Raw genomic sequence first — 57,671 nt, 5'->3', positions numbered from 1 at the left:
TTGAGAGATATTTAATTCGTAGGCCTCTTTGTTGGGAAGCTTGCTGTCATTTAGTTTTTGGATTAAAATGTTCCGGTTTGAGTTGGAAGTTCCATTTACCGAAAGGTCTAAGTTGGTTTGCCATTTTATTTTTTCGGCAAGGTATTGGCCCAATTCCGAAAAACCGGTTGTAGTGTAGATTCCAGTGTTTTGGTCCAAACCAAACGCGCTATGGGTGGCCTTAATTTGTAGCGGTTTGGGAATTAGATTTTCCTGGGCCAAATTGGTTTCTGGATAATGCTCAATGTCATTTTGGCCTTGCTTGCATGCTGTAAGGACTAGCAAGGAGCAGAGGAGTAAAAGAGGTTTCAATAATAGTGTTCTTCTCATAATAAGCAATTTCAAAAATTAATGTCATTTAGTGATAAAGTCGCGGTCGTCTTTCATAAACGGGGCAATTACGGAATACCAGAGGTTATACCCCTTTTCATTTAGATGCAGTCCGTCCTCAATAAAAATATCTTGTTTCAGTTGCCTACCGTCTAGCATGGCAGTCCACACATCGGCATATTGTACTCCGGTTTCCTTGTGAGCCAATTTTTGGAGACGGCGGTTCAATCTTTTATATTTTCTCTTATAGTGCCAACGGGAGATACTGGGTTTTGCGGCAATTAAGATCAGTTGTGCATGTGGGTTTTCCCTTTTAATATGAGAGATTATTTGTTGGGTGGTCGCTACGATATTTTTAATTTTTTTGCCCGAAACAATATCGTTGTCCCCTTCATATATAAAGACCTTCTTAGGATTAAATCGCAGGATGAGCTCTTGTCTATGGTGTAATAAATCAGTCGCCTGGGATCCTCCGAATCCCGTATTCACAATTTGTTGACCCGGAAACAGGTCGTTCAAGTTTTTCCACATGCGAACGCTAGAGCTTCCAGTAAAAACAATGGTTTCCTGGTTGCTATCCCAAATAGTATCGTATTTCGCCTTAAGGGCTTGTACCTCTTGGGCGAATGGGATGTTATCCTGCCCCAGTACAAGGAGGGGGAATATTAATAGGAGGTAAAATATTGGTTTCAATTGGATGAGAATTAATAAACAAATTTAAATGATTTTAGTAATAGACCAATAAATTTCGACCGAGAACGCCTAGGCTAAGATGTGGGTATTGAATCGTGGTCCTTTAAAGAAAATCCGACCATAGTTGAATGGGGTAAAGGTTGTTAAGGATTGGAGTAAAGCAATTAGGGGGCTGCCTTGTTATGCCTTCCCCTGTACCTGCTGTGCCTGAATTCTTTAATCGCCTGCGACCTTTAGGGGTCATTCGTTGGTTCTGATTTTCCTACCAAATTAGATACACTGGCCATCAATAAATTAAGTTACTCCTGTATAATGGCCTGATAGACCAGCTGTCGCATTTTTTCACCATAATAATTATTGTAGGGCTGTAATTGGGTCATTAAGATAACTACCATCTCTTCTTTGGGGTCAATAAAAAAATAGGTGCTATAGGCGCCGCTCCAATAATACTGCCCTACAGACCCCAAGCTTTTACTCTCCGCTAAATTGGTGGTAACCCCAAAACCAAGTCCAAAACCCTGTCCTGGAGCTTCATATAAGTCGCCAACATGATTCATGGTCATGATCTCCACAGTTTTTGGGCTTAGAAAATGTCTGCCCTTATAGGTTCCTTGGTTGAGTAACATTTGGCAGAATTTCATATAATCTGCAGCAGTGGAGAAAAGGCCGTGTGTGCCTCCATAGATGGTATTGCCTTCAATGGGTAATTGGTTGGGAGAATTTATAAGAGTCCCATCTTTGTCAATCTGATGTACCGGCACCCATCTATTGCTTTTATCTTTAGGAATGTTATATCCAGTGTCTTTCATGCCTAAGGGGGTGAAAAGACGATTTTTTAGGAATTCTGAAACATTTAATCCGCTAAAGTGTTCTATAAGCAAGGCTAATACATCTGGCGAGGCACTGTAGTACCATTGTTCTCCAGGTTGCCCTACCAAGGGTAGACTGGCCAGGGTGTTTACCCTGCTTTCTATGTTGTTATGTGGTTCTGAATATAACGCTTTTGCATAGTCATTGTCTAATTTTGTTCCCCCCAATCCATGTGAAAAACCTGCTGTATGGGTCAATAGGTGGTTAATGGTAATTTCCTTATTGGCCGGAACGGTTTCCCCTTGGGCACCCTGATCTACGTTTTTAGCCACGCGGACATTTTTAAATTGAGGTAGGTACTTGGAAACTGGATCGGTCAATGAAAAATGCCCTTCCTCATATAACATCATAAATGCAGCGGTTACAATGGGCTTGGTCATGGACATGATGTGGAAGAGTTGATCTTGTTCCATGGGTTTCTTTTCATTCTTGCTGCTATATCCATAGGCGGACTTATGGACAACCTCTCCTTTTCTCATGATATAAGAAACTGCCCCTGGAATTCTTCCATCCGCTATCTCCTTTTGTAGAAATTGATCATACCTCGCTAATCGATCCTTATCAACACCCGCTACAACGGAACTGGGAGTTAGCTGTATATCGGCTTGTCCATAGGTTAAACTACCAAAAAGCAATAGGAAACTTAGGAGAGTAAATAGGCGGGTGGTGATTTTCATAGTTGTGGATGTTAGGTGTTTTAAAGATAAGGCTAAATATTTTAACCCATAATTGCAGGTTCATTATTTTGGTGGGGCCTAGTAAACTACCTAAAACGAACTATCCTAAAATCACTCCCTAAAAATGGGCACTAGGTTGTGCTACCGAACGCCCTTTACATTCATCTCCAAGGTGTATACCGAGTTCATCGCCGTTATAAATAAGGTTTTTTGGTCCTTTCCGCCAAAAGTGACATTGGCCGTCCAACCCTGATCGATGGGGATATGCAGTATCTTTTCTCCCTTTTTGTTGAAAACGGTTACCCCATTTCCGGTAAGGTATACATTGCCTTGTTCGTCCAAGGTCATACCGTCCGAGCCCATATTGGTGAACAAAGTTTTATTGCCTAGGCTTCCATCAGAATTTATGGAATAGGAATAGGTTTTCTTATCCCCAATATCGGCTACATAGAGAAGCTTGCCATCGGCACTTCCAATAATTCCGTTGGGCTGCACCAAGTCATTGGCAACCACGGAAACCTCCTTTTTATCAGGAGATAAATAATAGACCTGCTGTTTCTCTAATTCCATTGCCGTTCTTGTCCAGTAATCGCGTTGATAATAGGGATCCGTAAAATAGATGCCTCCTTTTTGGTCTACCCAAAGATCATTGGGGCCATTTAGCTTTTTTCCCTCAAAATCGCCTATCAATACTTCTATGTTTTTATTAGGGTCTATGGCCCATAATTGATTTTTTTCATCGGCACAGGCTAGGAGATTGCCCTCGTTATCAAAGTAAAGACCGTTAGATCTTCCCGAAGGCTCCAGATAGACGGAAACCCTATTCTCCGCGGCAGACCATTTTAGAATTCGATCGTTGGGCTGATCGGTAAAGTACACATCCCCGTTGGGAGCCATTGCTGGGCCTTCCGTAAATGTAAAGGAGTCGGCCACCACTTCAAGTTCGGCATCCTTAGCTATTAGGGAGGTTTGCTGTGCGCTACAGGAAAAATTAGTAATTACTAAGAAACCGAAAAGGAACTTCAAAAATAGAGTGCGTATTGTTGTCATAGGAAGAATGAAAATAATAGTAAGGAATAATCAGGTTGTTGTTATGTTCCAATGGATGCCATAAAGAGGCTAGGTTCATCAGAAACTATGTATTGGCATATCGTTTATAGTTAAAGGACTAAAGTTAGCCAAAAAACTCGGGATAGGGGAAGTCACAAACCGGGCGGAGTTTGTATTTTTGTGCAAAACCTATTTTATATGAATTCCAGGGAATCCCAATTACAGGCCTTTGATCGATTGTTGACCATTATGGACGAGTTGCGTTCACAATGCCCATGGGATAAAAAGCAGACCATGCAAAGCCTTAGGCATCTCACCATAGAGGAAACCTACGAATTGGGCGATGCTATCTTGGACAATGACCTAGAGGAGGTGAAAAAAGAATTGGGCGATGTACTGTTGCATATTGTTTTCTATGCTAAGATTGGTAGCGAGACCCAAGATTTTGATATTGCTGACGTAGCCAATGATATTTGTGATAAATTGATTACAAGACACCCACACATCTATGGGGATGTAGAGGTGGCCGATGAGGAAGAGGTGAAACGGAACTGGGAGCGTATAAAATTAAAGGAAGGGAAGAAAAGTGTGTTGGAAGGAGTGCCTAGGGGGTTACCGGCCCTAGTGAAGGCCAACCGTATACAGGATAAAGTAGCCGGCGTTGGTTTCGATTGGGAAAAACCGGAACAAGTGTGGGAGAAGGTAAAGGAGGAGTTAAAAGAATTTGAATCCGAAGTGGTCAAGAATGATGCAGATGCCATGGAAGCCGAATTTGGGGATGTACTTTTCTCTTTGGTAAACTATGCCCGATTTTTAAAAATAAACCCGGAAAATGCACTGGAAAGGACTAATAAAAAGTTTATAAAACGATTTCAGTACCTAGAAGATAAGGCCAAGGAACAAGGGAAATCCTTGAAGGATATGACCCTGAATGAAATGGATGTTTTTTGGGAAGAAGCCAAAACGGTCTAATGATTCCATCATAAGCCCAGCTTCTTAAATTATATTGACTCCATTACTAGCTAGGAACCCAATAGGGCTGTATAAAATTACTAAGGGGTGCAAACGTATTATTGATATTGCGAAGTACTGGAAAAAAGAAGCGGATGCCTTATCTTTATCGCCTTTAAGAAAACACGGTTTGTTACAAAAATATACAAAAGAATTTCGGTACAACCTCACCTTGTCCTTTCCTGTAATCTTGGGAATGTTGGGGCATACTTTTGTCCAATTTGCCGATAATATTATGGTGGGACAATTGGGGACGGCAGAACTTGCTGCAGTTTCCTTGGGCAATAGTTTTGTTTTTATTGCCATGTCTTTTGGGATTGGATTCTCCACCGCCATTACTCCTTTGGTGGCAGAGGCCGATGGAGCAAAAAATATAGGTGATGGAAAAAGCGCCTTAAAACATGGCCTGGTGTTATGTACCCTAATAGGGCTGTTTTTGTTTGGGGTTATTCTGATGGGGAAACCACTCATGTATATGATGAAACAGCCAGACGAGGTGGTAGCATTGGCTATGCCTTATCTAGATTTGGTAGCATTCTCTTTAATTCCCTTAATTATTTTTCAGGCCCTTAAACAGTTCTCCGAAGGCTTGTCCCAAACTACCTATCCCATGTACGCCACTGTAATTGCCAATGTGGTGAATATAACACTTAACTACCTCTTGATATTTGGGTCTTTGGGTTTTCCAAAATTGGGGATTGTAGGTGCGGCCGTGGGTACCCTAATCTCCAGAGTGGTTATGGTAATCTTCCTATGGCAGCTAATTAAAAGGAAAAAGAAATTTAAGGCCTACGTAACAGGTATCAATTTTAGGAAGATTGAGCGAAAAGTCATGAGAAAGATCGTCGATTTAGGTTTTCCTTCGGCACTACAAATGTTTTTTGAGGTGGCTATTTTTACCGCTGCAGTTTGGTTAAGTGGAGTCTTGGGTAAAAACGCACAAGCTGCCAACCAAATTGCGCTTAACTTAAGCAGTATGACCTTTATGGTGGGAATGGGACTTGGTGTAGCTGCTATGGTACGCGTAGGAAATCAAAAGGGGATTGGATCTTTTAAGGATTTAAGACGCATTGCCCTATCTATATTTTTGCTCACCTTTTTGTTGGAGGTAGTCTTCGCTATTTCATTTATCGTTTTAAAAGATTGGCTGCCTACGATTTATTTGGATTTGGGGGATATGGAGAATTTAATGGATAATACGGAAGTTGTTATTCTGGCTGCTCAACTCCTCTTTGTAGCTGCATTTTTTCAAATTTCGGATGGGGTGCAAGTCGTTGTTTTAGGGGCCTTGCGAGGATTGCAAGATGTTAAAGTACCTACAATGATTACTTTTGTGGCTTATTGGTTAATTGGTTTCCCCATAAGTTTTTACCTGGGCATTTATACCTCCTATGGGAGTATGGGAATATGGATAGGGTTGTTGGCCGGACTCACCGCATCGGCTATAATGTTGTACATTCGATTTAATTATTTGACCCAAAAATTGATTCGGACCCAGGATGTTTCGGTCCTAGATAACGGATAAAAAAACAAGAGTCCCTCTAGGTTCGTGGAGGGAATAATAAATTATAAATTAAAACTGCTTATGGAATTTCCAAAATTTTTACTAGGTGATAATACCGATTATCCCACTGCTATATTTATAGTACATACAGAATACCCTCGATTCATCATCAACCTAGAAAATGATGAGGTGGAGTGGTTAGAAGATTTTGATAGGGAAGACGAAAAGGAGTTGGAAGAGGAGGCTGGCAAACTCATTGAAGCTGCTACTGCATTTTACGATAGGGAAATTTCTAGATACGAAGAATAGATAGGATGTTGGAAGAATTAGTGCGGTTAGACAAGGAGTTATTTCTGTTCCTTAATCATTTAGGGAACCCTTCTTGGGACGGATTTTGGCTATTTATTACCGATAAGTGGAGTGCAATACCTCTCTATTTGTTGTTGGCAATTATTACTTACAGGGTATTTGGGCTAAAACAATTACTTCTGGTATTGGGTAGTATGGCATTATTAATACTGGCTACGGATCAATTGGCCAATTTTTTTAAGTACGGGGTTCAGCGATTTCGTCCTTGTTATGATTTGGAAATTGGAGAATCTGTACGTCTGGTAAAAGCTTCTTGCGGAGGGAAATTTGGATATTTTTCTGCGCACGCCGGAAACTCCTTTGCGGTAGCCACTTTCTTCACCTTATTATTGGGTGCCAAGTTGCGGGCATTGGGAGTCTTTTTAGTAGTGTGGGCCATGGTTGTGGCTTATAGTAGGATCTATATAGGGGTCCATTTCCCATTAGATATCCTTACGGGAGCGCTAGTGGGTTCTGGTATGGCCAGTATTTTCTATCAGCTGTTTATAAGGGTAAGGGACCGCTATAATATTTAAACAGGGCTCGCAAGTTTTCTTAATTGCGAGCCCTGTTTAAGGGTTATAAGCTGTGTGTTAATTGCAGCAGTTATCTTAAAGGAGAGACTAGGTATCGATCTCCGTTTCCTTCTTTTGAAATATCCACGCGTTTAGAGGGCCAAGGAAGATAGCAAAGAATACTAGGCCAAAGGCAAATTCATATACTTCCCAAGTGCGGTCTGCGGAGTTTAAGGCAACAAAGGCAGTAGCAACTAAAAAAGCTATGGTATGATGCCATTTTACAATGGGAACCGCAAAACTATCCGCTAAATTCTTAAACCACTTTTGCTTTCTGTAAAGTATAGGGGATACTATAAGGTAGAGGAACATTACCACAAACAACAGTTGGCTAAAAATGAGTTTGTTGATTTTCTTTTCGCCTACCACCAAGTTGTGTAGGTTGGTTTCCCCCTGGGCGTTATTCTTTAAGAAGAACTCACTGGACTCTACTTCAAAAATTCGTTGGCCCCAAGAGATTTCTTCTCCAGCTCCAAAGAAAAAGAGAATTACAAAGAGGATAGTGCCTACCTTCCACAGCGATTTTTTAAATTTCCAGAGAGTAATCAGGTGATACAGGGACAAAACTGATATCCCTAAAAGCATAATGGCGGTGGCCCATTCCACCGGTCCGTCTTCTTGTGCAAAGCGGGTATTAAAGTATTCTTCATCCGTTAGGCCTATTGCCAGCCCTGAAAGAAGGGTAAGAAGTAATACTGCATAGGCTACTTTTTCAAATTTTGACAACTGCTTCATCATTGTTTTTTAACTATATAGAAATTGTTTACCAATCTGTTTTTATGGTTCCTGCTACCTGGAGATGCATTTGTATTTAAATCGTACATTTCTTGGTGGGTAACCGTATATCCGGCACCAAAGATACGTTTAAATTCAGATTCATTTACCTGCGCAACAACTACGCCAAATACCTTTTCTTTGGGAATCGGTTGTTCTGTTGTCATTTTTAAATCGGGCAAACTACTACCGTAGTCCCAGATCATTTCGGGGGATATTTCCCCAAAACTATAAATGGGCATTCCCTTTTCTAACATGCGGTTCTTTAATTGGGATATGGAATGATAGTCCGTATTTTTTTCCATGGCAGCAGCTAATGGCATGGCCAACAGTTTTATCGTGGCAATAAGTCCTATAGACAATAGAAAGCAGGAGAACCACTGCTGTTTTTTAAGATATATCAAAACAAATAGGCCAATTGCCACAAGGGCTAGGGAAGAGGCGATATAATAGCCCCAAAGTCCCGCTAAGTTATTCCCTAAGGCAATGTATGCTACTACAGGGAACGCGAGGCCTATGAGGCCCACGATTCCAAAATGCAGGTAAAGTGGTAGCCGTTCTTTGCTGCCTAAGTCTTTATTTTTGTTCCTAAACAAATAGGAAAGGTAGATTCCAATATTTAGGGCCAAGGGAATTAAAACTGGAACGAGGTAGCGCGACTTCTTTTCGGGAACGATGGATAATAGGAGCACGGAAAAAATGGTCCAGAAAAATGTAAGCTGATAAACCTTTTTGTTTTCAGCCCGTTTTATGAGGTAGGGGTAACATAGACTTACTAGCGCAGGAATGGTCCACAGTCCGCTTTGTACAAAAAAGCTCCAATAGTAATAGAAGGGTCTTACGTTATAACTAGACCAATTGGCGGTTTCTTTTTTGGTGATGGCTAGGAAGGCTTCTGGATCGGCTAGGCGCACATAGATAAACCACCACAATCCCAAGACTAGAGCAATAAGTGTAGTGATAAGTACTGGGTACATCTTTTTGTCGCGTCCAAAACCTTTAAATCCTTGGACCCTCCCATAGGCCAATAAAAATGGCAATAATAATGCGTAAAAAGAAATAGGTCCCTTACTCATTATAGAGAGTCCAATAAATACGCCTGCTAAGGCAGCATTTTTCCATGCGTAGGAAGGTTGGGAAAATAATTGAAAAAGGAAATAAATTCCTACCATCATAAACCCATGGGTGTAAATGTCCCAGGGGGCTTCTAAAGTTATTCCAATGATGTAAAAGGAGGTGAGTAGCACTAAAGCGCTAAGCAGGGCATACAAGGTATTGTCCATTAGCTTAAGGGCCAGCTTATATGTGGAAAAACCTAAAAGAATGGCCATGAGCATGGCCGGGAAGCGAAGCACAGCCACATTATCCAATCCAAAAAGCCATCCGAAAATAGCGGTGAACCAAGTGGGCAAGGGCGGTTTTTCGTACCGGGGAAGTTCATTCATGGTAGTTAATAGCCAATTGCCGTCCAGAACCATTTCCCTAGCCGTTATAAAATTCCTAGCTTCCATTATGGTTACGGGCATTACCCCTAAATGAAAAAGAAAGATGGCCGCTCCGGATACAAGAAGGACCAAAATGGGGTTATTTTTTATCCACTTCATGTTTTTCATTTTTTAGGATAATCAAATTTCTTACATAAACCACCAATCCTAGACTGTGACCCACAAAGAGAACGGGGTCCTTCCTAAATATTGCATAGGTGAGGATTAAAGAGGCTCCTATTAAACTGAGTAACCAAAATCCGAAGGGAAGACTGGAAACCTTCTTTTTTTCCGAATACAACCATTGGTATACAAATCTAAAGGTGAATATTAGTTGTGCTATAGATCCCAAAAGGAGTAACCACAAGGGGATTTTTTCGTTGTTAAAAAAACTGTCTAAGTCGTAGGTACTATTGTTATAGCCATAGACCGTAATAATTATCGGAAAAATGTATAGAAAGATCCGGAGGAACTTTGGCAGTTTACGCCAATCGCCCTGCATTTGCATATTTCGGATATAGACGAAATAGGTAATGGCCTGTCCCAACATGATGGCAAAATCTTCGCGTAGCCATCCGTAAACGAACAGTAAAAACGAGGCCAAAAGACTTAGTTGCCAAAATAGCCTGGGGGTAAGTACCTTTTTGTTTTTTTCTGAGATGATCCATTGGACCAGCATTCTACTGGAAAAAAGAATCTGGGCTAGAAAGCCAATTGCGTATACAATCCAGTCTGCCATTTAGCCTTTTTTCTCTATCTGGTAGTTAATGTATTTTTTCTTCATCCATAAATAGGCAAAGCAATCCATCAAGGGACCAAAAAGTCGGTTCCACAATCCAAATTTAGCCGTCCCGGCCATCCTTGGAAAATGACGAATGGGAATTTGTATGATAGCGCCTTGTTGTAGAAGGATCATGGCAGGTAGAAAACGGTGTAGGCCGTTAAACATGGGTATTCTCTTGGCATAATCCGTTTTTATCACCTTTAAGGGGCAACCGGTATCGTCCATTCCGTCTTTAGTAAAGGCACGCCTAATACCATTTGCAATGAGGGAGGAGGCATTTTTCACCAAGGAATCCTTTCTGTTTTCCCTAACTCCAGTGACCAGGTCGTAAGGGCCTATATGCTGTAAAAGCAAGTTGAAATCTTCCGGGGAAGTTTGTAAGTCCGAATCAATATATCCTAGTAAGGGAGTGTCTACATAATCGAAGCCAGCCTTTATGGCCGCACTTAATCCGCGGTTCTCTGCAAATTTTAAATAATTAAAATCGCTGTTGCGTTGACAGATAGCTTCAATAACTTCCTGACTTCCGTCTTTGGACCCATCGTTAACGAAAAGTATCTTGGCCTTTTTTGTGCAGATGGTTAGGTATTCGGAAAGTTCTTTTTCAACACGTTCCAGATTGTCTTCTTCGTTGTATACTGGTACGATTATCGTGAATTCATAAGTCATTAGTACTGGGCTATGTTCAACTGGGTCCATAATATGGGGTCAAAGATAATAACTTTGGAAAGCTATATACTATGAATCACTTTCCTTCTTTTATTTAAATTCTGAGGAACTATTTTTCCTTGAAGAGGACCATTAGTCTTTCTGCTGCTGCGAAGGGCGATAATTTTCCTTGGACTACCTCTTGGGTCATATCTTCTAAGTGAGCCCTTATCTTTTTATCCTGATAAAATTCCTGTTTTAGTAGGTCGTCAATAGTCTGTAATAGCCAGTATTTGTTCTGTTCTTTTCTATTTTCCTGGAAGGTTCCCTTGCGCTTATTATCCGCTACATAGATTTTGATCTGCTCCCAAATTTCTGAAATTCCTGTGTGTTCCGTAGCAGAACAGCTAAGGACTTTGGTGATCCATCCATTTTTTTTTGGAGGATAGAGGTGTAAGGCCCTGGAAAATTCCACTTTAGCCTGTTTTGCTTGCTTTAGGTTTTCTCCATCTGCCTTATTGATTACAATTAGGTCGGCCATTTCCATAATCCCGCGTTTTATACCTTGTAACTCGTCTCCGGCACCAGCAAGTTTTAGCAATAAAAAGAAGTCCACCATGCCGTGCACAGCCGTTTCACTTTGTCCTACCCCTACGGTTTCTACTAAAATTATATCGTACCCTGCTGCTTCGCACAATACTATGCTTTCCCTTGTCTTACGGGTTACTCCGCCCAATGAGCTTCCGGCAGGGGAGGGGCGTATAAAAGCATTGGGATCCCTGACCAATTCTTGCATACGGGTTTTATCCCCCAGAATACTACCCTTACTTATGGTGCTAGTAGGGTCTATCGCTAGTACGGCAACCTTTTTTCCCAATTTAGTAAGGGTGCTCCCAAAGGCTTCTATAAAAGTGCTTTTTCCCACCCCAGGAACTCCAGTGATGCCAATACGGACGCTTTGGCCGCTAAGGGGCAAACAATGGTCGATAATCTCTTGGGCTTGGGAACGGTGGTTCTCATTGCTGCTCTCTATCAAGGTTATGGCCCTGGATAAGGCCGCGATATCCCCATCAGCGATGCCAGAAATCAATGCTGAGGTAGAAGGATTTCTTTTTCTAAAAGATTTAATTTTAGAAATATTACTTTTTTTAAAATGTTCGTCGGTATTCAATTTAATGTTCAATTGGTACGCTTACTTTAGTTTTGTCCCATGAAAGGCTTAGATATACTTTGTCTCCCTCATCAAAATGGATGGTAAAACTTTCTTCCGGCTTGGGAAGTTCCTTTACGGGGACCGTAACCTCCACAACATCCCAATCTGAATCCCTAGTGGTTTCCTTGCCTCCACTTAGGATGGTTACTCCCCAATCTGGCACCTCACTATTAAAAATGATTTCCCAGCTATTCTTATTTGGACGCGTCCATAAGGAATAGGTCCCTGCAGCCAATGGCATCCCGTCAACCTTTATTTTCGTTCCGGTGGTAAAGGTGGTGGGTTCATTAGCGCCGGTTCTCCAAACCACGCCATAGGGAACCAACTCCCCAAATATGTTGCGATCTTTTTTGAAAGGACTGCTGTAATTTACGATAAGATCCATGCCGTTTTTATTATAGGTGGCTGTTCTCTCTGGACTATGCTTTTTGGTCTGTTCCCTTAAGTACGATTTTCCGCCTAGGAAAAACGCAAGCACAAGTACAGCGATTACCAATAAAATCCATTTTAGAAATTTCATGATAGTTGATTTATAGGTTATAGGTGTACCTAATTTACAAAACCAAATCTATATTCCGTTTCATTGTGGTAAGTTTCTCCCGGATTTAAAATGCTGTTGGGGAACTTTGGCTGATTGGGGGCATCGGGGTAATTCTGGGTTTCAAAGCAAATAGCTGCAAATTCGGGCGGGGTATATACCACCATGGAGGGTTGATTGGTAAGTACTTCCATGGATAGGCCCGATACCTTGGAGGATAAACGGGTGTTGAATGATGAATTTTGGTCTAGTACAAAAGGGGTGTCAAAGCGAGTCCCACCAATTTGTCGTTCTTCCAAAAAATCAAAGTCGGTCCCCGCTACGTTTAGCACCTCCCCAGTGGGCATTAGCTGTTTATCTAGTTCTATATATTGTGAACAGGGCATTTGTAAGTTATAATGGTTCATCTGAACCTGTCCGTCTAAATTAAAATAGGAGTGATTGGTTAGGTTTACTGGGGTTGCCTTATCTGTGGTTGCTTTATGGATAATATGCAGGGAACTACCTATTAGTTTATAGGTGAGGGTAACAGTAAGCTTCCCTGGATACCCCTCTTCCATATCCTCGCTAATATAGCGTAGGCTTACCGACGGGTTTTCTCCCTCTTCTACAGAATCTATGATCCAAGTTTTTTTGCCAAAGCCCTCTTTTCCGCCATGGAGGTGTACCCCATCGATATTGTATAGGGGATAGTTGGTTCCATCAATTTGAAAGCTGCTATTTGAGATTCTTCCCGCGTAGCGACCTATACATGCCCCTAGGGATTTATTGTCCGTTAGATAACGCGCCGGTTCCTCAAAACCAACCACAACATTGAGGTCTTTTCCATCTTTATCTTTTAGGATTAACTTTTGAATGATAGCCCCGTAATCCAATACGCTAAGGCTAATAAAACTGTTTTTTATCGTAACTTGATTCAAGGTGTATCTTTTTTAAACCATAAAAGTACTCTTTTTTGCAACACATGAATTATTCCATCGTCCTTAAAGCAAGGACAAACAGTTTAGGAATCCCAAGTTGCTTAAAAATATAACCGATAACCATAACCAAGTAATGAAACCGGGCTAATGTTTCAGATTGATCTTGTAGAAAAATGTAAGCGCAACGATCGTAGGGCGCAATTAAAACTTTACCGGCAATATTGCCAAGGAATGTACTGTGTTGCCATGCGATATTTGAAAAATGCGGACGATGCCGAGGACGTTCTACAGGAAGCCTTCATTAAGGCTTTTCAAAAAATTGACCAATATAAAGGGGAGGTAAGCTTTGGCGCCTGGTTGAAAAAGATAGTGATTAATAAATGCATCGATTTTCTAAAGGCCAAGGAACTAAAGGTGGTAGAATTAAAGGAGGGGTATATGCAGGTGGCGGTGAATGATGATTGGACGGTGAGCGATGATGTAACTTATCAAGAAGTACTCCTTGCGATGGATAACTTAACGGAAAAATATAGAAGTGTAATTCAATTGTTTTTGTTGGAAGGTTACGATCATCAAGAAATTTCAGAAATATTGAACATAAGTTCCACTGCGTGCAGAACTAGGTTATTAAGGGGGAAGGGACAATTAAAGCTGTTATTAAAATCAAATAAATATGTCACAGGATCTTAGAGAAATGTTTAGGGATAAAGGTCGGGGAGGCGAGTTTTACATGAGGCCGGGCCATGAAAAACGTTTTATAGAACGCTTGGATAAAGAGTTGCCCAATCCGCAACGAGCGGCTTTTCCCTGGGTGAAACTGGCGGCGGTTATGATGCTCCTGATAAGTCTGGGGGCGTATATATTGCTGAATATGCAACAGAATGATAGCATTAATTCCACCGTAGTAGATAGTAAGAAGGTAGTGCCGCAAGAGGCCGGGATTTCTTTGGGAGACCTATCCCCAGACTTGAAGAAAGTTGAGAATTATTATATGGCCCATATTAGTTTGGAATTATCCCGCTTGGAAATATCGGAACGCAATGAAGTTTTAATCGATAGCTATATGGAACGTTTGGAAGAGTTAAATAGTGCCTATAATAGCCTAACCAAGGAATTGAATGAGGTGGGGCCCAATGACCAGACCATTACGGCCCTAATTAAAAATTTACAGCTGCGGTTGCAATTGTTGCACAAGCTCCAAGATAAATTAAAGGAGTTGAAGACTCAAAACAAAGGATCCAACGCTGCTAATGCCCAACTAAGTACCTAAGAGAAAGTAAACGCTAAAAATAAATTGAGATGAAACACAGGAATATAAGGATGCTAGTAATTGCCACCATTCTAACAATGGTTGTATTTCCCAGCTGCTACGCTCAGAAAAAAACAAAGACCTTCCAAGAGAATTTTAATGTAGGAAAGGAAACCGTTTTGGAGATAAATACGAGCTACAGCGATTTGGAGTTTGAAACCTGGAATAGGAATCAAGTGGCTATTGTGGCCATAGTGGAAATTGAAGGTGCTACCGAGGAAGAGGCAACGACAATTTTTAGTGGCGCTCCCATTAAAATCATGGGAAATAGCAAGAAGATAGAAATAAGTACGGGTTCTCAATATCGTTCCCAATTTCCTTTTACTCCAGATGGCTTTAGAGAGATACACGGGGATGTGCTGAGTGATTTGGAGGGGATGAGGCATGAAATTGAAATGGAGGTCCTGCCTAAGCTTCCCGAAGTACCGGAGCTACCAGAACTTCCGGAGATTATGGAGATTCCCCCATTACCGCCAATAAATATGCAGCCGTTTGACTACGAGGCATATAAAAAAGATGGTGCGGCCTATATGAAGGAATGGAAAAAGGAGTTTGACAAAAGTTTTAGCCAGGAGTATCAAGATAGTATGGAGGAGTGGAGCGCGCGCATGGAAATTAGGCGAGAGAAATTAAGGGAAAGACATCGAGAAAGGACTGAGGAGCAACGGGAAGCAATGGAGGAGCGTAGGGAAAAAATGGAGGAGGCACGTAAAAATAGAATGGAAGCCATGGAAGCGTCGCGTAAGGAACTTAGGGAAGAATTAGCGGTAAGGAGAAATGAATTGAGGGAAAGTGTGCACGGGAGAGTTATGGAAATGGAACGGGAATCGCCAAGCCAAAAGCACCGGCACGGGCCTAATGTTTTTTACTTCTCCGAGAAGGGTAGCCATAGGAATTATAAAATTAAAATATCGATTAAAATCAAGCTGCCCAAAAACATGAAAATTAAAATGAATGTGAGGCATGGGGAGGTCAAATTGGCTGAGAGCGGAAATAATATAGAAGCTACTTTGTCGTACGCCTCCCTATGGGCCAATGATATAGCTGGAGACCAAACCTCGATCAAGGCTTTTTATTCTCCGCTTAGCGTGGAAAGATGGAATGAAGGCAGATTAAGGGCCGATTATTCCGAAAAGGTAACCATAAAAGAAGTTGGTAAGCTTAGTTTAAGTGCTACCTTTTCGGATATAACGATCGAATCCCTCTTGTCTGAGGCTACTATTAAAAACGATTTTGGTCCTTTGGATATCCAAAGGGTTTCCAAAGATTTGAAAAGCCTAGACATTAAGCTGCAAAATGCCGAACTGCGTTGTAAATTGCCTTCTTCCCCCTATACTATATCGGTTACTGGAACCCACTCTGAGGTTGTCCTTCCAAAAGGCCTTAGTCTGCAAAAAGTAATAAACGGCCCTAGTACCTCATATACGGGGTATAAGGACAAAAAAAACAGTGGCACCTCCATTAGTGTCAACTCACATTTCAGCGAAGTTGCCCTGCACTAAAGGAAATTGGCTTGCCTTAAGTTTATTATAGCTTGGGCTCCCAACCGGGCTCGTACTCCCTTTTCCAATGGGACATGGCCTCGGGGTCGTTTTTCACCCTTCCCGTTGTTCGATCTATATGAATGGTTCTCCCCATGTCCTGGGCTATATTTCCGAGATGACAGGTCATAGTAGATATACTGGCGTCTGTAATAGGAGCGTTTTGAGCCGTATCCTTCCGTATGGCATCAAAGAAGTTTAGAACGTGATTACCGTCCAATCCCCCCATTCCCTGGGTATCCGTGGTGGCACTTTTTACCCCTTCTTCCACTCGTTTGATTAAGCTCCCATCCAGATTATATAGTTCATAGCCGTTTCTGGAAAGGGTAATGGTTCCCTTGCTGCCGTAGATAGTGGCGCCTCTTCCAGGTTGATCTGGTTTTATAAGCCCACGACTATGACCAGTCCAAGTGATAAATTTATTAGCGCCATAGGTGAAAGTCACCTGTTGGTTGTCCACAAATTCCCAGTCGTCCTGATACGTAAATTTTCCGCCAAAGGAAGTTACGCTATCAGGGAGGTCTACCCCAAGTGCCCATCGACACACGTCTATCTCATGGGTTCCATTGTTGTGCACTTCTCCAGTGCCCCATGCCCTAAACCAATGCCAATTATAAGGATGTATATTGTCCCGGAAATTTTCCCTTGGCGCCGGACCCTGCCATAGATCCCAGTCTAGGCTGCTGGGAACGTCTACCTTATTTCCAGTACCTATAGATCCTCTATTATTGGAATAGTAGGCCTCCCCTTTATAGACGTCACCTATAATTCCTTCTCTAATCTCCTTTACGGCCAAAATAGAACTCTGGGCAGACCGTTGTTGGTTGCCCATTTGTACCTTTTTACCATATCGTTTTTGCGCGGCAACCAATAATTCATTTTCATGTGGATTATGGCTACAAGGTTTTTCTACATACACGTGTTTTCCGGCCTGTAGGGCCATAATAGCCATGGGGGCATGCCAATGTTCTGGGGTGGCAATAAAAACCGCATCCACCTTTTTATCCTCTAGAATTTTTCTAAAATCTTTTTCCACCTTCGGGATATACCCAATATTGGTCTCGCACCAAGCATTGTGTTCGGTTAGGATGGTTTCGTCTACATCACAGTTGTATAATACTTTTGCATTGGCATCTTGGTGTACGGCCTTAATAAGTGCCTTAGCCCTGCTTCTAACGCCAAAGACGGCTACATTGATGCGGTCGTTTGCTCCTAATATGTTCCCGTATCCCATTTGAGGCAGCACCAAGCCGCCCAAGGTAAGTGCTGCACTTCCTGCTGCAGTCTTTTTAATAAAGTGTCTCCTGCTGCTCATTTACTCTTTATTTTTTATTTGTTTAATTTTTATGTTTTTAAAGGATACGCGATCCCCATGGTCTTGAAGAAGGATATGTCCTTGGTCGCTTTCCCCAAAATTGGGCCATTTAACATATTTACTATTAGCCACTAATTTGCGGAAGGCCGGACTTTTTCGTTCGTACGCTAATACTTTGGTGCCATTTAACCAATGCTCTACATGGTTGTTTATGGATTTTATGTGGGCAGTGTTCCATTCTCCTATGGGACGTATGGGTTTGTTGGGGTCTGCTTGGATAAGATCGTACAAAGAAGCAACCGTTCTGCTGCCTGGATGATTGCCCTTGTTGGCATCGGGATGGCGATCGTCATCTAAAATTTGATATTCCAACCCTATGGAAGATCCAGGTCCCTTATTAATATCCGTATCTACATAGTATTTTATGCCGCTATTGGCTCCTTCGGTAAGTTTAAAATCTACCTTCAGCTCAAAATCCCCATAAAGGGAAGTAGTAACAATATCCCCACCTGCGGCAGACTCTTCCCCTCCCGAGGAAAGTACGGTCAGTATTCCGTCTTTAATTTCCCAGCCGCTTTCTGGAAAAGCATCCAAACGCGCTCCCCGCCAGCCTTTGGTGGTTTTCCCGTCCCATAGCAATTCCCAATTGTCTTTTGCTTCAGATACGGTAAGTTGATTTTTAGTGACGATGGGCTCTAAAGGGGATTTTCGGGAATAGGTTCCCAGATCTTCCGTAAGTATGTTAATGTTTCGCCATGCGATGGTAGTTCCTTCTTGTTTGTCTTTTCCAATACTATGGACCTGTAGCGCTATAAAACCACTTGCAGTTTTGTCGTCAATTAAGTAAGCAGCAGGTGTGCCATTTATCCACGTCTTAATGGTATCTCCAATGGCCTCCACACGATAATGGTTCCACTGGTTCTGTTTAAAGGCGCTTTGTGCGGCGGGGTTATTTTCCAAGGTGTTTAGCCAGCCGCGTCTAGACTCGTCATAAATGCCTGCGCTCCATGCCCTCTTGGAGGGATCTATCTCTACTTGGTATCCGTGTACCCTACCATTTCGGTAGCTAGGTATACTATTGCTACGGATCTGAATGCCAGAATTCATGGTAGAATCGACCTTAAATTCTAATTCCAGAATAAAATCGCTATACAGCGTATCCGTTGCTAAAAAGGAATTGGGGGTGTCATGGACCGTAGTTCCAATAATGGCCCCATCTTTAATACTATAATCGGCAATGCCTCCCTTTTGGTTCCAGCCATTTAAAGAAGTCCCATCAAAAAGAGGCACCCAAGGGGTTTGGTCCTTTTTCGTATTCGAACAGGAGGTAAATAGCACGAAAGATAAAACAAGGGTAGAAAGGGAGAAGGGGTACTTAAATTTTAATCGCATGATGGTGGTTTAATAGGTGGTTATTTAGTAATGGTTTCTTAAACTCTGAAAGATATGAAAAAGGAATTAATTAAGTGAAGCTGTTTAGTGCGAAAGAGGGATTATTGCTTTAGTTTTCTATAGGCTTTTACCCATTAATGATCCCGTGTTTTCAATAGATGGGGAAATTTCTTTTGAAACTTTCTTAAACGAGGGATGGAAACATTTTGAATATACGGGTTGTTGGGATGTTTTTTCTTATAATCTTGATGGTACTCTTCTGCCTGGTAAAATATGGTAAAGGGACTTACTTCCGTAACAATAGGGGAACGGTAGACTTTCTGTTCTGTTAGGGTGGCTATATGGTCTGTGATGATCTTTTTCTCCTTCTCCGTTTTGTAAAAGGCAATAGAACGGTATTGGGGACCGTGGTCCGGACCCTGTCTATTGAGGGTGGTGGGGTCATGGGAACCAAAAAATACCGTCACTAGCGTTTGGAAAGAAATACGTTTAGGGTCGTAATATACCGCCACAGTTTCTGCATGGGAGGTAAGGCCATTGGCCACCGCTTTGTAACTGGGGTCGACCTCCTTGCCGCCTGCATAGCCAGAAACTGCTTCTTTAACCCCTGATAGCTCTTCAAAAATAGCTTCTACACACCAAAAGCAACCACTCGCAAAATAGGCAGTATCCAGTTCCTGTAGGTTTTGGGGCGTGGTAACAGCTATCTTCTTGGTCTTGGTTTCAGATTTTTCAACGGACAAACAGTTTAGTGAAATAAGCCCTAGTAGGAAGAGCAGCGTTAATTGTACCTTTTTCCTGTATATTCTATTTTTTCTCATGATTTTCTTTATCAACTAATTGGATGAATTACTGCTTCCATCTTAGGGATTTCCCCATAAAGCTGAGAGCCCCTATAAATTTACAAAAGAATTCGTGGAACCTTTAAGGATTGGAGATTGGTTTTCCTAGGCTTAATGTTTGGTAGGGGAAGGGATATAATTTTCCGTTGATGAGAGCATAGGTAAGCAAGCAATTCCCTTAATAAAGGCTGCTCTGTTATAAGGTCGACCAAATACCAATAAACTGGGTAAGTGAACCAGTGTATTCTTTTCGTTTATCGACATTAATAGACGCTTTATCTATGATTTTGTCGGACACCGAAAATTTGGGAGCTTCAACCTATTGTATTGTGTCAAAGGACTTATTAGACGTTAGTTTGTTGAATAAATTCCCCGTAGTATGAAAGTAATTGTTAGCTTTTTATTTGTTCTTTTTATAGGTGGTTCGGCCCATGCCCAGCAGGGAAATAAGTCGGTAGCGTTGGAAACAGCATCCGTGGAAATGCAAATTACTAATGGGCAGAAGACTTCCAAGGAGGCTAAAAAGGAGGTAGCACGCGTATATAAATTTAAGAATTCCAGGATAAAAAAGGAATTGTCTTTCACTACAAAACGGAACAGAGCCAAGTTGGCCTAGGTTTCATTTCATTGCTTTTATTCAATTAAAAACCTCCAGATCCAATTCAAGAATTAATGAGTTTTTGTCGCCGCTACAGTGGCTATTCCGTCATGTTCTTTTAGGAGCTTGCAACGGGATTGAACTGGTGATTTACCTCCGAAAATGCTATGATGTAATTGGCCCCTTTTTTGGAGTTGTCCCTTACAATAGTCCCTCTAAGTTGTCTTACCAAATTATGAATAAGCTTTAGTCCTAAGGTTTGAGAGTTCGCGAAGGAAGTGTTTTCCGGGAATCCTACTCCATCATCCCCAATGAATAGTTGATAGTCTTTAGCGTTTAGCTTTTTAATTTCAATATAGATCTCGCCATATTCTTCATTTTTGATCCCGTATTTTAGAGCATTGGTGATTACTTCGTTAATCAAGAGACCGAGAGGGATGGCGGTATCTATTCCCAACTTAATATTTGGGATTTGAATATTCAGTGTGATATTGTTTTCCTTGCCTTTAAAAGAACGGACCAAATATTCTCCCAACTCTCGCACATAGGATTTGTATTCTATTCTGGAGATGTCTTTGCGATTGTACAGCATCTCATGTACCATGGCCATGGAAATGACGCGATTTTGACTGCTTTTAATGATTTGGCTGATCTTTTTGTCCCCGCTAGTTCTGGATTGCAGGCTTAAAAGACTGGATACCGTTTGTAAATTGTTCTTTACTCTATGGTGAATCTCCTTAAGCAGGTTGTCTTTTTCCTTGATACTTATTTCATTCTCTTTTCTTATTTTTAAAAGTTCCTGATGCGCTTTTACAAGATTTTTCCCCAAAACACTCCCCAGTAGGTAAACGGAGAAGAGAATACTAAGGAGGCTAAACAGGTTTCTGCTTTCCAGGGGAACCACATTCTCCGTAAAATTAAATTGTGCCACACTTTGAGAGTAGATGAGCACAATAATAAGTAGGTTGAGGTTTAAATAGATCCTGCCATAGGTCTGGGTGCTAATATAGCCTGTAAAAACTATCAGTGCCAAAACAAAAATAAATGGACTATTGATGCCGCCACTATATAAGGTGACAATTATAGCAGTCGCAAGTGCCATGATGGAGCTTATGTTGTAGGTGAGCGAAAGCGATTTATGTTTGCTATAAAGAACAGTATTGATCAGGTTTAAGGTTCCAAAAAATATAAAAACATAGGGGATAATCTGGCTAATTTTAAGGATCGTAAAACAAAGAACACCAAAAATAATGGTAAGGAAGGATGCAATGTAATTTACCCTTAACGTGAAATGGACCTTGTTAGTGAAATGGGGTATGTTTTTAATGGGTATACGCATTAATGTAAATGATTAATGGTGAGTAATCTGACTATGATAACCTAATTGGATTATGGTACTACGTACTTTAATTCAATTAATAAAGTAGGTTACATCAAATTATTTGGGGGAAGTGAATTTGATGGAAAAAAAGGTCGACTTTTCTTTCTGTACTCAATATAATAAGTTTTTTTTAATGTAAGGTCTAAATAGCGAAAAAGTAAATTTAATCTTTGATTTACCTAAGAATATTCTTAGAAGGAAGGATGTTAAAAAAAAAGCGCGACAAATAGGGATTCGTCGCGCTGATACTAGGTTTACAGTAGGTCTCTTTTGGATTATTCCTCAATCAATACCCATTCTCCCTTATCAATGAGGGGTTCTGCTTGCTTGTATTTTAAGGTTTTGCTCTCTCCGGACATTACATTTTTAATAGTAACCCGTTCATTTCTTCCAATTTTGGCCTTTTCCCGGACGATGGTCTCGGTAACCTGGGGTCTACCAGACTGATTTTGACCAACAGCCCTGCTTCGTGCTGCCATTTCATCACTATTCGGAATCTCTTCCTTGGAAGTTTTAAGATTTTCCTTAGGTCTGCTAACGTTCCTAGCCTCTTGAATCTCGTTGCTTTGGTTGGGCAATTCTCCCTTGAACAAAAAGGATACTATTTCTTTATTCACCTTCTCTATCATTGCTTTAAAGAGCTCAAACGCTTCAAACTTATAGATAAGTAAAGGATCTTTTTGTTCGTGCACCGCCAATTGAACGGACTGTTTTAATTCGTCCATTTTTCTCAGATGGGTTTTCCAAGAGTCATCAATGATAGCCAGGGAGATGTTCTTCTCAAAATCGGTTATCAATTGCTTTCCGTTAGACTCATAAGCCTCCTGAAGATTGGTTACCACATTCAAGGATTTTATGCCGTCTGTAAATGGAACTACAATTCTTTCAAATTTATTGGCATTGTCTTCATAGACGTTTTTAATAACGGGAAAGGCAATGGCGGCATTCCGCTCCATTTTGTTTTGGTAATGTTCATAAGTGGCCTTATAAATTTGATTGGCCATCTCCTGAACTCCCAATTTGGCAAAGTCCTCCTCGCTTATTGGGGAGGTAATGGAGAAATATTTTATCAGTTCAAACTCAAAGTTTTTGTAGTCGTTGGCAGCCTTGTTGGTATCTACGATTATCTCACAGGTGTCATAGATCATATTGGCAATATCCAATTTTAATCGCTCGCCCTGTAAAGCATGCCTTCTTCTCTTGTAAATAACCTCCCTTTGCGCATTCATAACATCGTCGTACTCCAACAATCGCTTACGAATCCCAAAGTTGTTTTCCTCTACTTTTTTCTGTGCGCGCTCAATGGATTTGGTCATCATGGAATGTTGAATAACCTCTCCTTCTTCCAAGCCCATTTTGTCCATCATTTTGGCCACTCTGTCCGAACCAAATAGACGCATTAGGTTATCTTCCAAGGATACATAGAATTGTGAGCTTCCCGGATCTCCTTGTCGTCCAGATCTACCTCTTAACTGCCTATCTACCCGTCTAGAGTCATGGCGTTCCGTACCAATAATGGCCAAACCACCTGCTTCCTTAACTTCCTTACTTAATTTAATATCGGTACCACGACCGGCCATGTTGGTAGCAATGGTTACAATACCCGCTTTTCCTGCTTCGGCCACAATTTCTGCTTCTTTCTTGTGCAGTTTGGCGTTAAGGACATTATGGGGAACCTTTCTAATGTGGAGCATTCTAGATAGTAATTCCGAAACTTCTACAGAAGTGGTTCCAATCAATACGGGTCTTCCAGCTTTGGAGATTTTGGTCACCTCTTCAATGATACCATTGTATTTTTCGCGTTTGGTCTTATAGATCAAATCTTGCTTATCCTCACGAGCTATGGGTCTGTTGGTTGGAATCTCCATAACATCCAACTTGTAGATTTCCCAGAATTCACCGGCTTCGGTGATAGCGGTTCCTGTCATCCCCGCCAGCTTGCTGTACATCCTAAAATAATTCTGCAAGGTTATCGTGGCAAAGGTCTGGGTCATAGCCTCTATCTTAACGTTCTCCTTGGCCTCTATAGCCTGGTGAAGTCCATCGGAATACCTACGCCCGTCCATAATACGTCCGGTCTGCTCGTCCACAATCATTACTTTATTGTCCATCACCACATACTCCACATCTTTTTCAAAGAGGGTATAGGCTTTTAGCAATTGGTTCATGGTATGGATTCTTTCGCTTTTAATGGCGAAATCCTTGAATAACTCTTCCTTTAATTCTGCCTCTTCATTGATCTCCAAGTCCTGACTTTCAATTTTGGCAATTTCATTACCAATATCGGGCATCACAAAGAAATCCTTATCCCCATCTCCGGAAAGGTATTCTACCCCTTTATCCGTAAGTTCTATTTGATTGTTCTTTTCATCGATAACAAACCAGAGCTCTTCATCTATTTGATGCATTTCCCGGTTGTTGTCTTGCATATAGAAGTTTTCGGTCTTTTGCAGTAACTGTTTAACCCCTTCTTCACTCAAGAATTTAATTAGGGCCTTGGTTTTGGGTAATCCCCTGTAGACACGTAATAATAGAAAGCCTCCTTCTTTGGTATTTCCTTCTTGAATTAATTTTTTTGCTTCCGCCAATACCCCGGTCAAATAAGCTCTTTGTTTGCTAACAATGTCACTTACTTTTGGTTTTAATTCGTTAAACTCATGACGATCCCCTTCTGGTACAGGTCCAGAAATAATCAAAGGAGTACGGGCATCATCCACAAGAACGGAATCCACCTCATCCACAATGGCAAAGTTATGTGGTCTTTGTACGAGGTCCGAAGGGGTGTGGGCCATATTGTCCCTTAGGTAATCAAAACCAAATTCGTTGTTGGTGCCATAGGTGATATCAGCATTGTAGGCAGCTCTTCTGCCATCTGAGTTTGGCTGGTGTTGGTCTATACAATCTACCGAAAGTCCGTGGAATTCAAAGATAGGGGCCATCCATGCACTATCCCTTTTAGCCAAATAATCGTTTACCGTAACCAAGTGTGCTCCGTTCCCGGTAAGGGCGTTGAGATATAGGGGTAGGGTAGCTACCAAGGTTTTACCTTCCCCGGTCTGCATCTCTGCTATTTTACCCTGATGTAATGCGATACCTCCAATTAACTGAACATCATAGTGTACCATGTCCCACGTGACCTTGGTTCCGGCTGCATCCCAAGAGTTACTCCAATTGGCCTGCTCCCCACTTAAGGAAACATACTCCTTGGTGCCAGATAATAATCGGTCATACTCTGTGGCTTTCACCGTGAGGGTCTCATTGTTGGCAAATCTTTTGGCTGTCTCCTTTACCACAGCAAATGCTTCGGGAAGGATCTGGTTAAGAGTTGCCTCCGTAGTGGTATAGACCTCTTCTTTTAAACGGTCTATTTCCCCATAAAGCTCCTCATTCTTATCGATATCAGGGGAAGCCTTAACCTCTTCTAAAAGTGCTGCTATCTTGTCCTGATTCTCCTTTATGGCTTCTTGGATGGTATTCTTAAAGAAGGTAGTCTTTTCTCGAAGCTCATCAAGGGAAAGTTTTTCTAATTCGGATTCAAAGGACTTTATTTGGTCTACCAATGGCTGTAGGTCTTTTACGTCTTTCTTGGACTTGTCTCCTACAAATGCCTTTATGATGGAATTTAAAAAATTCATAGTATTATAATGTTGTTAATGAAAGGACCTAAATAAAGGCCTTTCGGGTACGTCTTATGGCAACGCAAGGTTCGGTTATACTAAAAGCAGTCTCAAAATTACGTAAAAAAAAAGCCTCTGATGAGACTTTTTTGTTGTAATTCCGTTAATATTTTAATACTCGTCCTCGTTCCAAAGATAATCTTCTTCCGTAGGATAGTCTGGCCAAATCTCTTCAATTGACTCATAGATTTCCCCACCTTCCTCTTCCATAGATTGTAGGTTTTCCACAACTTCTAGAGGGGCACCGGTTCTAATTGAGTAATCTATCAATTCGTCTTTGGTCGCTGGCCAGGGTGCATCGCTCAAATAGGATGCTAATTCTAAAGTCCAATACATCGCAATAGTATATTAAATTTTTGCAAAAGTAAATTTTATTGTGTAATAAGCAAGTTGTTTTGATTGAAATATAACTAATTTATTAACAATATATTACTTTCAACGGGTTAATGATATATTTTTAATGGATTTTGTTACTTCTTCTTATCAGGAATCCATTGTGTCTCTTGCACATTAAGTTGTTTAGACAAGTTTCGTGCCAATACAAATAGAAAGTCCGAAAGTCGGTTAATATAGGCTAAAATATGGGCATCTACTCCTGACATTTGGTTTAGATGCGACACTAATCGTTCTGCCCTGCGGCAGATGGTTCGGGAAATATGACAATATGACACTGTTGGGTGACCTCCTGGGAGTATAAAATGGGTCATAGGTGCCAAGCCTTGTTCCATCCTATCGATCTCCTGCTCCAAAAATGTTAAGTCATCCTCGCCTATCTTAGGAATATTGAGTCTGTCCTTTCCATTTTTTAATTTTTCTTTCTCAGGGTCAACCGCCAAGAGTGCACCAATAGTAAAAAGTTTGTCTTGGATAGTCTTCAGTACCGTGTTGGTTAAGGGGTCTGTTTTTTGATCCCTGATTAGGCCTATCCATGAATTTAACTCGTCAATGGTACCATAGCTTTCTATTCGGATATGATGTTTGGGAACCCGGGTGCCACCTAAAAGGCCTGTGGTGCCGTCATCGCCCGTCTTTGTATATATTTTCATAGTGATTTCTTATTTAGATGCGTGTTCTGTGCTTACTTAGGAACAGGGATAACTCTCCCTTTGGACTTCCTTACTTCTGGAAATTCTTGAGTTTTGAAGACATTAAGGGGATAACTATCCTTGGGTTTTCTCCTCTTCTATGGATTTATTGCGATCCTCCATCCGGTGGCCCTCCATAAATTTTCTGGATTTCCGATCCCTCTTTTTCTTTCTGTTTCGGCCTTGGAAAACAAAGTACAGTATAGCAAGTATAGCAAGTACAATATAGATGGTGTAGTCCATTGAATTAAGTTTATGTAGCTTTTATCGTAGTCTAAATTTACGGGTTTAAACTCTAATTTTAAAATGTTCCCTTGCTTGCTCTTGTCTAATAAAGAGAAGGCCCCCAAAATACATATCCATACTTACAGTTACCACCTCCAGCTGCTGAAGGGTTTTCCAAAAGGTGTTCCGTTCCTCATTTCTATAAATTGCCGGGACGTAGATAATACTACCGTTCTTGATTGCTGGGTTTCCTACTACATATTTATCCAAGATGGTTTTGCTTAGGGAATCTAGGCAAAGTAATTTTGAGTTTTGCGCCGTAATAGTTATTCCATGGGAGCTCAATCGCTTTATCAGTGCTTCATTATCACCTACCAGCTGTACCTCCTTTAGTTTAAAGTAATCCAGGCTCTTTAAAAGAATAGCCGTGCTTTTAGGGGAGGGATAATAAGGTGGCTTATAGAGGCATTTGGTGACAAAATTATAAATGAAAGGCGAGTGTACCCCATGTTGGTTGGTAGATGCAAGCCAAAATCTTATATATGATAAAACCCTATAAAGCATTTAAAAAAATCCTGTTTTAAGTGCAAGTTGAACCTTGTCCATATAATTATAGTGTATCCTTACATGGATAGCTCAAACCATCGTTCGGTTTTCTTTTCTATACTAGCTTCAATGTCACTTAGCTGTATGGAAAGCTCAGTAATTTCCTCTCCAGAAAGGCTGGTGTCTGTGAATTTGTGTTGTAGCGCTTCCTTTTTGGCTTCTAATTTCTCTATGTCTTTTTCCAATTGCTTAAACTCCTTCTGTTCCAAAAAACTAAGTTTTTTTTCCTTTTGGGAATCGGTGCGTTCCGGTTTAGAGCTTTTAATCTCTACTGCTTTTTGTTTCTCGGCCCTTAGGTCTTGTTCCATACTGTCCTCATAGGTCCGGTAATCGGAATAGTTGCCTGGGAAGTCCTCTATATGGGCATTGCCTCTAAATACGAATAAATGGTCTACAATTTTATCCATAAAGTACCTGTCGTGCGAAACCACCAATAGACATCCTGGGAAATCCAATAAAAAACTCTCCAAAACATTCAGGGTAACAATATCTAGGTCGTTAGTAGGTTCATCCAGAATTAGGAAATTTGGATTTTGAATGAGGACAGTACATAGATATAATCGTTTTCGCTCCCCACCGCTTAGTTTCTCAACAAAATCGTACTGCTTTTTGCGATCAAACAAAAATCGCTCTAGCAACTGTTGTGCAGATATCTGTCTGCCTTTCATTAGGGGGATATAATCCCCAAACTCACGGATAACATCAATTACTTTCTGACCTTCTTTAATCTCAATGCCCCCCTGGGTGTAATAACCAAATTTGATGGTTTCCCCAATAACTACCTTACCGCTGTCTGGGGTGTCTTTCCCAGTTAGAATATTTAGGAAGGTAGATTTACCAGTACCATTCTTTCCAATGATCCCAATCCGCTCTCCCTTAATAAAATTATATTCAAACTTATCTAAGATGGGTTTCCCGGGGTAGGATTTAGATATTTTATGGAGTTCTACCACCTTACTACCCATCCGCTCCATATTAATTTCTAGCTGTATCTCATGATCCTGCCTGCGCTTATTGGCTCGTTCTTTTATATCGTGAAAATCATCTATCCTGGATTTGGATTTGGTGGTACGGGCCTTGGGTTGCTTGCGCATCCAGTCTAGTTCCTTTTTGTAGAGTAGTTTGGATTTGTGCTGTTCCACAGCCTCTTGCTCTATTCTGGCTTCCTTCTTCTCTAGGTAATAGGAGTAATTTCCTTTGTAGTTGTATAATTGTCCATTGTCCAATTCCAAAATCTCATTACAAACCCGTTCCAAGAAATACCTATCGTGAGTTACCATGAAGAGGGTGAGATTTTCTCTGGCGAAATACTGCTCTAACCATTCTATCATCTCCAGATCCAAGTGGTTGGTAGGCTCATCCAAGATCAGTAGATCGGGCCTATTGATCAGGGCATTCGCCAATGCCAGTCGTTTCTTTTGTCCTCCAGACAATAAATTAATCTTAATGGAAAGGTCATCCAGCTTTAATTTGGATAGAATTTGTTTATACTGGGTCTCAAAATCCCATGCATCATAACGTTCCATTGCCTCAAAAGCTTTTTGATAGGCTTCTGCATCCTCTGGGTTTTGCAAGGCGTGCTCGTAATTTTGAATCACTTTTAACACCTCGTTGTCCGAAGCAAAAATGGTTTCTTCTATCGTTAGATCGGGGTCTAGGTTGGGCTCTTGTTCCAAGAAGGAGATCCTGACACCTTTTCGCATGTTCACTTGGCCGGTATCCGAAGAATCTTTACCTGCCAATATATTTAATATAGAAGTTTTTCCACTACCGTTTTTAGCGATAAAAGCAATCTTTTGATCCTTGTTAATACCAAAGGAGATATTGGAAAAAAGGGTAAGTTCGCCAAACGATTTGGATAGGTTTTCTACCGTGAGAAGATTCATTGATAATTTATTTTAAACGAGTTGAATGCTGGAAATGCTTCCATAAATACAGATATCGAATTCCTAGCATTATTAAAAGAGGAGTGATTAGTGGTGAAAAAGCCTGAATTTTAAAGATCCATATAATAGCTGTGGCCACTACCATCCCCAAAAGAAACAGTATATATTTGGGGAGCCAAGAAGTGGAAACATTTTTTTTATGGATCACAAAGGCAACCAAGATATTGACTGGGAATACCCAAAATATATTAAAATTATTTACCGTGGCAGTATGGTCCGTAAAGAACCATAGAAGCAGTACCAATAGGCCTGTTAGGCCAGTTAGGGTAAAGAGCGTAACATCTAACCACCTGCTCCGAGCCTTCTTTTTATAATCCCTATAAGTAAGGAATAGCACCCAAAGGGAAACTACCAATATCCAGAATAGGGGAGTACCAAAAAAACTTTGGGCCGTAGCTATTTCTCGCTTACCCAAGATGGTGTTTTCCTTGCCTACTAGGTTGTTGCCTTCCAAGGTAGTGTTGCGTAGCTGATACATCACATAATCTGGTAAGAACATGTGCTCCTTTGAAGTGGCCGTTTTATCAATGACCGATCCCAAGGCAAGGTCTATCCCAAAACTGGACCAGGAATTTAAGGTCAGGTTTTGATGTATCAATTCCCTAAAGGTGTATTTTTCCGCTAGCTTATCCTCAAAAACTAAATTGCTGCCCAAGGTTTCCTCTAAAACATCTCCAATTTTAGTGGCACAATTATTATAGAAGAAATCATATAAATAATCCCTGTTCTCGGGTAAGTGATTGGTTTCAAGATATTGGTATAGCGTATTTTTTTCAGCCGGGTCCAAATTAAGTTGTTGTTCTACCACCCACCGGTTTTCCAATTCATAGGCATAGAGAAAATAGGGGGTTTTCTGCTTGCTTAGGGAATAGTAGAGGTTGCCCATGGCAAAATCCACATAGAACATTGGAGGGTTAAAATCAAAGGTGCCATAATTGTACACCACATCCAATCCCTTTAAAGGGTCTTTTACTCTAAAGGCACTATGGCCAAAGGTGGTATACAGATCGGAACCAGAACCGCAGGTGAGCACGCTGATTTGGGCGGTGGGGGATAACTCTTCCTGTTGTGCCCAACAGAGCATGCTAATACTGAAAAAGAATAAGAATAGTTTGTTTTTAAACCACATATTGAAAAGGGAGACGCTGCTGCTTGTGATAATAGACACAAATATCGAATAAATAAAAGGATTTAGGAACACTGGGAGAGGCGATTGTAAAAAATGGCGTTAATTTTAACAGCATTTTTTATTAAATGGTATTTTTACCCATGTTTGCCTATCTTGGTTCCGAATTTATTTAGCGACTTGTTTCTGTAGGGAATACAGCACTCTATATAAAAATATGAATCCCTTGGTAGGAGCAAGAGGAAACCTGATCCATATCAAAATCACAGGTGTACCAATTGCATAGGATCGTCAAAAAAATAATAAATAGTAACATATGAAAAGACATATCCCAAATTTAATTACCATGTTAAACCTATTATGCGGTTGTATTGCAACGGTGTTTGCGGTTAAGAATCACTTGGATATTGCTGCTTTATTTGTCTTTTTGGGTATCTTTTTCGATTTCTTCGATGGTCTAGCTGCCCGTGCCCTAGATGTGAAAAGTGAACTGGGCCTACAATTGGATTCCTTGGCCGATATGATTACTAGTGGATTGGTGCCAGGAATTGTAATGTACCAGCTATTATCCATGTCTTTGCATGGAGGTTGGAATACAGGGTGGGTCTCCGTGGCCACGGATACTTTGGAAGAGAGTGCCACCGCTTTGCCATGGCTTCCCTTTCTAGGGTTTCTCATCACCTTGGGGTCGGCCTATCGCTTGGCGAAATTTAATGTGGATGAGAATCAGGTGTCTTCCTTTGTAGGGTTGCCCACTCCTGCTAATGCCTTATTGATATTGTCTTTTCCTTTAATTCTCCTTTATCACAACAACGAGGTCTTGAACCACCTAATCTTAAATGAAACCTTCTTGATTGTGACTACCTTGTTGAGTACTTTTTTGTTGAATGCTCCCATAAAACTGTTTGCTCTGAAATTTAAAAATTGGAGTATAAAAAGCAATGCAATGCGCTATGTGTTTATAGTGGTTAGTCTGGTACTAATCCTTACTATGAAGTTTATGGCCATACCAGCTATAATTGCTATTTACATAGTGAGCTCCGTAATAATGCAATTGGACAATAGAAAGCAAGTTCAATAGTCCATTGATGGGTGGGGACTGGCAGAATCCTGGCGTGAAGGTGCCAGGAGTGTATGCTTAAACTATTTGAAAATGGTTAAGAGGGGGCCAGCTTAAAAGTCTAGCTTCTTTTTTCTAAGTTCAAAGTTTTGTCCTAGGTATACCTTACGGACCATTTCATCTGCAGCCAAATCTTCTGGAACCCCGGATTTTAAGATGCCTCCCTCAAACATTAGATAGGAGCGTTCTGTAATGGCCAAGGTTTCTTGTACGTTATGGTCAGTAATTAAAATGCCTATGTTTTTATCCTTTAACTGGGCAACAATTTTCTGAATATCCTCTACGGCAACCGGATCTACCCCTGCAAAGGGTTCATCTAATAGAATAAATTTGGGGTCGGTAGCAAGTGCCCTGGCAATTTCGGTACGTCTTCTTTCTCCCCCCGATAATAGATCACCCCTGTTCTTGCGGATATGACCAAGGCCAAACTCCTCTATGAGCGACTCCATCTTCATTAATTGTTCTTTTTTGCTCAATTTGGTGAGCTGAAGTACGCTAAGGATATTGTCTTCAATACTTAGCTTTCTAAAAACGGAAGCTTCTTGGGCAAGATAACCGATTCCGTGTTGCGCCCTTTTGTACATGGGGAAATTGGTGATCTCTTTTTGGTCCAAAAAAATCTTGCCTCCATTTGGTTTAATCAAGCCAACGATCATATAAAAGGAGGTGGTTTTTCCAGCTCCATTGGGTCCTAACAATCCCACAATTTCACCTTGGTTAACTTCCAGGGAAATCCCTCTGACCACCTGTCGTCCTCGGTAGGACTTCATTATATTTTCTGCTCTTAGCTTCATATTTTTCGTTGCTATTTCCCAAAACTAACCCTTATCTTGATCAAGGGAAAGAATTTGTCGTTTTTTTAACCTTGTAGGTTTTCCAGTTCTTCCCAATATTCATAAGCTTTTCTTAGGTGAGGTACTACGATGGTGCCGCCAACCAAAGTAGCTATTCCCAAGGTTTCCATTACCTCTTCCTTGGTGGCGCCCTCCTTATGGGAACTTTCCAAATGGTACTTTACGCAGTCGTCACAGCGCAATACCGCTGAAGCTACCAGGCCCAATAATTCCTTTGTTTTAACATCTAGAGCCCCGGCGGCATACGCATTGGTATCTAGGTTGAAGATCCTTTTGATTATTTTGTTGTTATCGGCCAAAATCTTCTCATTCATTTTGGTGCGATACTCGTTGAACTCTTTAACTTGATTTGACATGTCGCTTTTCTTTTTTTGCTTCGTTTCGTAAAACAACTTTGGAGATAAAGATACTTACCTGATACAATATCAATATAGGGATCGCTACAATAATCTGGCTAGCTACGTCCGGAGGGGTAATAATAGCAGACAGGATCAATACTACTACAAGGGCTATTTTTCGGTATTTGCGCAGTACATCCGGGGTAACAAGTCCTATTTTGGTTAGGAAATAGATTATTATCGGTAATTCAAAAATGAGTCCACATGCAATTACTGCCGCTCTTACCGTAGATATGTAGGAGCTTAAATCGATCTCCCGTATTACCGTATCGCTAATAGAATACCCTCCTAGGAAATTGATAGACAATGGAGCTACGATATAGTACCCAAACAACACCCCAGTGAAAAATAGGGCAGAGGCAATAAATATAAATCCTTTGGCATTCTGTCTTTCACTATCATAGAGTCCAGGGGCTATAAATTTCCATAATTCATAAAGAACGTAGGGGAAGCCTACAATAAATCCGGCCCAGATAGAAGTCCATATATGTGCAGAAAACTGCTCGGACATTTGCCTACTTTGAACTGTAAACAAAGGCTCAGCGTTGCAAAACGCCTCGCTAAAACCTAATAACTTAGACAGTGTACAGAAGACCTCATAGGTTGGGAAATGGGGCATCATAGGTCCAAAGATGATGGTTCCGAATATAAAATCCTTCATTAAAAAGGCAACACTCCCTATAAGTACAACAGCTAAAGTTGCTCGAATTAAATGCCATCTTAATTCTTCTAAATGGTCTAGAAACGACATTTCATTAGGGGTCTTTTTGTTTTTTGTCATTAGAGTATTCCTTCGTTTATTAAATTATGTAAGTGTACTATCCCTTTATATTGGTCACCATCCACAGCTAGTAGCTGAGAAATGCCTTTAGCCTGCATAAGTTCTAAAGCCTTTATGGCCAAAACGTTCACATCTATTGTCTTAGGGGTGTTGCTCATAATATCCTTGGCGGTTAACCCGTAGATGTTATCGTACTTGTTTAGCATTCGTCGTATATCGCCATCGGTAACGATGCCCACTATCTTATTGTTTTCCATCACCGCGGTGGCACCCAACATTTTTTCAGAAATTTCTACAATCACCGATTTTACATCGCAACTAATGTCCACTTGGGGCACTTGGTTGGTGGTGGCCAGGTCCCCTACCCGTAGGTAGAGTTTTTTGCCTAAGGCACCTCCTGGATGGTATTTTGCAAAATCCTTGCTACTGAACCCTTTTAACTCCAATAGGCATATTGCAAGGGCATCGCCCATTACCAATTGAGCCGTGGTACTGGTGGTTGGGGCTAGGTTGTTGGGGCAGGCTTCTTTTTCTACATAGGTGTTTAGTACAAAATCTGCCTGCTGGGCTAAAAAGGAGTCTTTGTTCCCTGTCATCCCTATCAATTTGTTGTTCCCGCGTTTAATTAAGGGGACCAGCATTTTAATTTCCGCTGTATTGCCGCTTTTGGATATACAGATCACAACATCGTTCTCCTGTACGGTCCCTAAATCCCCATGGATGGCATCTGCTGCATGCATAAAAATAGAGGGCGTACCAGTGGAGTTTAGGGTGGCAACAATTTTTGAAGCTATTAAGGCACTTTTTCCTATACCTGAAATAATTACCCTACCTTTGGAGGTGCGAATGTATTCAACGGCTTTGGAGAAATCATCGTCTAAAAGGGAGGAGAGGTTGTGGATCGCCTCGGCCTCATTTTCAATAGCTTTTTTCGCTATGGCCAGTATATTATGATTACTCAAAATAATGTTAAATTATGTGGTGAAATTTCTATCCTAAAAGAAAATCTTATATTTAAATCGGTAAAATTACATAAACTAAAGTATATAGGATATTTTAATTTTCAAGAAATTAATTTCTGCAAAATAATTAAATAAAAACTGAAAAATTACTTAACTTAAAGAATTTACTTTTGGTGTAGTGGCCAAATAACATGAAGAAAATGGTAAAGTACGGTATGAGTATTGATGAGGTCGATTTAGGTGCCTACCTAAAAAAATATTTTGGATTCTCCCAGTTTAAAGGATTACAGGAAGATGTAGTTAAAAATATAGTTCAGGGAAACAACACCTTTGTAATTATGCCCACTGGAGGGGGGAAATCTTTGTGTTATCAGCTTCCCGCATTAATGTTGGAAGGGACGGCCATTGTGGTTTCTCCCTTAATCGCTCTAATGAAAAATCAAGTGGATGCCATTCGTGGAATATCCGAGCATACTGGGGTAGCCCATGTGTTAAACTCCTCCCTAAACAAATCAGAGGTTAGACAGGTTAAGGAAGATGTTAGCTCCGGGGTCACCAAACTTTTGTACGTGGCTCCAGAATCGCTGACCAAGGAGGAGTATGTGGATTTTCTACAAAATGAAAAAATTTCTTTCGTTGCCGTAGATGAAGCGCATTGTATTTCTGAATGGGGGCACGATTTTAGGCCAGAATACCGTAATTTAAAATCCATTGTTCAGAGGCTAGGGGATAATATCCCTATTATTGCTCTTACGGCTACTGCAACTCCAAAGGTGCAGGAAGATATTATTAAAAACTTAGGAATTGGGGATGCAGAGGTCTATAAGGCTAGCTTTAATAGACCCAATCTTTTTTACGAGGTAAGGCCAAAAACCAAGAATGTAGATGCCGATATTATCCGTTTTGTAAAACAGAATCAAGGGAAATCGGGGATTATCTATTGCTTAAGCCGTAAAAGAGTGGAAGAACTAGCCCAGGTGTTACAGGTTAACGGAATTAGCGCGGTCCCTTATCACGCGGGTTTCGATGCCAAAACCAGATCTAAATATCAGGACATGTTCCTAATGGAAGATGTAGATGTGGTAGTGGCTACTATTGCCTTTGGAATGGGAATAGATAAGCCAGATGTTCGTTTTGTAATCCACCACGACATTCCTAAAAGTATCGAGAGCTATTACCAGGAAACCGGAAGAGCCGGTAGGGATGGGGGAGAAGGTCACTGTTTGGCCTTTTACTCCTATAAGGATATAGAAAAATTGGAAAAATTTATGTCCGGGAAACCCGTGGCAGAACAAGAGATCGGAAACGCCCTGTTACAGGAAATAGTTGCCTATGCAGAAACTTCCATGTCTAGAAGAAAATTTATCCTCCATTATTTTGGGGAGGAATTTGACGAGGAGAACGGTGATGGTGCGGATATGGATGACAACTCCCGTAATCCTAAGGAAAAACAGGAAGCTAAGGACAATGTTCTTAAGGTTATTCAGGTGGTATCCGGGACTAGTGAAAAATTTAAATCCAAGGAGGTTGTCAAGGCGCTAACCGGTAAGGTCAATGCCCTTATTTCTTCCCATAAAACGGAAGAAAAGCAGTTTTTCGGTATTGGTAAGGATATGGATAAAGGCTATTGGATGGCCCTAATCCGTCAAATGCTGGTAGCTGGTTTACTGAAAAAGGAAATAGAGCAGTACGGAATTTTACAAGTAACGGCTTCAGGTAAGGAGTTTTTAAAAAATCCTACCTCTTTTATGATGACTATAGATCACGTTTACAATAAGCAGTCAGACGATGCTATTGTAAGTGCAGCAAAAGCTGGTGGAGGCGTGGCAGATAATAGGCTGCTAAAAATGCTCAGGGATCTAAGGAAGAAACAGGCCAATAGGCTAGAGGTACCTCCATTTGTAGTGTTTCAGGATCCTTCTCTGGAGGATATGGCATTAAAATATCCAGTTACCGTAGAAGAGCTTGTCAATATCAATGGGGTAGGGGAAGGAAAAGCCAAAAGGTATGGAAAGCCCTTTTTGGAGCTAATAGCCTCTTACGTGGAGGAAAACAATATTTTACGGCCCGATGATTTAGTGGTAAAAAGTACCGGTGCCAACTCTGCCTTAAAATTATATATCATTCAGAATGTGGACCGCAAGTTGCCTCTAGATGATATCGCTTCGTCCAAAGGATTGGAGCTAGAGGAGCTTATTAGGGAAATGGAGCAGATAGTCTATAGTGGGACCAAGTTGAACCTGGATTATTGGATCGATGATATTTTGGATGAAGATCAGCAGGAAGAGATCCATGAATACTTTTTGGAAGCGGAGTCCGATGGTATAGAAGAAGCTTTAAAAGAGTTTGATGGGGATTATGAAGATGAGGAACTTCGCTTGTATCGACTTAAATTTATAAGTGAAGTGGCCAATTAGGTTGTAATGCCTAAAGAAAACAAAAAATCCCCGTTTTAGCTAAAACGGGGATTTTTTTTGTTTTGTACATACTGTATAGTTATTGAACCGCACTTTCTAGCAAGGTTAGTTTCTTGTTTTCCGCATCCAAAGAGGCCTTTATACCAATAGGAATGGTGAAGTTATGGTCTATATGTCCAAAAGAAAGTCCGTATACGGCAGGAATATTTAAAGCTGCTATCCTATCCAAAATAACTTCCTTTAAGGTAAAGGTGGTGGGGCCAGGTGTTCGGTCGCAACCCTTAAACACCCCCAAGGCCACCCCTGCAGCTTTATGTAAGGTTTTGCTCTGCATTAATTGCGTTAGCATTCGATCAATACGGTAGGGGGCCTCCTCAATTTCCTCTAGGCAGACAATGGCATCTGTAAAATCTATTTCATCGGGTGTGCCTACTAAGGCACTGACCAAGGTAAGGCTTCCACCTAGCAGTTTACCTTTCGCTTTACCAGGGCAAATGGTGTATCGCTCATATTCGGGTTTTTTGAATTCTGGCTTGTCCGGGTAATTTTTATTCACCAAGGGTTGTTTTGATCTGGTGTCCATTACCACTTTTTCCAATTGGGCAATACTGTAATCGTCCGTAATAGTACTCCCTACAGGTCCGTGAAATGTTATTAATCCCGTCTTTTGATACATGGCATTCAATAAGGCCGTTATATCACTAAATCCAATAAAAACTTTTGGGTTCTTTCTTATAAGGTCAAAGTCTATCATGTTCATGATGCGTGTGCATCCGTAGCCCCCTCGTGCACAAAGAATGCCCGCTACCTTGGGATTGGCAAAGATCTCATTTAAATCTGCTGCTCTTTCTTCATCCGTATTGCTAAAATAACCATGGTTTCCAAGAATGCGGTCTGTATGGAAAGGAATAAAACCCATCGTCCTCAAGGTGTCCTTTGCTTGTTCTAAAATATTGGGAGGTATGGCAAAACCGGGTGCAATGAGCCCTATAGTGTCACCTCTTTTTAATGCTCTTGGTTTTACGGGGGATATGGAGGGTAGCATCGGGTTGGGTTGACCTAATAAGAGGGATGGGGCCATACAGGCAATGCCTACGCCACTGGCTTTTTTTAAGAATTGTCTTCTCTGTTGCATAAAATTGGGTATATGGGCTAAAATAGCAAATTTCCATATAAAAAGGGAGGGGCTAGCTGGTATGCTCCCTCCCTGTTTCAATTTCTATGCTGGTATTTATCGGGCAGACGGTCCGCCACTAGACTCTGACCTTCTCAATTGTCGTTGGATTTTTCTGATGGCCGATTCTATGGATTTTTCCGGTTCAATGATATTGAATTCGCCCCAAAAGTCCGGATCTGCAAAGCCCGATGCCTCATCGCTTAAAATTACGGAAGTTCTTAAGCGGTCTTTATATTTAGGCAATGCTCCCGAAATGTTCTTTTCCCAATCTGTGACTGCCATTTCACAGCTCATACTGTAAATGGAATTAAAAAGTTTGTCGTCCCAATCTATCTTAAACACCAAAAGTACATTGCTGTACCCGTAGTACCAACGACCGTTCTTTTCCCTGTAATCTACCCTATAGGCAATGTCGGTTGGCCACACCTTGGCCTTAGCAGGTTTTTTGCGGACAAATAGCCGCGCAGCTTCTTCCCTGTCCGTGATGTTAAGGGAGAAAACGGCACTTGTTAGAATCTTATTTTCCCCGTCTATATATAATCTTCCCTGATATAAGGGGGCGGTTATATAGTCTTTTTGTTTAAAATTTATTACATAGATCAATCTATCGTTGATACGGGTGGAGTTTTCATAGCTAAAGTTATAATTATCAAAGGAGTCTTCGGAGAAAATATATTGTGGGTATTTCACCATATCTACAAATAAGGCATTGAAGGGACCGCCCTGTAATTTTAAAACCACCGTATCTAACCTACTGTAGTCCGTACTTTTTCTAGACTTATATAGTTCAACCACATCTTGCCGATCGGTATTGTAAGGGGTTTTGTAAATGTTCACTACAGCTTCGGAAAGAGATACGTTTCTTCTTCTTTTTTTTATGGTTTCCCTATAAAAAGCGGTCATGATGGTAGGATCCTCAAAATAATTCTCCCCTCTTCGCTTTAAAGTTTCCCGTACTAAATTTCTGGGGTCCTTTGGTATAGAGAGGCTAACTTCGGGAAGTTCTATGGTAGAGGTTTGTAGGGTGATATCATTTTTTCCATCTTCTAATTGCGCCAGGGGTATTATTTTGGTTTCGTATCCAAGAAAGGAAATGGCCACCTTGCCCAGAACAATGTCTTTGGGAACTTTTAACGAGAACTGACCCTCTGCGTTGCTCACTGTGGTAATATTGGTGTTTTCTATGGAAATATTGGCCAATACCAAAGGTTTGTTGGTTTGGCTGTCTATAACCGTACCCTGATAGCTGATAAAGTTAGCCTCTGGGTCTGGGAGGTCCTGCGCCCATAGCTGTCCTGATGTTCCCAGGAGTAGCAGGACCTGGAATACGGTAGCCAGGATGCCTATTCTTAAAGAGAAAAGTTTCTGTTTCATTGGATGTCGCTTTTGGAGGGGTACGCTATTTACTATTATTAGCTTTCTGGGAGTGGTCTCTACTGACCCTGAAAGGGTTGGTGCCCCCTTGCTTGTTAAATTCAGTATGTCAATATATAATCCCCATACGTGTCTGGGGCGTATCTCAACTTTCTATTGAGACCTAGAAGATCGTTGCGGTGCCTATTCCTCTTATTTCCTTGTTAGTAATACCATTTACAAACTATCTAAGTAAAACAGATCGGATTAAAGGGCGGGAAAGTTCCTATATACAAGGTAGTGATTTTAAGTGAGATTCCCTAAAAATTAAAAGGCTAAATAGGGGAGGGATGCGGAGTGAAAACAGGTTTCGGAATGGAGGTGTTGAGGCAGTGAAATGAACACTGCCTCCAAATATGTCCTCTAAATGTTCTATTAGGGCGTTGTGCCTGCTTATGGATTTAATTTCTTAAGGTCAAAAATATCTTTCCTTCTATCTTTTAAATTACGGACGCTGCCAAATTGATTCAGTTCGGTGAGTAGGTCTAAATCTAGGTCTACAATTAGTATCATCTCTGTATTTGGCGTTGCTTCGGCCTTTATTCCATTGGCCGGAAAGGCAAAATCACAGGGGGTAAATACCATGGATTGGGCATATTGTATGTCCATATTATGTACCTTGGGGAGGTTACCCACACTTCCTGCTATGGCCACGTAGCATTCGTTTTCTATTGCTCTTGCTTGGGCACAGTTGCGCACCCTGGAATACCCGTTCTGGGTATCGGTGAGGAAGGGAATAAAAAGAATATCCATGCCTTCGTCTGCAAGCAGTCTGCTTAGTTCCGGAAACTCGGAGTCGTAACAAATTAGAACCCCAATCTTACCGCAGTCCGTCTCAAAGGTTTTTAACTGGTTTCCGCCCTGCATGCCCCACACTCGTTCCTCATCTGGGGTAATATGCAATTTCTCGTAACTTTCCTTAGTTCCGTCCCTTTTGCACAAGTAACCAACATTGTATAGTTTGCCATCTTTCATTTCGGGCATGCTACCGGTAATAATATTGATGTTGTAGGTGATGGCCAATTCGGAAAACCTTTGTACAATGGTAGCTGTGTGCTGTGCCAATTTACGGATGGCTTCAGATTCGGGTAAATGGTTGTCCTCTGCCATTAACGGGGCATTGAAAAACTCTGGGAATAGGGCAAAATCGGAACGATAACCAGATACGGAATCTATAAAATATTCTGCCTGTTGCAGTACATCGTCCAAGTTTTTATAGGGCCTCATCTGCCATTGTATTAATCCTACCCTTACTACCCTTTTATTGGTAGTTGGTTCTTTTACTACCTTTTCATAATAGATATTGTCCCATTTTAAAAGTACGGCGTAATCATTGGACGCGGCATCCCCCTCTAAGTAATTTTTTAAGACCCTAGTGGGATAAAAGTCGTTCGAAATTTGAAAATTAAGCACGGGGTCGTGTATCTCTTTTCTCCTTACCTTGTCTATATAATCCTTAGGGGAAAGGGTGTCCATATATTTATGGTAGTTGGGAATACGTCCGCCAAAGGCGACCCCTTTTAAATTTAGGCGCTCACATAGGTCCTTACGGTAATCGTAAAGTCGCCTTCCCAATCGCATTCCCCTAAATTCCGGTTTTATAAAAACTTCTATGCCGTATAGGATATCTCCCTCGTCAGTATGCGTGTTAAAGGTATAATTCCCCGTAATCTGCTGATAGGTATGTTGGTGATCAAAGTCGTTGTAATTGATAATGATAGAAAGGGCACAACCCGCTATTTGATTGTTCACCTTTATAACCACTTGTCCTTCCTGGAATTGCTTTATTAGCGTTTCTATTTGGTGCTCTTGCCAATAGGCATGGGGCATAGTGGTATAGGAGGCTATCATGGCCGTTTTAAGCTCCTGATAGTCGTCCAGACATAAATAGGATAACTCTATGTTTTCTATGTTCTCAAGGTTGAATTTAGTATCCATTATCTGGTTTTTATTATGGGGTCTTAGTAGGTTTTAGGAGGTTTTGGACGACTCACTAATCATGGCCTGTATTTCCTGTAATTCCTTATCCGTTAAATCGCGCCATGTTCCCACGGGAATATCCAAATGGAGGTTCATGATCCGGATGCGTTTCAAGGAGGTTACATTGTAGTCAAAATACTCGCACATGCGACGTATTTGCCTGTTTAGGCCCTGTGTAAGTGTGATTTTAAATTCATATTTATCCAGCTTCTCCAACTTACACTTCTTAGTAACTTGACCCAAAATAGGAACCCCGTTACTCATCTTTTCCAAAAACTCATCGGTAATGGGCTTATCTACACTTACAATATAATCTTTCTCGTGGTTGTTGCTGGCTCGTAAAATCTTATTTACAATATCGCCATCATTGGTCAGTAGAATTAGTCCTTCACTGGGTTTATCTAGTCTGCCAATGGGGAAAATTCTACTTGGGTAGTTAATATAATCTACAATATTGTCCTTCTCCCTTTTGGTGTCTGTGGTACACACAATTCCAATAGGTTTGTTAAAAGCAATATAGACTGGTTTAGCTTGGGGTTCATTGATGAGTTTCCCATCTACACGTACCTCATCGCTCTCGGTAATTTTAGTTCCCATTTCTGGAACTTTACCGTTAATAGTGACCCTGCCTTGGTCTATTAGTTTGTCTGCTGCTCTCCTAGAGCAGTAGCCCATTTCACTTAAAAATTTGTTTATCCGTGTGCCTTCCTTCTCTTTCATGTCCGCTCCTTAGTCCCAATGGTGAGTATGGGGTTTTAGAGGCGAAATATACTGAAATAAACTTTTATATGGCCTAATATACCTGCAAGATATTTTTAGCTATCCTGCAGGTTGAAACCTAGGTTGTCTTGACTTATTTTTATAAGGATTCCGTGACTTCCGTTTGAATTTCTTTTTCCAATTCCCTTTCCATTTTATCAAAGAATAATAACTCTGCATAAAATTGCCAATCGAAGTTTAGGGATTGATTGGCCAAATGAACGTGGTGGTCTTGGTCTAAAATATAATTACTGGGCTTTGTGAGTATTCTGGTTTTACTATATACCTCTTCCAGTTCTTTTCTGAGGGAGGCAAAGCCCGATTTTAATTCTTTTAATTTTTGGGCGGAAGCCTTTATTTCATCCTGACTTACAGCCTCGTCATATTCCTTGAGTGCCAGTAATAATTTAGGACCATATTGAGCCAAGTTATTTACCTGCTCGTATACCTGTAGGTTGTAATCGTTTCTTAAGGCTTTAGCGCGGGCCAATTTAATTTTCTCAGCAATACTGTCTGTAAGTTTCATATATGCCTCTGCCTTTTCCAAACGATCTGAGTGCTCTTTGCTCCATTCTCCTTTGTTGTTCATGTCGGGAAAGTCTATTAGTGCCTTTTCTAACGGATTCTCCATGGACTTTAGGTAGTTTCGTTGGTTCCCTTTTAGCAAAGCGTTTTTCCAGAAAGCTACTGGCCCTTCTAATTCGCTAATAAAGGCGTTGTTTGCAGCAGCCATTGTGTGTCCGTACTCACGTTGTCTAAAGGCAGTTTTAATTTCTTCGTTGCTGCGTTTATCACCAACCCAAGTATATTCTGCAAAGGCTAGGATGCCACGCATATATAATTCAAAATGCGGGGAGTCATCGTCCCATAGGGTTAGTAGTAATCCCTTGGAGCCACTGTCTATGGAGTTTACCGCAAATGCCCGTATGCTTTCCATATTGCTGTCGTTTTGTGGCATCAGTACCCATCGGGTCTGCCCAGCGGTAGCGCCCATTACTTCCATTCCGTGGTCTTTAAACCACTGCATGGCCTTTATATTACCAATTGCTTGTGGGGTTTCGTAATTCCAACGCATATAAACGCAGTTCTTAGGGAAATCGTCTAAGAACGCTAGTAGTTTATGTTCGTTTTCTTCCCACACCTTATTTACTTCCTCTTCGGTCATTTCGGGTTTAAACATGGGGGCGTATACATCTGCCTGTTGCAAGGGCATGTCATCCCAGAAAATTGGGGTTCTGCCATGTTCTTCCGCAAATTCAGCTACTTTGTTTAGCCAAGTAAGTTGTAATTTTAAAGCAGGTTCCTTGCTGCCTCTACCAGTAGTATGAACCTCATCGCCGCCTACATGTAGGTATTGTCCGTGAGGGAAAGCTTCCATAGCATCCAGATACTGGTCAAATTGTACCTCGTAAGTTTTTGGGTCTAGCGGATTGAAAGCCCAATCCCTGCTAGGGTCATCCCTAAGGTCATAATACGCTGGGTGCTTTAGAATAAAAGAGGCGTGACCCAAACCTTGTACAAGTGGACTGATAGCTATATTGCGCTCCTTGGCGTAGTCGCTTATTTTTCCCCATTCCTCTATGCTTAACGCATCATCCGAGGCAATGATAGGTTGCCGCTTAAATTTTAATTTATCCTCTATTTCTAGAATTATTCCGTTTATCTTATAACTGGCCAATTTATTCATTAAACCATAATAGTATTCCGTAGTTTCTAAATGATGCTTAACATCAATATGTACTGCCCTAAAGGAAAGTTCTGGGAAGTCGGTAATTTGGCATAGAGGTAGATTGGCGTCTTGGTCTTTGGCATCCTCATAGATTTGCTCCAAAGTGGCAAAAGCATAGAAGAGGCCCGCTTTATCTTTTGCCTTAATGTTAATCCCATTGGGTTGTATGGATAAGGTGTACCCTTCAGAGGGCAAATCCAACTCACTGGCTATTTGGTAGGAAAGGGGTGATGCCCCTGTGAGTTCTTCCGATAGAGGTAAAATTCCGCGGGTAAGTACGGGTAGCGCTTCCTGGTTTGCAGCTTTCGCAGTGAGTGCTGTGGAAGGTGATAAGGAACTTATTCCCGTTATGTTAATTTCTTGTGGTTGTGGCAACAGATTAAAATCGCCCAATTTTGGTTCTTTACTAACACAGGAAAGGAAAAGTAAGGTGCAAGCAAATAGGATCGTACTGGATATTCTTTTCATAGGGTAAGGTTGGTTAATTTATTTTAAGGAGGTTAAATTTGATGAAAACTAAGCCTTAAAGATAGCACTTTAGCCAAGTGATTCGGAATCAAAACAACATATTGGGGGCAGATGTTATAGGTATAACAAATTGATGCCCCCACGTGCTTATACACCAAATTGTTCCAAATGGTGGTTTAGGTGTTTGTAAAAGAGATTATTCCACTCAGATATGTTTAGTTTACCAAAAGAATGGGATTCTTTTCGGTCAAAATATTCCTGCCCTAGTTTTTGGGTTTTTTTAAGGTAATCGATCAACCTTTTCTTTTCAACCTCAAAATCCCTCTCATCCGTAATAATAAATGCCGGTGCAGTCCTGCTATTTCGTTTGTAGGGTGTTTCGTTTACTACAGTGGGTTTTACAAAAAGCTTGAGCATAAACTTAACAAAAGCGTTGGGTTTAGGATGTTTGTCCGTGTAAACCATTTCATAGGGCACGTTGCAGTGGGCCAGCATTTGAGTTGCATTCATTTTACCCCATTTTGGGGTGGTGGTCGGATCTAATGTATTTATTCTTTGTATAACTTCCTCAGTTACTTTAAGGTCAAATATATTTTTCATTGTGTGTATTTATTATAAAGATTAACTTTTAAAGAAGCCAAATTTAGGCCACCCACAAAGATAGCAATAGCCATGGTTATAACCTATGTTTTTGGGGATATCGGTAGATGGCTTCTCAAAGGTCTTGCGCTATCGAGTACGCTTAATACACCCTAGTTTAAGCTAGGAACATTATGGTAGGAAGATTGTTGCCTCTCTTATAATAGCTGGAATAAAACTTATTCCAAGTAAATCCATTTCCCGGTGCGGGCACTTTCTTTTGCAGCTTCCAATATTTCCATGACCACCATATTGTTTTCCAGGGCAGGTAGGTCGTAGTCTTCTAAGGTGATGGAATTGTTGATTACTGCTACCAATAGGCTAAAAGGATCCCTATACGGATCGGTCAGGGGATTAAGGGTCTGCCTTTGTTCTATTTTATGGTCTTTTAATCTAAATCTTAGATCGGCGGAGTTTTCGCTGATGAGGTAGCCAGTACTTCCATAGACTTCCATATCCTTCCGTGAAAAAGGCCAATTCCAAGAGGCTTGGATTATGCCCTGCATTTTAGGATAACGTAACAAAATAGTGGCCTCATCCTCTACTTTTGGATAGATATCGGGCTTTATAGACTGGGTTAGGGCCATAACTGCCTCTGGTTTATCACCTTTTGTAAGCCAAGTAATCAAGTTGGCTCCATAACAGCCAAAATCTGTCAAGGCTCCCGCACCGTTCAGTATTGGATCGGTAAGCCATTCCAAAAATTCCTTGCTCACCCCAATTTCCTTAGGTCCTTCATGTCCGTCGTGTACTACTATTTTCCGTAAGTCCCCTAATTGTTGGGACTGCACCATCTCATAAGCTTTATGATTGGTGGCGTACCAGCTGGTTTCATAGTTAGTGAGGAGGTGAATAGCATGTTTTTGGGCCAAAGCCTTCATTTTTAAAGCGTGTTCCATGCTTACGGCCAGTGGCTTTTCTACCATTACATGGACCCCTTTTGGAGCGCAGGCTTCCACCACGGATAGGTGATCATAGACACTGCCAAAGGCGGCAACAGCCTGGGGCTGTACCTCTTCGATCATCTCTTCTAAGGAGTCAAAAACAAGGTCTAAGGAAAAGCCATAGTGTTTGGCAAGTCTAGCCACCAACTCCTTGTTTGCTTCCGCGATTCCTACAATTTCAACATCGCCTAGATCTGGTCTGCCTAATATCCAATGAACGTGATCATGGGAGAGTCCGGCCACTCCTAGTTTAAGAGGCTCCTTGGAGGATTGGCCGAGTACGCTCAATGGCATTGCTAAGAGTAAAAAAAGGGAGGATAGGAGAAATAGTTGTCTCGCAATAGTTTTAGGGTGTGTTCTTAACCCATCAGTCTTTTTATCCATTTTAGTTTGCTTTTTGTATGGGGGTGGTACTTTAGGTTGGGTTCTATCCAGGTGGGCTTGTCCAAGATGCCTTTGTAATGTGAGAAGGCTCTAAACCCGTGCTCGCCATGATAAGCTCCTATACCGCTATCCCCAACACCGCCAAATCCCATATGGCTATTGGTAATATGCATCACGGTATCGTTAACGGCACCACCTCCAAAGGAGATTTGATTCAATACCTTTTGTTTGACCATTTTATCCTTTGTAAACACATAGCAGGCTAAGGGCTTTGGGCGTTCCTTTATTTTGGCAATGATAGCATCCAGATCATCGTATTCTAATACGGGGAGGATGGGGCCAAAGATTTCATCCTGCATTATCGCGTCCTCAAAAGTAATATCCGTTAAAATAGTGGGTTCAATAATTCGGGCATCCAAATTGTATTTCCCGCCTGTATAAACCTTATCGGTTGCTATCAACTTAATCAGTCGGGCTACATGTGCATCGTTTATGATTTGTACATAGTTGTCTTCCTCTACCTTAAACTTGGAGTCTTCTATTTCTTTCTTGGCCAGTTCTAGAAATTCACTTTTAACGGACGTATGTACTGCCACATAGTCTGGCGCAATACAAGTCTGACCAGCATTTAAAAACTTGCCCCAGATTAATCGCTTTACCGTCATTTTTAGATCACAATCTTCGGTAATAATGGCCGGACTCTTACCTCCCAACTCTAAGGTTACGGGAGTTAGGTTTTTTGCAGCTGCTTGATAAACAATTTTTCCCACGGGAACGCTGCCGGTAAAGAATATTTTATCGAACTTTTGATTTAATAGTTCCGTAGTTTCAGGAACACCACCTTCTATAACCCTAAAAAAATGCGGGTCAAAATTTTCATTGATCAGCTTAGCCATAACCCTGCTAGTATGTTCGGGAAGTTCACTGGGCTTTAGGATAACCGTATTTCCTGCAGCTATGGCCGCTATGGCCGGTGCTAGGGATAATTGGTAGGGGTAGTTCCATGCACCAATGATTAAACTTACTCCCAGAGGTTCTGGAATTACATACGATCGGGCAGGCAGATTTACCAAATTGGTCCTCACTCTTTTTTTCTTAGACCACTTCGGAAGCTTTTTAATAGCCTCCTTAATATCGTGATAAAGCAAGCTTATCTCGGTTGTATAGCTTTCAAAGGCCGATTTTTTAAAGTCGGTGTAGATGGCCTCATGGAGCATTGTCTCATTTTCCCTGAGCAATGATTCCAGCTTCTTTAATTGTGAAATCCTAAAGTCTACCTCCTTGGTAATATTGGTTTGGAAGAATTTTCGTTGAGCTGTAACAATTGCCGGGATCGTATCCATGATAATCGGTTTAGTGTTTATTTCTATTGAACCATAAAAAGGGCATTGACAAAAAATAGTTTTCCATTTTCCCAAAAACCTCTGAACAGCGGATTGTCTACCATATAAATAACTTGTCCCTTTCCATGGTCTTCTACTCCAAAAACAAGCGTTTCGCTAATTTCTTTCCGTGCTTCGCTACCAGCAAAGCCCGAAATAGGATTGCTGTCCTTTTCCAAATAGGCCACATTCCCAGTTTTAAGCTTTCCATAGGCGTCTTTCCCCAGTTTCAAGGTGTAGTAAAAATCTGGATAGCCGTATGCCAAGGGGTGGGTAGTATCTACCTTGGTTTTAAATATGGCTCCGGTAATGCTGTTTTTTATGTATTCCCGCTCAGAGTCCTCATAGGGATATTGTTTCGGGAGGCTATCTTTCTCCATCGTCTTCTCTTTTATGGCAAAGCCTTTTTCACCGTTGATGCCCTTTATAGCTCCTCCCATGGCGATTAATTTTCCGCCATTGCGTACAAAACTCTTTAGGTCCTCCAGTTTTGATTCGTCAAAGAAGCTGCTATACCAGCCATTGGGTAAAATTAAAACGTCGTATTCGGATAGGTCTACCCTGCTGTAATAACTAGCATCCAATACTGTGACCGGATAGTTTAGTTGTTGTTCAAAGAAATGCCATACTTCACCAAATTGTAAGGTGCTGGTAGGCGAGCCAGATAAAATGGCGATTTTAGCATCTGTAATCATAGGCACCAAGCTCGAACCAAAATCCTTACCTTTTTCCACCAGCCCTGTTGGGGTAGGCGTAAGGGAAATTTGATGGTTTTGGGAAATGGCTTCCAAGGTGGCTGTAAAGTTCTTATGGTTTTTATTGTCGGCCTGGGTAATGATCAGGCTTCCTCGGTTAAAGGTCTTTCCTTGTGTGGTAAACGGCTGCTGGGCAAATCGCACCCTTATTTCCTGTTTTAATAATTCTGCCAGGAATCGGGCGTCCTTCATGCTGTTCCATTCCGCTAAATAGGCATAGGCATCCTTAGATAGTGCATTGGAGGTGTTGTTGGCTGCTTCTTTGGGGCCCGATTTTACCAATGTTTTAGAGGCAACAGCATCTAAGCCATAGGCGTAGGGTAAAGACCATGCGGTAATATCATAGGTGAGGGAATCGCTTAGTTTGGTATGGGGCTCCATAAGTACTTTTACCATGGTCCCCTTTAGTTGGTCTGTAGAGACCACCATATTTTGGGAAGTTGTTTTTATCGATTTAATTTTTCCGGACCGGTAATCAAAGCCTTTGGCGGAACCATTCTGGGCCCATCCAAAGGAAATGTCATGGGCTTGCAATAAATTACCCAGGGCTTCCAATTTATCGGGGTTACCGCTAAGAATATAGCTTTGGTATTCAAAATTGGTGTTGTTGAAGAATTTTTGAAACTGCTCGTTTAGCAGCTTGGTGTTTTGAGAGGCTACCTCTACGGTAGATAAGCCAGTAGTAAGGTGATGGGAGATACGGTCTTTTAACGTTAAGGTATCCCCAATTCCAGTGATTATTCCCAAGCCAGCACGTCCGCTACCTCCTTGCTCATAGGTCATACCAATACTCCCGTTATAGGTGGGGTAGGTGTCGCCGTAACTGGGATATAATAGGTCAAAAATCTCCTTGGTAAAATAAAACCAGCCGTTGGCATCAAAATATTTTGCATGGTTTTTCCCGATAACCGATTGGAAGTCGCGCTGAAAATCGGTCACCACTTCGTGATAAGGCTCTGCAGCTGGAGCAAAGAAATAGGGGTTGTCTACACCCTGTTCATGAAAATCTACATGGATATGCGGGAGCCATTGGTTGAAGATCTTTATGCGTTGCTGACTTTCTTTTTGTGTAAGCCAGGCCCAATCCCTATTTAGGTCGAACATATAGTGGTTAGATCGTCCGCTAAGCCAAGCCTCGTGGTGTTCCTTGCTGTTGGGATCTGGTTGGTGAGGGGTATTTTTATTTTGATAATACCAGTTTACATACCTATCGCGCCCATCAGGATTCATGCAAGGATCCATAATTACTACGGTATCCTCTAAATAGTCCTTTTTTTGGGTTAATAACTCATAGATGGTCTGCATGGAGGTCTCCGTGCTTACACTTTCGTTTCCGTGTACGTTATAGCTTAACCATACTATGGCCTTTTCGGCCAAATCTCCACCCTTGGTATTGTTTATGTGTGCTTCCTGGATGGCTTCTAAATTACTCATATTCCCTGGGCTAGAAACATAGGCCAAGATCAATGGTCTTTGTTCGTAGGTTACTCCATACTCTACTAGCTGTACCCGATCTGGGGCCGTTGAGGCAAGATAGTTGTAGTAATCTACCACCCTATGGTGTCTTGTAAAGGCAGTACCCAATTCATAGCCCAAAAACTGGGAAGGCGATTGTATTTCTTGTGCAATGCCTACTGTAGCTACTAAAAACAGTAGCGAGAAGAATAGTCTTTTCATATTAAAAAAATCGGTATTGAATAGCTCGAAACCAAAACTAAGGAATAATGCTGATATTCTGCAGATACATGTTAGATATACCTACATAAAATAATGGCTAACCGAACCAAAAAATGAAAAAGTCCGTATAAAATGGTTAATTAAACTTCTTAACGTATTTTTAGGACTTGAAAAATAGGGTTACCCCTATCTTTACCCAAGCAATTACCACTAATTTATGGAAGTAAAAGGCATACCCTTTAAAAAGACCGGTTATTTTACTAATTTAATATGCGATTATTTGGAGGGGACTCCTGATCTAGATCCCTTTTACAATAGAAAGCCCGAGCTTGGTGAATTTAAAGCTCAAATCAAGGAGAAATCCAACTTTCCCCTGGCCAATAGAAAGGTGTTAACCGAGGTGTTAATGGGGCAATATGAAAATTTCAAAATATCTAGCGGCACGGAGACCAATATCTTATTATTAAAGGAAAAATCGACCTTTACCGTAGTTACAGGGCATCAATTAAACTTATTTACCGGTCCTTTATATTTTTTATATAAGATTATTACTACAATTAACCTGACCAAATCCCTAAAAAGGGCGTATCCGGAAAATGATTTTGTACCGGTATACTGGATGGCTACTGAGGATCACGATTTTGAGGAGATCAATTACTTTAACTTTAAAGGGAAGAAATTACAGTGGAACAAAGAGGCTTCGGGAGCAGTAGGACAGTTAAATACCGAGGGCTTGCAGGCAATTTGCGATGCGTTTTCCAATGAGATGGGAAATAGTATCAATGCCAATAAACTAAAGGAATGGTTTAGAAAAGCCTATTTGGAGCATACAACCTTGGATGACGCTACCCGCTACCTGGCCAATGAACTATTTGGGGAATATGGCTTGGTGATTATAGACGGGAACAACCCCCAATTAAAAAATCTACTTATTCCCTATGTGGAAAAAGATTTGTTGGAGCAGCGTACCCATAAGATGGTTCAGAAAACCATAGCCAACTTAGAAGCCTTGGGCAAAAATTATGGCGTTCAGGTAAACCCACGGGAAATCAATTATTTTTATCTTATCGATGGCGTTCGCCAGCGCATAGTAGAGCAAGACGGGAGGTATTTTGTGATGGATACAAAGATCCGGTTTAGCAAGGAAGAAATTCTGGAAGAGCTAAAGGCGTATCCAGAAAGATTTTCGCCCAATGTGTTGTCCAGACCCTTGTATCAAGAGGTGGTATTGCCCAATCTATGTTATATAGGTGGTGGTGGGGAATTGGCGTATTGGTTGCAGTTAGAGGCCATGTTCAAGGATATGGGGGTGACCTTTCCCATGCTGTTGCTGCGAAATTCAGCTTTGGTGATCACTGCCAAGCAATGTGGGAAATTGGAGAGCTTACATATTTCCATTGAAGATTTGTTTTTGGATCAAAACAGTTTTATCAATAAGAAAATTCGTGAGATTTCAAATATCGATATCGATTTCACGCCTCAAAGGGAGCATTTAATTCAGCAGTTTAAAGAGATGTATAATTTGGCCGAAAAAACCGATGCCTCGTTTTTGGGTGCGGTGAAGGCACAAGAGGTGAAGCAGCTTAAAGGCTTGGATCATCTGGAGAAAAGATTGCTAAAAGCGCAAAAACGAAAATTGCAGAATCAGGTGGTCCGCATTACGGATATTCAGAACCAACTTTTCCCAAATAAATCCCTTCAGGAAAGGAACCTCAATTTTTCCGAGCTTTATTTGGAGTATGGAGAGCGGTTAATTCCCAGTTTAATGGAGGCACTTAACCCATTATCGGGGGATTTTACCATTGTGAAAATGGATTAGTCCTAGGGCTTCCTTAATCTCAAATAACACATTGTAACAGGTAGGATACTTTAAAAAAAACATACGCACTATGTCCATGCACAAAGTAGATTTTGAAATGGTAGAAATGACCTTGGATGTCATGAAATATGCCATTGGTAGACTCACTCATCCTGCTCCAGAATTGGGGAAGCCCAAAAAAGAGGAGGAGTTAAAAGCCTTGGTAGGGGAAACCATTACACCTTTGGGAATAGGGGGCGAGAAAGCCTTTACTCTGTTTAAGGATGAACTGCTAAAGGCCACCGTTCCTATAGACCATCCCAGGCATTTGGCATTTGTGCCGGCATCCCCAACCAAGGCTGCCGTAATGTTCGATCTGGTTACTTCGGCATCTAGCATCCACGGTGCTTATTGGATGGAAGGGGCTGGTGGAATATTTTGTGAAAACGAGGCCATGAAATGGTTGGTGTCCTTAACGGGTTTGCCAAGTGGAGCCTTTGGGGTGTTCACTAGTGGAGGTACCGCAGCCAATCTCTCGGCCATGGTAACGGCGCGGGAATATTGGCGGAAAAATCCAGATAATCGGAATAAGAAAGGGATTATTATTACTTCTAGCGGTGCCCACTCTTCCGTTAAAGCAATGGCGAAGGTGATAGATTGTGATGTGCTTTTGGTGGAGACGGAAGAAGAGATGACCGCGAAGGCCCTTCAGGAAAAAATAGCCTCCCTAGACCCATTAGAGCGTCAGCGTTTGTTTGCCATAGTAGCTACTGGAGGTACAACCAATGCAGGAATTATAGATGACCTTTGGGGCATAGGTAAGCTATGTGAGGAGGAGCATCTTTGGTTTCATGTAGATGCTGCCTATGGGGGAGGGGCTTTGGCATCCGAAAAGGCTAGACCTCTGTTTAAGGGCTTGGAAAAAGCAGATAGTATTACCATTGACCCGCATAAATGGCTTTTTTCTCCCTATGATTGCGGTGCTATTTTGTATAAGCAACCAGAACTTGCCAAGGAAGCACACTCTCAAGAGGGATCCTATTTGGAAATTTTTAATGACGAAGGGGCTCGCGGATTTAATCCTTCCGATTATCAAATACAGCTTACCCGTAGGGTTCGGGGCTTGCCGCTCTGGTTTTCATTAGCCGTTCACGGTACTGATAAATACGCGTGGGCAGTGGAGCGGGGAATGGAGTTGGCTCAAATAGCTGGAGAATTAATTACCAAAAACCCATTGGTAGAATTAGTAAGAGATCCCAGCCTCTCATGCGTGCTCTTTAGAAGGGTGGGGTGGACCGCACAGGATTATAGGGGCTGGACGTACAAAAACCATCGGGAGGGATTTGCGCTGGTGACGCCTACTAAATATAAAATAGCAGGGAAGTTTGAAACGGTAGCTAGGTTTTGCTTTATTAACCCCGCAACCACCCAAGAGGATATTGCCATGATCTTGGAGTCCATGGAATAGGGCAACGATAAAAAACACTAGGGAACCAAAAATTCGCCTTCCCATCCGTAGTCTAGTTTTGAGAAGAAGACGCGGGTGTGGTCGGGTGTTCCTAACTGTAAGTATTCTATTTTAAAGGGGGTGATCTTCACAATACAAAAATGATTTTCCGAGGGGAGGTACTCCAACTTGCCCGGACTTGCTATGGTGCTTCCGGGCGATTTAAGGGTGGTGTATTCTTTTTTAGCCAGCTCTGGGATGGAACTCCAATAAGCTTTCTTGGTGGCTTCATCACTTTTAAAATCAGCTATTCCCTCTATCCTAAGTTGCATTAGTTTTTCGGGATGATAAAGGAGGAGGCTTACTTTGTTGTTTTCTTTGATATGGGTGATTTTTTTTGAGCGTTTATCCGTAAAAAAAATAATGTTTAAATCACTATCTACCTCTCGCATTACCACGGTGCGGAGTCGTGCTACATGGTCTAGGCCCACGGTGGCAAAGGTGAAGTATCTAAAAGGATGGTCCTTTTCAGTAGGGCCTTTTAGTAGTTCCTGACTAATCTGCTCAAAGTAATCCGTTCCCATGATGTTTGTTGTTTGTGGAAATAAAGTTAAAAATAAAAAGTTGATTATAAACTGCTTTTTATTTTTCAGTAGTATCCAAGGAGGCTGAGGAGGGGAGCTTCTTAGTGAAAATTTTTTCCCATAGAATCTATAAGGAGGTTTAGGTATACAGTAGCAAGTTTGCCCGTTTACATTGGTTGGGCATCTGTATATTTAGGCCATATTGTTTTAATTAATCAGGATAGATGTAAATTAAATAGGTATTTTTGCCCTCATTTATGATGGTTTTCATAAATATCTATTAAAGATGTTTTTCTAAATTTTTCAAATTACTATTTTTGCCCATGCAAAATAACGTCCTCATTTTAGATTTTGGTTCCCAGTATACACAGCTCATTGCTAGAAGAGTTAGGGAGCTTAATATTTTCTGCGAAATTAAACCGTACAACCATTTACCCGAAGATTTATCGGAGTATAAGGCCGTGATTCTTTCTGGGTCCCCGTTTTCAGTTAGGGCTGAAGATGCTCCCAATCCGGACCTGTCCCAGATAAAAGGCAAGAAGCCACTTTTGGCAGTTTGTTATGGAGCTCAGTATTTGGCACATCACAACGGAGGAAAGGTAGCTCCTTCCAGTACTCGGGAATACGGTAGAGCAACGCTATCGTTCATCAATCATAAAGAGTCGTTTTTCGACGGAATTTCAGAAGGAAGCCAGGTATGGATGAGCCATAGCGATACCATAAAAGAACTACCTGTTAATTCCACTAGATTGGCCAGTACTCCCGATGTGGAAAATGCTGCCTATAAAATAGACGGAGAGGAAACCTACGGAATCCAATTCCACCCAGAGGTTTATCACACAACGGACGGAAAGCAACTATTAGAGAACTTCCTAGTTCATATTGCCGGTTTAGAGCAATCATGGACTCCAGATTCCTTTGTGGAGACCACAGTAGCTCAATTAAAGGAGAAAATAGGAGACGAAAAGGTGATCCTAGGACTTTCTGGTGGGGTAGATTCCACAGTAGCAGCAGTTCTCTTGCATAAGGCAATTGGGAAACACTTACACTGTATCTTTGTAAACAACGGATTACTTCGTAAAAATGAATTCCAGGCGGTACTGGATCAGTACGAAGGAATGGGATTAAATGTTAAAGGAGTAGACGCTTCGGCACGCTTTTTGGATAATTTAGGAGGAGTAAGTGACCCAGAGGCCAAAAGAAAAACGATTGGTAGGGTGTTTGTAGAGGTTTTTGACGATGAATCCCACAAGGTAGAAGATGCCAAATGGTTGGCGCAAGGAACCATCTATCCAGATGTTATTGAATCGGTTTCTGCCACAGGAGGACCATCTGCAACCATTAAAAGTCACCATAATGTGGGCGGATTGCCAGATTATATGAAACTGAAGGTGGTAGAGCCCTTGAGAATGTTGTTTAAGGATGAGGTGAGAAGAGTAGGTGCTAGCTTGGGTATAGATAAAGAATTGTTGGGAAGACATCCTTTTCCAGGACCTGGATTGGCAATACGTATTTTGGGGGATATTACCCGAGAAAAGGTTGCTATCCTTCAGGAAGTGGATGCCATTTTCATAAACGGACTCAAAGAATGGGGTCTTTATGACAAGGTTTGGCAAGCAGGTGCCATGCTTCTACCCGTAAATAGTGTAGGGGTAATGGGAGATGAGCGTACCTATGAGAAATGTGTAGCATTGAGAGCCGTTGAAAGTACGGACGGGATGACAGCAGATTGGGTGAACTTACCTTATGAGTTTTTACAAAAAACCTCCAACGACATCATCAATAAGGTGCGAGGGGTAAATAGGGTTGTATACGATATTAGTTCCAAGCCACCGGCAACCATTGAGTGGGAATAGGATCTAGTTAGGAAGAATAAACCTATATTTGGAGGTCATTTTATTATGCAATGTCATTAGTTGCGGTAAAATGACCTTTGCCAAATGGTGTCTAATTGCGTTTAATCTATAAAATCCAGGATAGTGAAATTAACTACAAAAGCAATATGTATGACCATGCTCCTTCTATTGGTTGGGGTAGGTGCTGTTGCACAAAAATTCACCACCCATTCTGTGAAGAAAGGGGAGACATTGGAGAGTATTGCAAAACAATACAAGGTTTCTGAACTTGGTATTTTAAAATACAATAAGGAGGTAAAAAAAGGTCAGCCAATAAGTACCAATACTATCCTTGTTATTCCGATGGGGGAAACGCCCCAAGGACCCGTTGTTCAAAAAGATGCGGAAGAGGAAAGTAGGATAGGTGCCTTGTTGGAGAAAATGCAGGGGGAAGATGTAGAAAAAGGAAGACCAGACCCGGTTGGGTTTATATCGCATAGAACCAGAAGAAGGGAAACACTCTACGGTATTGCTAAAAAATATCAGGTTAGCGAAAACGATATTAAGCGGTATAATAGGGAGTTGTATTCGGTTCAGTTGAAAAAAGGTATGACTCTTAAGATTCCCAAATACAGGAAAGAAAGGGAGCCAGAGGTAGAATATTTGGAAGAGGATTTCGAAATTCATTCCGTACAGCCAAAAGAGACTAGGTGGAGTATCGCCTATAGATACGGTATTACCTTGGATAGTCTGTTGGTCTTAAATCCAGACCTTTCCAAAACCACCGATTATTTGGCCACTGGGCAAGAGCTCTTGGTGCCTAAACTTATAAAAGGGAAAATCAAGAATCAACAAACCCAATTGTATACCTCCTATACGGTTCCTCCAAAACAGACCTTTTATAGTTTGGAGAAAAAGTTTGGAGTTACTGCAGAGGAAATTGTAAAATTAAACCCCCAAATTAGCGAACGAGGTGGATTAAAGGAAGGGATGGTACTTCAGATCCCCGTGAAATCCGGGCTTACGGACGCAGTAAATACGGAGAATTACAATTTTTACGAAGTAAAGCCAAAGCAAACCGAATTTTCACTTACCCGAAAATTAGGACTTACCTATAGGGAATTGTTGGAGTTGAATCCCGACCTAAAAAATGGATTGAAAGCGGGGATGATCTTGAAGCTGCCAAAGGACCAAACCGGGAATTTTGAGGTGAAAAATGCCCTTATTCTCGATAGAATCAATATGGTAGATAGTATTAATCCGCTCTATAGTCCAAAATTGATGTTTTTACTGCCTTTTAGGCTAGATAGGCTCAATTTAAATGATACCGTTTCTGTAACCAATGCCATTCAGAAAAGGAAAGATGTAAGGTATAGCCTCGGGTTGTATTCGGGGGCGTTAATTGCTATCGATTCTCTGGCCAAATTGGGGGTTTCGGTAGAGGTGAAAACCTATGACACAGAGCTTAGTAGAAATCGTACCAAGGATATTGTACAACGAGAAAACCTTCATGGGGTCTCTGCTATATTTGGACCACTAGATCCGGAGTCTGTCAAGGAGGTGGCTTTGCAGGCTGCTAACTATAAGGTGCCGGTGGTAGCTCCGTTGGCAGAGGGTAGCGACTTAAGCTTAAGCAATGTGTTTTTTGCCCTACCTTCTAGAGCGGT

General features: G+C 41.3%; 50 protein-coding genes (2 of these 50 cut by a window edge). 14 read left to right on the top strand and 36 right to left on the bottom strand.

The window, feature by feature from the left end:
• The 4 genes from F1E73_RS00755 to F1E73_RS00740 all read right to left on the bottom strand — a co-directional run.
• On the bottom strand, positions 1-369 hold the beginning of the coding sequence (locus F1E73_RS00755; RefSeq protein WP_150450846.1) for a beta-N-acetylhexosaminidase. Its footprint begins 1,218 nt before the window's first position; 369 of the gene's 1,587 nt are visible here — the first part of the coding sequence; its start codon is at positions 367-369; the stop codon falls past the left edge of the window.
• Between the two features lie 24 nt (positions 370-393).
• Positions 394-1,062, bottom strand: a complete 669-nt coding sequence (locus F1E73_RS00750; protein WP_223883320.1) for a GDSL-type esterase/lipase family protein — start codon at positions 1,060-1,062, stop codon at positions 394-396.
• Positions 1,063-1,361: 299 nt separating this feature from the next.
• On the bottom strand, positions 1,362-2,609 hold the full coding sequence (locus tag F1E73_RS00745) for a serine hydrolase domain-containing protein (protein WP_150450845.1): 1,248 nt from the start codon (positions 2,607-2,609) through the stop codon (positions 1,362-1,364).
• Between the two features lie 141 nt (positions 2,610-2,750).
• A complete protein-coding gene (locus F1E73_RS00740) occupies positions 2,751-3,659 on the bottom strand; it encodes an SMP-30/gluconolactonase/LRE family protein (RefSeq protein WP_086477180.1) in 909 nt (302 codons plus the stop codon).
• A gap of 198 nt (positions 3,660-3,857) precedes the next feature.
• Between F1E73_RS00740 and mazG the strand changes: the two genes are divergently transcribed.
• Genes mazG through F1E73_RS00720 form a run of 4 tightly spaced genes read left to right on the top strand, consistent with a single transcriptional unit; the run spans position 3,858 to position 7,058 of the window.
• Positions 3,858-4,631, top strand: coding sequence for a nucleoside triphosphate pyrophosphohydrolase (gene mazG / locus F1E73_RS00735; RefSeq protein ID WP_086477181.1), 774 nt, complete (start codon positions 3,858-3,860; stop codon positions 4,629-4,631).
• 34 nt (positions 4,632-4,665) lie between these two features.
• Positions 4,666-6,195: an MATE family efflux transporter gene (locus F1E73_RS00730; RefSeq protein WP_223883319.1), complete on the top strand. Its 1,530-nt coding sequence runs from the start codon at positions 4,666-4,668 to the stop codon at positions 6,193-6,195.
• A gap of 60 nt (positions 6,196-6,255) precedes the next feature.
• The gene (locus tag F1E73_RS00725; RefSeq protein WP_086477182.1) at positions 6,256-6,483 is read left to right on the top strand and encodes a hypothetical protein; all 228 of its coding nucleotides are present in this window, start codon (positions 6,256-6,258) and stop codon (positions 6,481-6,483) included.
• Positions 6,484-6,488: 5 nt separating this feature from the next.
• The gene (locus F1E73_RS00720; protein WP_086477183.1) at positions 6,489-7,058 is read left to right on the top strand and encodes a phosphatase PAP2 family protein; all 570 of its coding nucleotides are present in this window, start codon (positions 6,489-6,491) and stop codon (positions 7,056-7,058) included.
• 87 nt (positions 7,059-7,145) lie between these two features.
• Here the strand turns inward: F1E73_RS00720 and F1E73_RS00715 are convergent, their stop codons facing one another.
• From F1E73_RS00715 to F1E73_RS00685, 7 genes are all read right to left on the bottom strand, one after another.
• Positions 7,146-7,835: a hypothetical protein gene (locus tag F1E73_RS00715; protein ID WP_223883318.1), complete on the bottom strand. Its 690-nt coding sequence runs from the start codon at positions 7,833-7,835 to the stop codon at positions 7,146-7,148.
• The gene (locus tag F1E73_RS00710; protein ID WP_176328486.1) at positions 7,832-9,475 is read right to left on the bottom strand and encodes an ArnT family glycosyltransferase; all 1,644 of its coding nucleotides are present in this window, start codon (positions 9,473-9,475) and stop codon (positions 7,832-7,834) included. The genes F1E73_RS00715 and F1E73_RS00710 overlap by 4 nt, the downstream gene beginning before the upstream one ends.
• Positions 9,456-10,094: a lipid-A-disaccharide synthase N-terminal domain-containing protein gene (locus tag F1E73_RS00705; protein WP_086477186.1), complete on the bottom strand. Its 639-nt coding sequence runs from the start codon at positions 10,092-10,094 to the stop codon at positions 9,456-9,458. The genes F1E73_RS00710 and F1E73_RS00705 overlap by 20 nt, the downstream gene beginning before the upstream one ends.
• Positions 10,095-10,808 (bottom strand): glycosyltransferase family 2 protein, encoded by a 714-nt coding sequence (locus F1E73_RS00700; RefSeq protein ID WP_150450876.1) that lies wholly within the window; start codon positions 10,806-10,808, stop codon positions 10,095-10,097.
• A 109-nt stretch (positions 10,809-10,917) separates the two neighbouring features.
• Positions 10,918-11,970, bottom strand: a complete 1,053-nt coding sequence (meaB, locus tag F1E73_RS00695) for a methylmalonyl Co-A mutase-associated GTPase MeaB (RefSeq protein WP_223883317.1) — start codon at positions 11,968-11,970, stop codon at positions 10,918-10,920.
• Positions 11,960-12,520, bottom strand: coding sequence for a DUF2911 domain-containing protein (locus F1E73_RS00690; protein WP_086477188.1), 561 nt, complete (start codon positions 12,518-12,520; stop codon positions 11,960-11,962). The genes meaB and F1E73_RS00690 overlap by 11 nt, the downstream gene beginning before the upstream one ends.
• 29 nt (positions 12,521-12,549) lie before the next feature.
• Positions 12,550-13,458: an aldose epimerase family protein gene (locus tag F1E73_RS00685; RefSeq protein ID WP_086477189.1), complete on the bottom strand. Its 909-nt coding sequence runs from the start codon at positions 13,456-13,458 to the stop codon at positions 12,550-12,552.
• A 147-nt stretch (positions 13,459-13,605) separates the two neighbouring features.
• Here F1E73_RS00685 and F1E73_RS00680 point away from each other — a divergent pair, with 147 nt between their 5' ends.
• The 3 genes from F1E73_RS00680 to F1E73_RS00670 are packed head-to-tail and all read left to right on the top strand — an operon-like array spanning position 13,606 to position 16,269.
• Positions 13,606-14,148, top strand: a complete 543-nt coding sequence (locus F1E73_RS00680; RefSeq protein ID WP_150450844.1) for an RNA polymerase sigma factor — start codon at positions 13,606-13,608, stop codon at positions 14,146-14,148.
• Positions 14,132-14,728 (top strand): hypothetical protein, encoded by a 597-nt coding sequence (locus F1E73_RS00675; protein ID WP_086477191.1) that lies wholly within the window; start codon positions 14,132-14,134, stop codon positions 14,726-14,728. Before F1E73_RS00680 ends, F1E73_RS00675 begins: the two co-directional genes overlap by 17 nt.
• Before the next feature lie 29 nt (positions 14,729-14,757).
• Positions 14,758-16,269 carry a hypothetical protein gene (locus tag F1E73_RS00670; protein ID WP_150450843.1) on the top strand — a complete coding sequence of 504 codons (1,512 nt, stop codon included), beginning with the start codon at positions 14,758-14,760 and terminating at the stop codon, positions 16,267-16,269.
• 25 nt (positions 16,270-16,294) lie between these two features.
• Here F1E73_RS00670 and F1E73_RS00665 read toward each other — a convergent pair whose 3' ends face one another.
• The 3 genes from F1E73_RS00665 to msrA all read right to left on the bottom strand — a co-directional run bounded on the left by F1E73_RS00665 (position 16,295) and on the right by msrA (position 19,836).
• Positions 16,295-17,623: a Gfo/Idh/MocA family oxidoreductase gene (locus tag F1E73_RS00665; protein ID WP_086477193.1), complete on the bottom strand. Its 1,329-nt coding sequence runs from the start codon at positions 17,621-17,623 to the stop codon at positions 16,295-16,297.
• A complete protein-coding gene (locus tag F1E73_RS00660) occupies positions 17,624-19,015 on the bottom strand; it encodes a 3-keto-disaccharide hydrolase (RefSeq protein WP_086477194.1) in 1,392 nt (463 codons plus the stop codon).
• 134 nt (positions 19,016-19,149) lie between these two features.
• On the bottom strand, positions 19,150-19,836 hold the full coding sequence (msrA, locus tag F1E73_RS00655; protein ID WP_150450842.1) for a peptide-methionine (S)-S-oxide reductase MsrA: 687 nt from the start codon (positions 19,834-19,836) through the stop codon (positions 19,150-19,152).
• A gap of 400 nt (positions 19,837-20,236) precedes the next feature.
• Between msrA and F1E73_RS00650 the strand changes: the two genes are divergently transcribed.
• On the top strand, positions 20,237-20,473 hold the full coding sequence (locus tag F1E73_RS00650; RefSeq protein ID WP_150450841.1) for a hypothetical protein: 237 nt from the start codon (positions 20,237-20,239) through the stop codon (positions 20,471-20,473).
• Positions 20,474-20,573: 100 nt separating this feature from the next.
• Here the strand turns inward: F1E73_RS00650 and F1E73_RS00645 are convergent, their stop codons facing one another.
• The 8 genes from F1E73_RS00645 to F1E73_RS00615 all read right to left on the bottom strand — a co-directional run bounded on the left by F1E73_RS00645 (position 20,574) and on the right by F1E73_RS00615 (position 30,543).
• Positions 20,574-21,794 (bottom strand): sensor histidine kinase, encoded by a 1,221-nt coding sequence (locus F1E73_RS00645; protein WP_150450840.1) that lies wholly within the window; start codon positions 21,792-21,794, stop codon positions 20,574-20,576.
• Positions 21,795-22,111: 317 nt separating this feature from the next.
• Complete coding sequence (gene secA / locus F1E73_RS00640; RefSeq protein ID WP_086477198.1) at positions 22,112-25,471, bottom strand: preprotein translocase subunit SecA; 3,360 nt, start codon at positions 25,469-25,471, stop codon at positions 22,112-22,114.
• Between the two features lie 153 nt (positions 25,472-25,624).
• Positions 25,625-25,849 (bottom strand): DUF2795 domain-containing protein, encoded by a 225-nt coding sequence (locus F1E73_RS00635; RefSeq protein WP_013994285.1) that lies wholly within the window; start codon positions 25,847-25,849, stop codon positions 25,625-25,627.
• Positions 25,850-25,983: 134 nt separating this feature from the next.
• Positions 25,984-26,559 carry a cob(I)yrinic acid a,c-diamide adenosyltransferase gene (locus tag F1E73_RS00630; RefSeq protein ID WP_086477199.1) on the bottom strand — a complete coding sequence of 192 codons (576 nt, stop codon included), beginning with the start codon at positions 26,557-26,559 and terminating at the stop codon, positions 25,984-25,986.
• Positions 26,560-26,673: 114 nt separating this feature from the next.
• Positions 26,674-26,841 carry a hypothetical protein gene (locus F1E73_RS17535; RefSeq protein ID WP_191088971.1) on the bottom strand — a complete coding sequence of 56 codons (168 nt, stop codon included), beginning with the start codon at positions 26,839-26,841 and terminating at the stop codon, positions 26,674-26,676.
• Between the two features lie 45 nt (positions 26,842-26,886).
• Complete coding sequence (locus F1E73_RS00625; RefSeq protein WP_086477200.1) at positions 26,887-27,387, bottom strand: hypothetical protein; 501 nt, start codon at positions 27,385-27,387, stop codon at positions 26,887-26,889.
• A 59-nt stretch (positions 27,388-27,446) separates the two neighbouring features.
• A complete protein-coding gene (locus F1E73_RS00620; protein WP_086477201.1) occupies positions 27,447-29,315 on the bottom strand; it encodes an ABC-F family ATP-binding cassette domain-containing protein in 1,869 nt (622 codons plus the stop codon).
• Between the two features lie 7 nt (positions 29,316-29,322).
• A complete protein-coding gene (locus tag F1E73_RS00615; RefSeq protein ID WP_223883316.1) occupies positions 29,323-30,543 on the bottom strand; it encodes a lipoprotein N-acyltransferase Lnb domain-containing protein in 1,221 nt (406 codons plus the stop codon).
• A 274-nt stretch (positions 30,544-30,817) separates the two neighbouring features.
• Between F1E73_RS00615 and F1E73_RS00610 the strand changes: the two genes are divergently transcribed.
• The gene (locus F1E73_RS00610) at positions 30,818-31,582 is read left to right on the top strand and encodes a CDP-alcohol phosphatidyltransferase family protein (protein ID WP_086477203.1); all 765 of its coding nucleotides are present in this window, start codon (positions 30,818-30,820) and stop codon (positions 31,580-31,582) included.
• Positions 31,583-31,674: 92 nt separating this feature from the next.
• Here F1E73_RS00610 and lptB read toward each other — a convergent pair whose 3' ends face one another.
• The 4 genes from lptB to F1E73_RS00590 all read right to left on the bottom strand — a co-directional run bounded on the left by lptB (position 31,675) and on the right by F1E73_RS00590 (position 34,619).
• Complete coding sequence (lptB, locus tag F1E73_RS00605) at positions 31,675-32,415, bottom strand: LPS export ABC transporter ATP-binding protein (protein WP_086477204.1); 741 nt, start codon at positions 32,413-32,415, stop codon at positions 31,675-31,677.
• 65 nt (positions 32,416-32,480) lie between these two features.
• A complete protein-coding gene (locus F1E73_RS00600; RefSeq protein WP_086477205.1) occupies positions 32,481-32,831 on the bottom strand; it encodes a carboxymuconolactone decarboxylase family protein in 351 nt (116 codons plus the stop codon).
• On the bottom strand, positions 32,815-33,654 hold the full coding sequence (gene tatC, locus F1E73_RS00595) for a twin-arginine translocase subunit TatC (RefSeq protein WP_086477206.1): 840 nt from the start codon (positions 33,652-33,654) through the stop codon (positions 32,815-32,817). The genes F1E73_RS00600 and tatC overlap by 17 nt, the downstream gene beginning before the upstream one ends.
• The gene (locus F1E73_RS00590) at positions 33,654-34,619 is read right to left on the bottom strand and encodes a KpsF/GutQ family sugar-phosphate isomerase (RefSeq protein ID WP_086477207.1); all 966 of its coding nucleotides are present in this window, start codon (positions 34,617-34,619) and stop codon (positions 33,654-33,656) included. Before F1E73_RS00590 ends, tatC begins: the two co-directional genes overlap by 1 nt.
• Before the next feature lie 212 nt (positions 34,620-34,831).
• Between F1E73_RS00590 and recQ the strand changes: the two genes are divergently transcribed.
• On the top strand, positions 34,832-37,033 hold the full coding sequence (recQ, locus tag F1E73_RS00585) for a DNA helicase RecQ (RefSeq protein WP_150450874.1): 2,202 nt from the start codon (positions 34,832-34,834) through the stop codon (positions 37,031-37,033).
• A gap of 79 nt (positions 37,034-37,112) precedes the next feature.
• Here the strand turns inward: recQ and F1E73_RS00580 are convergent, their stop codons facing one another.
• The 9 genes from F1E73_RS00580 to F1E73_RS00540 form a co-directional block, all read right to left on the bottom strand.
• Positions 37,113-38,168 (bottom strand): S66 peptidase family protein, encoded by a 1,056-nt coding sequence (locus tag F1E73_RS00580; protein WP_150450839.1) that lies wholly within the window; start codon positions 38,166-38,168, stop codon positions 37,113-37,115.
• Positions 38,169-38,264: 96 nt separating this feature from the next.
• Positions 38,265-39,584, bottom strand: a complete 1,320-nt coding sequence (locus tag F1E73_RS00575) for a carboxypeptidase-like regulatory domain-containing protein (protein ID WP_086477208.1) — start codon at positions 39,582-39,584, stop codon at positions 38,265-38,267.
• Positions 39,585-40,016: 432 nt separating this feature from the next.
• Positions 40,017-41,561, bottom strand: a complete 1,545-nt coding sequence (locus F1E73_RS00570; RefSeq protein WP_086477209.1) for a carbon-nitrogen hydrolase family protein — start codon at positions 41,559-41,561, stop codon at positions 40,017-40,019.
• 33 nt (positions 41,562-41,594) lie between these two features.
• Positions 41,595-42,323: a 23S rRNA pseudouridine(2604) synthase RluF gene (gene rluF, locus F1E73_RS00565; RefSeq protein ID WP_086477210.1), complete on the bottom strand. Its 729-nt coding sequence runs from the start codon at positions 42,321-42,323 to the stop codon at positions 41,595-41,597.
• Positions 42,324-42,462: 139 nt separating this feature from the next.
• On the bottom strand, positions 42,463-44,559 hold the full coding sequence (locus F1E73_RS00560; RefSeq protein WP_150450838.1) for a glycoside hydrolase family 20 zincin-like fold domain-containing protein: 2,097 nt from the start codon (positions 44,557-44,559) through the stop codon (positions 42,463-42,465).
• A gap of 147 nt (positions 44,560-44,706) precedes the next feature.
• Positions 44,707-45,159 carry a DUF1569 domain-containing protein gene (locus tag F1E73_RS00555; protein WP_150450837.1) on the bottom strand — a complete coding sequence of 151 codons (453 nt, stop codon included), beginning with the start codon at positions 45,157-45,159 and terminating at the stop codon, positions 44,707-44,709.
• 218 nt (positions 45,160-45,377) lie between these two features.
• A complete protein-coding gene (locus tag F1E73_RS00550) occupies positions 45,378-46,526 on the bottom strand; it encodes a Gfo/Idh/MocA family protein (protein ID WP_150450836.1) in 1,149 nt (382 codons plus the stop codon).
• The gene (locus F1E73_RS00545; RefSeq protein WP_150450835.1) at positions 46,502-47,869 is read right to left on the bottom strand and encodes an aldehyde dehydrogenase; all 1,368 of its coding nucleotides are present in this window, start codon (positions 47,867-47,869) and stop codon (positions 46,502-46,504) included. Before F1E73_RS00545 ends, F1E73_RS00550 begins: the two co-directional genes overlap by 25 nt.
• A gap of 23 nt (positions 47,870-47,892) precedes the next feature.
• Positions 47,893-50,340, bottom strand: a complete 2,448-nt coding sequence (locus F1E73_RS00540) for a M14 family zinc carboxypeptidase (protein ID WP_150450834.1) — start codon at positions 50,338-50,340, stop codon at positions 47,893-47,895.
• A 217-nt stretch (positions 50,341-50,557) separates the two neighbouring features.
• On the opposite strand from F1E73_RS00540, the gene bshC reads away from it, so the two are divergent.
• Together bshC and F1E73_RS00530 are read left to right on the top strand one after the other, a co-directional pair.
• Positions 50,558-52,159 (top strand): bacillithiol biosynthesis cysteine-adding enzyme BshC, encoded by a 1,602-nt coding sequence (gene bshC / locus F1E73_RS00535; RefSeq protein WP_150450833.1) that lies wholly within the window; start codon positions 50,558-50,560, stop codon positions 52,157-52,159.
• Between the two features lie 76 nt (positions 52,160-52,235).
• Positions 52,236-53,606 (top strand): pyridoxal phosphate-dependent decarboxylase family protein, encoded by a 1,371-nt coding sequence (locus F1E73_RS00530; RefSeq protein ID WP_150450873.1) that lies wholly within the window; start codon positions 52,236-52,238, stop codon positions 53,604-53,606.
• A gap of 17 nt (positions 53,607-53,623) precedes the next feature.
• Here the strand turns inward: F1E73_RS00530 and F1E73_RS00525 are convergent, their stop codons facing one another.
• A complete protein-coding gene (locus tag F1E73_RS00525) occupies positions 53,624-54,169 on the bottom strand; it encodes a pyridoxamine 5'-phosphate oxidase family protein (protein WP_150450832.1) in 546 nt (181 codons plus the stop codon).
• 323 nt (positions 54,170-54,492) lie between these two features.
• Here F1E73_RS00525 and guaA point away from each other — a divergent pair, with 323 nt between their 5' ends.
• Entirely contained in the window at positions 54,493-56,025 is a 1,533-nt protein-coding gene (guaA, locus tag F1E73_RS00520) for a glutamine-hydrolyzing GMP synthase (RefSeq protein WP_150450831.1), read from the top strand.
• A 123-nt stretch (positions 56,026-56,148) separates the two neighbouring features.
• Positions 56,149-57,671 carry the 5' portion of a LysM peptidoglycan-binding domain-containing protein gene (locus tag F1E73_RS00515; RefSeq protein WP_223883315.1) on the top strand. Its footprint extends 658 nt past the window's final position, so 1,523 of the gene's 2,181 nt are visible here — the first part of the coding sequence; its start codon is at positions 56,149-56,151; the stop codon falls past the right edge of the window.

The sequence above is a fragment of the Arenibacter lacus genome (assembly GCF_008711145.1).
Classification (GTDB): Bacteria; Bacteroidota; Bacteroidia; order Flavobacteriales; family Flavobacteriaceae; genus Arenibacter; species Arenibacter amylolyticus.
Note: the sequence above shows the minus strand (reverse complement) of the source record. Positions and strands in the feature narration are given on the sequence as shown.

Coding starts and splice junctions, on each gene's coding strand:
- F1E73_RS00710 (WP_176328486.1), bottom strand. CDS start 9,475: ATGAAGTGGATAAAAAATAACCCCATTTTGGTCCTTCTTGTATCCGGA.
- F1E73_RS00690 (WP_086477188.1), bottom strand. CDS start 12,520: ATGAAATTTCTAAAATGGATTTTATTGGTAATCGCTGTACTTGTGCTT.
- guaA (WP_150450831.1), top strand. CDS start 54,493: ATGCAAAATAACGTCCTCATTTTAGATTTTGGTTCCCAGTATACACAG.
- tatC (WP_086477206.1), bottom strand. CDS start 33,654: ATGACAAAAAACAAAAAGACCCCTAATGAAATGTCGTTTCTAGACCAT.
- F1E73_RS00635 (WP_013994285.1), bottom strand. CDS start 25,849: ATGTATTGGACTTTAGAATTAGCATCCTATTTGAGCGATGCACCCTGG.
- F1E73_RS00545 (WP_150450835.1), bottom strand. CDS start 47,869: ATGGATACGATCCCGGCAATTGTTACAGCTCAACGAAAATTCTTCCAA.
- F1E73_RS00580 (WP_150450839.1), bottom strand. CDS start 38,168: ATGCAACAGAGAAGACAATTCTTAAAAAAAGCCAGTGGCGTAGGCATT.
- F1E73_RS00620 (WP_086477201.1), bottom strand. CDS start 29,315: ATGAATCTTCTCACGGTAGAAAACCTATCCAAATCGTTTGGCGAACTT.
- F1E73_RS00645 (WP_150450840.1), bottom strand. CDS start 21,794: ATGCGTATACCCATTAAAAACATACCCCATTTCACTAACAAGGTCCAT.
- F1E73_RS00650 (WP_150450841.1), top strand. CDS start 20,237: ATGAAAGTAATTGTTAGCTTTTTATTTGTTCTTTTTATAGGTGGTTCG.
- bshC (WP_150450833.1), top strand. CDS start 50,558: ATGGAAGTAAAAGGCATACCCTTTAAAAAGACCGGTTATTTTACTAAT.
- F1E73_RS00525 (WP_150450832.1), bottom strand. CDS start 54,169: ATGGGAACGGATTACTTTGAGCAGATTAGTCAGGAACTACTAAAAGGC.
- F1E73_RS00630 (WP_086477199.1), bottom strand. CDS start 26,559: ATGAAAATATATACAAAGACGGGCGATGACGGCACCACAGGCCTTTTA.
- mazG (WP_086477181.1), top strand. CDS start 3,858: ATGAATTCCAGGGAATCCCAATTACAGGCCTTTGATCGATTGTTGACC.
- F1E73_RS00610 (WP_086477203.1), top strand. CDS start 30,818: ATGAAAAGACATATCCCAAATTTAATTACCATGTTAAACCTATTATGC.
- F1E73_RS00745 (WP_150450845.1), bottom strand. CDS start 2,609: ATGAAAATCACCACCCGCCTATTTACTCTCCTAAGTTTCCTATTGCTT.
- F1E73_RS00740 (WP_086477180.1), bottom strand. CDS start 3,659: ATGACAACAATACGCACTCTATTTTTGAAGTTCCTTTTCGGTTTCTTA.
- F1E73_RS00670 (WP_150450843.1), top strand. CDS start 14,758: ATGAAACACAGGAATATAAGGATGCTAGTAATTGCCACCATTCTAACA.
- F1E73_RS00715 (WP_223883318.1), bottom strand. CDS start 7,835: ATGATGAAGCAGTTGTCAAAATTTGAAAAAGTAGCCTATGCAGTATTA.
- F1E73_RS00680 (WP_150450844.1), top strand. CDS start 13,606: ATGTTTCAGATTGATCTTGTAGAAAAATGTAAGCGCAACGATCGTAGG.
- F1E73_RS00675 (WP_086477191.1), top strand. CDS start 14,132: ATGTCACAGGATCTTAGAGAAATGTTTAGGGATAAAGGTCGGGGAGGC.
- F1E73_RS17535 (WP_191088971.1), bottom strand. CDS start 26,841: ATGGACTACACCATCTATATTGTACTTGCTATACTTGCTATACTGTAC.
- F1E73_RS00555 (WP_150450837.1), bottom strand. CDS start 45,159: ATGAAAAATATATTTGACCTTAAAGTAACTGAGGAAGTTATACAAAGA.
- F1E73_RS00550 (WP_150450836.1), bottom strand. CDS start 46,526: ATGGATAAAAAGACTGATGGGTTAAGAACACACCCTAAAACTATTGCG.
- msrA (WP_150450842.1), bottom strand. CDS start 19,836: ATGAGAAAAAATAGAATATACAGGAAAAAGGTACAATTAACGCTGCTC.
- lptB (WP_086477204.1), bottom strand. CDS start 32,415: ATGAAGCTAAGAGCAGAAAATATAATGAAGTCCTACCGAGGACGACAG.
- F1E73_RS00575 (WP_086477208.1), bottom strand. CDS start 39,584: ATGAAACAGAAACTTTTCTCTTTAAGAATAGGCATCCTGGCTACCGTA.
- F1E73_RS00570 (WP_086477209.1), bottom strand. CDS start 41,561: ATGGATACTAAATTCAACCTTGAGAACATAGAAAACATAGAGTTATCC.
- secA (WP_086477198.1), bottom strand. CDS start 25,471: ATGAATTTTTTAAATTCCATCATAAAGGCATTTGTAGGAGACAAGTCC.
- F1E73_RS00625 (WP_086477200.1), bottom strand. CDS start 27,387: ATGCTTTATAGGGTTTTATCATATATAAGATTTTGGCTTGCATCTACC.
- F1E73_RS00665 (WP_086477193.1), bottom strand. CDS start 17,623: ATGAGCAGCAGGAGACACTTTATTAAAAAGACTGCAGCAGGAAGTGCA.
- F1E73_RS00660 (WP_086477194.1), bottom strand. CDS start 19,015: ATGCGATTAAAATTTAAGTACCCCTTCTCCCTTTCTACCCTTGTTTTA.
- recQ (WP_150450874.1), top strand. CDS start 34,832: ATGAGTATTGATGAGGTCGATTTAGGTGCCTACCTAAAAAAATATTTT.
- F1E73_RS00725 (WP_086477182.1), top strand. CDS start 6,256: ATGGAATTTCCAAAATTTTTACTAGGTGATAATACCGATTATCCCACT.
- F1E73_RS00720 (WP_086477183.1), top strand. CDS start 6,489: ATGTTGGAAGAATTAGTGCGGTTAGACAAGGAGTTATTTCTGTTCCTT.
- F1E73_RS00705 (WP_086477186.1), bottom strand. CDS start 10,094: ATGGCAGACTGGATTGTATACGCAATTGGCTTTCTAGCCCAGATTCTT.
- F1E73_RS00700 (WP_150450876.1), bottom strand. CDS start 10,808: ATGACTTATGAATTCACGATAATCGTACCAGTATACAACGAAGAAGAC.
- rluF (WP_086477210.1), bottom strand. CDS start 42,323: ATGAAAGAGAAGGAAGGCACACGGATAAACAAATTTTTAAGTGAAATG.
- F1E73_RS00600 (WP_086477205.1), bottom strand. CDS start 32,831: ATGTCAAATCAAGTTAAAGAGTTCAACGAGTATCGCACCAAAATGAAT.
- F1E73_RS00530 (WP_150450873.1), top strand. CDS start 52,236: ATGCACAAAGTAGATTTTGAAATGGTAGAAATGACCTTGGATGTCATG.
- F1E73_RS00540 (WP_150450834.1), bottom strand. CDS start 50,340: ATGAAAAGACTATTCTTCTCGCTACTGTTTTTAGTAGCTACAGTAGGC.
- F1E73_RS00560 (WP_150450838.1), bottom strand. CDS start 44,559: ATGAAAAGAATATCCAGTACGATCCTATTTGCTTGCACCTTACTTTTC.